Raw genomic sequence first — 57,284 nt, 5'->3', positions numbered from 1 at the left:
CCATCGACCTGGAGGCGAAGCTCAACCCGGCCCAGCTGGCCGCCGCCGACCAGGCCGCGCAGGCGTTCCGGCCGGCGTCCGCCACCCAGCAGGCCGCCGCGGCCCCGGTGTCCGTAGCCTCCGCCCAGCGGATCCTCGGCCGGCTCGGCTACTACAAGGGCCCGGCCAACGGCGCGGCCTCGCGCGAGTTCAGCCTTGCGGTCTCGGCCTACCAGCGCGATCAGGGGCTGGCCGCCACCGGCACGATCGACCGCAACACCGCCCAGCGGCTCTCCGTCTTCACGCGCTGATCGGCGGCGCTTCCAAAGGGGGCGCTTGAGACGTGGACATCTACCTGCCCATCGCCGAGGTGTCGGTGAACGCGCCGCTGATCGTGGCGCTGGGCGCGCTGGTGGGCTTCATCTCGGGCCTGTTCGGGATCGGCGGCGGCTTCCTGATGACGCCGCTGCTGGTGTTCCTAGGCATTCCGCCCGCGGTCGCCGTGGCCAGCATGTCCAACCACGTGGCCGCCTCCTCCATGTCGAGCGTGGTCACCTACAGCCGCAACCGCGCGGTGGACTGGCGGATGGGCGGGGTGCTGGCGGCCGGCGGCGTGGTCGGCGCGATCGTCGGCGTCGAGCTGTTCCGCTGGCTGCGGCTGCTCGGCCAGGCCGACCTGGTGGTGGCGCTTTCCTACCTGATCTTCCTGGGCGTGATCGGCGGGCTGATGCTGACCGAGTCCCTAAGGGCGATCCTGCGCCGCCGCCGGGGCGAGCCGCCGCCCCCGCGCCGCGACCGGCGGCCCCCCTGGCTCTACGGCCTGCCGCTGAAGCTGCGCTTCCCGCGCTCCCGGCTCTACATCAGCGTGATCCCGCCGCTGGCGCTCGGCGCCTTCGTGGGGGTACTCTCGGCGGTGATGGGCGTGGGCGGCGGCTTCATCCTTGTGCCGGCCATGGTCTACATCCTGCGGATGCCGGCCCGCGTCGTGGTCGGCACGAGCCTCTTCCAGATCATCATCACCACCGCGCTCACCGGCGTGCTGCAGGCCGGCCGCAACCAGACCGTGGACATCGTGCTGGCCACCCTGCTGCTGCTCGGCGGGGTGCTGGGAGCCCAGTACGGCGCGCGGGCCTCGGCGCGGTTCCGGGCCGAGGAGCTGCGGGCGATCCTGGCGCTGATCGTCCTGATGGTCGGCCTGCGCATGGGCCTCGGCCTCTTCGTCCGGCCCGACGAAGCCTTCGTCCTCATGCAGGGGATGGGCGGCTGATGGCTGTCGACGCCGCCCCGCCCGCCGCCGTTTCCGCGGCGCTCACCGAGACGCAGGTGCAGGTCGCGTCCAACTTCCGCGGCGCGCAGATCGTGCTCTACGGCGCGGTGTTCGATCCCGCCCAGCGGCCGAGCGACGTCGTGGTGATCGTGCGCGGCCCGGAGCAGCCGGTGCGGATCGCCCGCAAGGTGCGGGTGGGGCCGCTGTGGCTGAACAGCCGACCGGTGGTGTTCCACGGCGCGCCCGGCTTCTACATCGCCGCCTCCACCCGGCCGCTGGACGATATCGCCCGCTTCCGGACGCTGCGCGAGCTGGGCGCGGGCGTCGACCACCTGCCGATCCGAGCCCCGGACGAGCAGCGCGTGGAGACCCGCTACGGCGTGCGCGACGTGGTCGTCAGCCGGCTCGGCCCCGACTACCTGCTGTGGCGGCGCGCCGTGGTGCGGCTGAAGGAGAAGGCCGGCCTCTACGCCGCCGACGAGCACGGCGTCCGCTTCGTCGACCGCGGCCTGTTCCGCGCGGAGATCGCGCTGCCCGCCCAGGCCCCGACCGGCCAGTACCGGGCCGACATCCTGCTGTTCCAGGACGGCGAGCCGGTGTCGGTCCGCACCCGGACGCTCACCGTGGAGAAGGTGGGCGTCGAGCGCACCCTCTACGTCTGGGCGCACGAGCGGCCGTGGCTCTACGGGATCGTCGCCATGGCGCTGGCGCTGGCCGCCGGCTGGGCGGCGAGCTTCGCCATGCGACGAGACTAGTCGGGGCCCAGCGAGCGCCACCCGACGGCGTGCACCCGCGCCTGGCCGAGCGCGCCGGCCAGCGGGGGCCGCGCGAACAGGCCCGAGAAAGCCGCGTCGCGGATGTTCAACCCCCCGGCATAGGCGCCGAAGGCGGGCAGGATGGCGCGTTCCGCATCGGTCACGAAGCAGCGTCGGCGCACCGCGCCGCGCGAGGCGCGCACCTTGGCCGCCGGGTGCAGGTGGCCGGCCACCTCGCCGGAATGGACGCCGGCCTGCGGCTCGTGGCGGAAGGTGAGGCCGGCCAGCTCCAGCTCGTCCGCGGTCTCGCCGGGCAGGGCGCGGGGTCCGTCGGCGTCGTGGTTGCCGATCACCCAGATCAGCCGCCGGCCCGCGGCCAGCGCCCGCAGCCGCCCGGCGTCATCGCCCGCCAGCCGCTCCTCGGACCTGCGGTCGTGGAACGTGTCGCCCAGCAGGATCACGGCCATGGGCGAGAGCACCGCGACCTCCGCCTCCAGGCGGCCCAGGGTCTCGCGCGTGTCGTACGGCGGCAGCATCTGGCCTCGGGCCGCGTAGGACGAGCCCTTCTCCAGGTGCAGGTCGGCCACCACCAGGGTGCGCTCGGCCTCCAGCCAGAGCGCGCCGGAGGGCCGCAGCATCACCGCGGTCCCGCGCACCCGGGTCCGCAGCGAGCCGCAGGGGCTGCCTTCGAAGTCGTAGACGTAGGCGGGCGAACTCAACTCAGGGCCTCGGCGATCAGGTCTTCTTCGGCTTCCGCCAGGATCATCTCGCCCGCTGCGCCCGGCGACCGCTCCTTGCCGATCTCAAGTAGGATCGGAACCGAGAAGGGCGAGAGGTGCTCGAGCGGGGCGTGGCGGATCCGGCCGCGGATGCGCGCCAGCATCTGGCCCAGGCGCGCCACGTCGATGAGGCCGGTCGCCGCATCCTCGCGCGCGCAGCGCAGCAGCAGGTGGTCCGGCTGGTGGCGGCGCAGGACGTCGTAGATCAGATCGGTGGAGAAGGTGATCTGCCGCCCGGTCTTCTGCTGCTCGCCGGGGAAGCGCCGCTCGATGAGGCCCGCGATGATCGCGCAGCCCTTGAAGGCGCGCTTCATCATGAAGCTCTCGTTGAGCCAGTCCTCCAGGTCGTCGCCCAGCATGTCCTCGGCGAACAGCTCGTCGAAGTCGAGGTGATCCAGCGGCTTCAGGGCCCAGACGGCGAGCGCATAATCGTTGCAGACGAAGCCCAGGGGCGCCGCGTTCAGCCGCTCCAGCCGCCGCGTCAGCAGCATGGCCAGCGTGGTGTGCGCCAGGCGGCCCTCGAACGGGTAGCAGACCATGAAGTGGCGCTTCCCGCGCGCGAAGGTCTCCAGCAGCATCTCGTCCTCGCGGACGATCAGCGAGCGGTCGCGCTGCGCCTCCAGCCATTCGCGCACGTCGGTGGGCAGGACGCTCCAGTGGCTCTCGTCGAACATCAGCTGGCGCACGCGCTTGGCGAGATAGGTGGAGAGGGCGAACTTCGAGCCGCCCCAGGACGGCATCTTCGGATCCGTGTCATTGGCCGGCGAGACCAGCACGTCGAGGTTCGTGAGCCCCATCAGCCGCCAGGTCTGGCCGGCGAAGACGAAGGTGTCACCGGGGTCGAGCATCTCCAGCATGCCTTCCTCGACCTCGCCGATCTTGCGCCCGCCGCGGCCGCCGCGGCTGGCGATGCGCACCGACAGCATGGCGGGGGAGACGATGGCGCCGACGTTCAGCCGGTGCCGCTGGGCGGTGGCGATATTGCGCACCCGCCAGCGGCCGTCGGGTCCCCTCACGATTCGGCGGAAGCGGTCGTAGGTCTTCAGCGCATAGCCGCCGGTGGAGACGAAATCGACGACCTGCTCGAAGTCCTCCCAGGGCAGGTCGCGGTAGGGGCCGGCGGTGCGGACCTCGTCGTAGAGCTCCAGCATGTCGAACGGCTCGGAGCAGGCGCAGCCCATGACATGCTGGGCCAGCACGTCCAGCGCCCCGATCCGCGGCGGGTCACCGTCAAGCTTGTTCTCGGCGATCGCCTCGCGGGCGGCCTGGCACTCCAGCATCTCGAAGCGGTTGGCCGGCACGAAGATCGCGTGGGAGGGCTCGTCCAGCCGGTGGTTCGCCCGGCCGATCCGCTGCACCATCCGGGACGCCCCCTTGGGGCTCGCGAGCTGGATGACCAGGTCCACGTCGCCCCAGTCGATGCCGAGGTCGAGAGTGGAGGTGCAGACCACGGCGCGCAGCTCGCCGCGGGCCATGGCCGCCTCGACCTTGCGCCGCTGCTCGGCGGCGAGGCTGCCGTGGTGCAGGGCGATGGGCAGGCTGTCCTCGTTCAGGCGCCAGAGCTCCTGGAAGGCGAACTCGGCCTGGAAGCGGGTGTTGACGAAGACGAGCGCCGTCCGCGAGCGTTTGATGACCTCGTAGACCTCGGCCATGGCGTGCTGGGCGGTGTGGCCCGCCCACGGCACCCGCCCCTCCGACAGCAGCACGTCCACCAGCGGCTCCGCACCGGCCGGCCCGCGGACCAGGTCGATGCTGGACGGCCCGCCGGGCCCCGCCATCCAGCGCTTGATCACCTCCGGGTCGTCGACCGTGGCCGAAAGGCCGACGCGGCGCAGGTTCGGCGCGAACTGCTGGATGCGGGCGAGATCGAGCGCCAGCAGGTCGCCGCGCTTGGAAGAGTGCAGCGTGTGGATCTCGTCCAGCACCACGCAGGAGAGGCTCTCGAAATAGGCCCGCGCGCCTTCCCAGGCGCAGAGCAGGGCGAGCTGCTCGGGCGTGGTCAGGAGGATGTCGGGCGGCTTCAGCCGCTGGCGCTGGCGGCGCGAGACGCCGGTGTCGCCGGTGCGGCTCTCGGCGGTGACCGGCAGGCCCATCTGCAGGATCGGAGCGTTCAGGTTCCGCTCCACGTCCACCGCCAGGGCCTTCAGCGGCGAGATGTAGAGGGTGTGCAGGCCCGTCGGCGCGTTGGCCGGCGGCCGCTGCGTCAGCTCGATCAGGCTGGGCAGGAACCCTGCCAGGGTCTTGCCGCCGCCGGTGGGTGCGATCAGCAGGGCGTCGCGACCGGCCTGCGCCCGCTCGACCATCGCCAGCTGGTGGGCGCGCGGGCTCCAGCCGCGCTGGGCGAACCAGTCGGCGAACCTCTCCGGGAGCAGGTCGGATGCGGGGACCGCGGCGTCGGCCATTCCGCCCCTATAGCATGTTCCCGTTCCGTTTCACGAGGCAGGTCGCGGCCTCTTGCTTACATCGTAAGCGCTCGGCAAGGTGCGCCGCCTCGGAACAAGGAAGGCGCGCCATGAACCCCGCTGCGGAATTCGATGTCATCGTCTACGGCGCCACCGGCTACACGGGCCGCCTCGTGGCCGAGCACCTGGCCCAGCGCTATGGCGTGGGCGGCGAGGTGAAATGGGCCATGGCCGGACGCAGCCAGGCCAAGCTCGAGCAGGTGCGTGACGAGATCGGCGCGCCGAAGGACACCCCGCTGATCGTGGCCGACGCCGACGACCCCGCCTCCCTGGAGGCCATGGTGAAGCGCGCCAAGGCGGTGATCACCACGGTGGGCCCCTACCAGCTCTACGGCGACACGCTGATCGCCGCCTGCGCCGCGGCCGGCACGGACTACCTCGACCTCACCGGCGAGCCGAACTGGATGGCCCGCACCATCGTCGCCCACCACGAGACGGCGAAGAAGACCGGCGCGCGGCTCTGCCACTCCTGCGGCTTCGACTCCATTCCCTTCGAGCTGGGCGTGCTGTTCTGCGAGGAGACCGCCAAGGCGAAGCTGGGCGGCCCGGTCCCCCGCGTGAAGGGCCGGGTGCGCGCCATCAAGGGCGGCCTCTCCGGCGGCACGGCGGCCTCCGGCGCGGCCACCATGGCCGCGATCCAGAAGGATCCGTCGCAGCTGGCGGCGATGATGAACGACTTCGCGCTCACGCCCGGCTTCCAGGGGCCGCCGCAGCCCCCCGCCAACCAGGTGCAGCACGACGAGGACGTCGGCGCCGACGTGGGGCCGTTCATGATGGCGGTGATCAACGCCAAGAACGTCCACCGCTCGAACTTCCTGATGGGCCATCCCTACGGCCAGGACTTCCAGTACGACGAGATGTCGATCCTGGTCCCGGGCGCGCCCACCGAATTCACCGCCGTGGGCCAGGCCGGCGGGCCGAAGCCGGGCGAGGGGCCGACCAAGGAGGAGCGGGAGACCGGCTTCTTCGACGTGGTCTTCGTGGGCCTCGCCGCCGACGGCCGCAAGGTCCGCGTGGCGGTGAAGGGTGACCGTGACCCCGGCTACGGCTCGACCTCCAAGATGATCGCCGAGTCGGCGCTGTGCCTGGTGAAGGAGTGCCAGGACACGCCCGGCGGCGTATGGACGCCCGGCGCGGCCATGCGCACGAAGCTCATCGACCGCCTGCAGAAGAACGCCGGGCTCACCTTCGTCGTGGAGGACTGACGGGGCCGCGGCCTTCCCCTGCGTCCGTCAAACAGCGGTCATGGAACTGTAGCTTCACTGTAGATCGCGCCTGTTAGGGCCCCCCGTCGACCGCACACAGCGGCTGGGGGAACAGACGATGAAGTCGAAGCTTTGGGCCAGCGCCACGGCGCTGGCGATCACCGCTGGGCTGGCGCAGGCCGCCGCCGCCCAGGAAACCGTCCAGCTCGCTGAGAACACGGCGATCGAGGAGATCGTCGTGCTGGGCCGGGGCGAGGCCCGCCAGGTCCAGACGGTGAGCGGCGAGGAGCTCGCGCTCGAGACGCCGGGCGCCAGCCCGCTGAAGCTCGTCGAGAAGCTGCCCAACGTGAACCTGCAGGCGGCCGATCCCTTCGGCTCCTACGAGTGGGCGGCGCGGATCTCGATCCGCAGCTTCAACCAGAGCCAGCTCGGCTTCACCCTCGACGACGTGCCGCTGGGCGACATGACCTACGGCAACCACAACGGCCTGCATATCTCGCGCGCCATCGCCGGCGAGAACGTCGGGGCCGTGGAGCTGGCGCAGGGCGCGGGCGCGCTCGACACGGCCTCGGCCAACAATCTCGGCGGCGCGCTCAAGTACGTCTCGCGCGATCCGCAGACCGACTTCGGCGGCCTGGTGGCCGCGACCGGGGGCAGCGAGTCCACCTGGCGCGGCTTCGCCCGTCTGGAGACCGGCGAGCTGGCCACCGGCGCCCGCGGCTACGTCAGCTACTCCCACAACACCGCCGACAAGTGGAAGGGCGCGGGCGAGCAGCGGCACCAGCAGCTCAACGCCAAGGTCGTCCAGCCGCTCGGCGAGACGGCGTCGGTCACCGGCTGGGTCAACTGGTCCAAGCGGCGCGAGAATGACTACCAGGACCTGTCGCTGGAGATGCTCGACCGGCTGGGCCCCGGCTGGGACAACATCTCCGACGACTGGCCGCTGATCGTCCGCATCGCCGAGATCGCCAACAACCGCGGCGACACCGGCGTGACCCCCGCCCGACCCTCGGCCGGGACCACCTACCCGGCGCCGATCGTCTCGGCGGACGACGCCTACGCCAACGCCGCGGGCCTGCGCGACGACCTGGTGGGCGCCGTCACGCTCAGCTTGTCGCCGCACGAGAGCGTGGACTTCCGGGCCACCGCCTACCTGCACAACGACGAAGGCCAGGGCCTCTGGTTCACGCCCTATGTGCCGTCGCCGAACTACGGCGTCGCCGGGGCGACCCGCGACAACGCCCCGATCTCCATCCGCACCACCGAGTACGACCTGGGCCGCCAGGGCCTGGTGGCGTCCGGCACGGTCCGGATCGGCGCCCACGCGATCAACGCCGGCGTCTGGTTCGAGAACAACGAGTTCAACCAGGCCCGCCGTTACTACGGCCTGGGCTACGACGCCCCCGGCCGCGACAGCCTGGAGATGCAGGAAGGCCCGTTCCGCACCGACTGGGAGTACGACTTCGGGACCACCACCTGGAAGCTGCACATCCAGGACACCTGGACGGTCACCGAGGCGCTCACCGTCAACCTCGGCTTCGCCTCGCTCTCGGTGGAGAACGAGGGCCGCACGGTCTTCGCCCGCACCGAGTCCCTGCGCAAGAACGGGACGATCGAGGCGAAGGAGAACTTCCTGCCGCAGGCCGGCGCCCGCTACGCGCTCACCGAGGACAGCGAGCTCTTCGCCGGCTACGCCCGGAACATGCGGGCCTTCCCGAGCTCGGGCACCTCGGGTCCGTTCTCCACGACCCAGGCCGGCTTCGCGGCGATCCAGGACACCCTGCAGCCCGAGATCTCCGACACCTTCGAGGGCGGCTGGCGCTTCCGGACGGCGAGCTTCCAGGGCGTGCTCGCCGCCTATCACGTGACGTTCAAGGACCGGCTGTTCGCGGTGCCGGTGGGCTCCGGCATCGTCGGCAACCCCTCGGCGCTGTCCAACGTCGGCGGCGTCACCGCCAAGGGCGTCGAGGCGGTCGGCGCCTGGGACATCACCGACCGGTGGTCGGCCTTCGGCTCCTACGCCTACAACGACTCCACCTATGACGACGACACGGTGGACGGGAACGGCGCGGTGGTCGCCCGCACCGCCGGCAAGACCACCGTCGACACGCCGCGCCACCTCGCCAAGGCCGAGCTCGGCTACGACGACGGCGCCTTCTTCGGGCGGGTCTCCGTCAGCTACATGAGCAAGCGCTACTTCACCTACGAGAACGACCGCAGCGTGCCGTCGCAGACGCTGGCCGAACTGGCGGTCGGGTACCGCTTCTCGGGCTCGCCGTGGCTGGAGGGGCTGGAGGTTCAGCTCAACGTCTCCAACCTCTTCGACGAGGACTACATCTCCACCATCAACTCCAACGGCTTCCCCCTGCGCGGCGACAGCCAGACCCTGCTTCCGGGCGCGCCCCGGCAGGTGTTCGCCACCCTGCGCAAGACCTTCTGATCCCCCCGAACTGGAGGCCCGGGCCGCGGTCCGGGCCCTCGCTTTTCGGTGCGGCCTTGCGCGTGCACGCCGCCGCGCGGATCGTGGGCCGATGAAAGCCGCCCTGCTCGCCGCCCTCTCGCTCGCACTCTGCGCCTGTTCGCAGCCGACGGACGCCCAGCCCGCGGCCGCGGCGCCGGCGACCTTCCCCAAGCCCGACCGGCCGGTGGCCGACATCGTGAGCCCCGTCTGGTCCAGCGGTCCCGACCGGGACAAGGCCGACGAGAACGGCCAGCTGGTGCGCGGCCTCGGCATCCGGGCCGGCATGGCCGTGGCCGACATCGGCGCGGGCTCCGGCTACCACACGATCCGGCTCTCGCCGGTGGTGGGGCCCAAGGGCCGCGTCTACGCCCAGGACATCATGGTGGACTACCTCGCCGACCTGAAGGCGGAGGTGGCGCGGCGGGGCCTGACGAACGTGGAGCTGGTCGTGGGGACGCCGGACGATCCCCGGCTGCCGGCGCCGGTTGACCGCGCCGTGCTGGTCCACATGTACCACGAGGTGGAGAGCCCCTACGCCCTGCTCTGGAACCTCGCAGGCTCCCTGAAGCTCGGTGCGCGGGTAGGGGTCATCGACCTCGACAGGCCGACCCCGCGGCACGGCACGCCGCCGGCCCTGCTGAAGTGCGAATTCGAGGCGGTGGGCTACCGCCAGGTGGGCTTCACCGCTCTCAAGGGCGGCGGCGGCTACCTGGCGGTGTTCGAGCCGCCGGCCCCGGGACGGCGGCCGGAGCCCGGCGCGATCCGTCCCTGCCGGGCCTGAGGGCTCAGGCCGCGGCCGTCTCGGCCTCGACCATGGCGCGCAGCAGCTCGACGATCTTGCGCCGCAACCGGGGGTCGCTGAGCTTGGGGAAGTTGGAGGCCAGCTCGAGGCCCTCGGCGGTGAGCAGGAAGGCATGCGCGCCCGACGCCGCGGCCGAGGCCTCGCCGTCCTCGGGCAGGCCCTCGTAGAAGTAGTTGATCGGCACCTGCAGGGCGCGCGCCGTCTCCCACAGCTTGGAGGCGCTCACGCGGTTGGCGCCGCGCTCGTACTTCTGGATCTGCTGGAAGGTGATGCCGAGCGCATCGGCCAGCCTGTCCTGGCTGAGCCCAAGCTCCTTGCGGCGCATGCGGATGCGCAGGCCCACGTGACGGTCGACCGGATGGGCGTCCGGATCGGTGGGGGTGGCCGCGGCAAGGCTCGCGGGCTTGATCGGCTTGGTCATGTTCAGGGTCGCCCCGACGTTGGTCTCGTCTTCGGGCCGGGCGGTGGTCGCCCAGCCTCGAAGCTTCGCCCTAAGAGGCCTGAAGCCAACCGCCGGTTGAAGCCATGCCCTTACCCATTTTGGGGCCTTTCGAGGCGCAGGTGCGACGAGCCGTCGCACGAAACGCCCCCGGCGGCCCCGTCTGCAGGGGTTCTGGGCGCCCGTCAGCCGCCGCCGGCGGCGCGCTGCCGTTCCCACTCGGCGACCACGCCGAGCCTGGCGAGCGCCGTGAACATGCGGGTCACATTGGCATGGTTGTCGGCCATCAGCTGCACGAACTGGGGCCGGGCCAGCACATGGGCCGGCAGGACGAGGCCTTCGGGCCCCCGCACGCAGAGCCGGTCCTGCACCAGCCGCGCCGCGTGCCGGCGCACCGTCTCCTCCGGCACGCCCAGGCGGGCGCTCAGCTCGGCCACCCGCACCGGCCGCCGCATCTCGTCCGGCACGAAGCTCGCCGGGCCGCCCTCCTCGCCGCCGCGGGTCTCGTCGGGAAAGCCCTCGGTGTTGGCGCGAAGGACGGCGAGCAGGATCAGGCCACGCACCAGATCGCCCACGTGGATGGCCAGCAGGTCGACCATCCGCAGCACATAGTCCGACGAGATCCGCACCACCGCCCGCACCGGCGCGCTGGAGGCGGGGTCCAGGGCGCGGGCGGGGTCCGGCGACGGCAGGTCCGCGAGGCCGCCCAGGGCGCGCAGCCGGAAGTAGAAGTCGCGCAGCAGCTGGTAGGTGCCGATCACCGCCTCCCGGTGACGCGGCGAATGCAGGGTCGCGGCCGGCACATAGACCCCCTGGGGCGTCACCTCGCACGCTCCCGCGGCGGCCATGCGGGCGATGTGTCGGCGCGCCGTCTCGTACGGCAGGCGCAGGGACTGGGCGATGGCGCTCACGCTCACCCGTCGGCGCAGCTCGTCCGGCGGCGGCGCGTCGTAGTCCGCGTAGGCCAGCTGCAGGTCGGCGTCGCGGGTCAGCGGCGCGATGTTGGCCTGGACGATGGAGAGCAGCAGCACGCCGTCCAGGAACTCGCGGTCCAGACGGCCCACCTGGACGAGGTCCAGGAGGAAGGCGACCGAGATGCGGCCGATGAGCCTGAGCCTGGAAAGCGGCTGGGACTGGGGCATGTGAGTGTCAGGCGCACGGGCTGGGGCGCTTAGCCTTGACATGCATCAAGGCGCGCGCAACCCCCGGCTGCAAGCTGATCGGTGATCAGGCGCGCATCGCGCCGGCGATGAACGCCTCCAGGTCGGTGACGGCCCGCCCATCCTCGTAGAGTTCGCCGAGCGCCGCGACCGTCGCCGCCCGCAGGGCTGCGCGCCGGTCGGCGTCCGCGCCGAGGGCCGTGGCGAGGGCCGCATAGTCCCCCAATTCCTGGGCGACGGGCGCGTCGGCCACGCCCATCTGCCGGTAGGCGCCCGCCACGTAGCGGCCGCGGGCGAAGCGGCCGGGCCAGGTCACGGTGGGCGTGCCGGCCGCCAGGCTTTCGTAGAGGGTGACGCCGCTGCCGAAGTGGATCGGATCGAGCAGGACGTCGAAGGCCGCGCAGAGCCGGGCGAACTCGCCGCCTCCCACCCGGGGCAGGAAGATCACGCGCTCCAGCAGCGCCGGCGCCTGCCGCTCCCACCGGGCTTTCAGCAGCTTCGTCCACCAGGGCTCCGGCGCGGCCGGCACGACGATCCAGCCGTTGGGGTCGCGCGCGGCGATCTCGGCGAGGACCGCGTCGAACTCCGGGTGCAGCTTGAACAGGCTCTGCGGACAGCCGTAGAGCGCGCCGGTCTCCGGCAGGCCGAAGTCCATCCGCGAGCCGGGGGCGGGCGCGACCGGCCGCGGATAGAAGCAGGGCAGCCTCGCCAGCCTCGCCAGCCGCTCGCTGTAGTGGGCCTCCGCGCCGGCCGGCTCGGTCAGGGCCGAGGAGACGAACCAGTCCATGGTGTCCAGGCCGCTCGTCACCGGATGGCCCAGGCTGGTGAACTGCACCGGCGCGAGCCGGGCGTAGGCCAGCCAGTAGGTCGCCGAGCTCATGCCCACGTCGGGATAGAAGAGGGCGTCGAGCGCCAGTCCCGCCAGCCGCTGCTGCTGCTGCGCCAGCGGCCCCGCCAGGATCACGGCCCGGTCCGCGGCCGCGTCGACGGCGTCGCGCACCCCATCGCGCACCGACCCGGGGCCATGGATCACCACCACCTCGAACCTCTCCCGGTCCAGCCGCTCGACGAAGCCCCGGTAGAAGCGGCCGATGGAGTGGTCGCGGAAGAAGTCGGAGAGGAAGCCCACGCGGACCCGCCGCCCGGCGGGCGGCGTCCAGCTCGCCACGTGGGGCGCCTCGAAGGTGAGCTGCGGCGCGCGGGCCCGGAAGAGGCGACCGAGCCGTTCGACGAGCGGCCGGTCGTCCCCGCCCTGGTAGGCCAGGTTGAACCAGCGCAGCTGTCCCAGCGCGTCCAGGTCGACGGGGGTCTCCGGCGCGCGCTCCAGCGCCGCCAGCCCGGCCTCGAAGCGCGTCCGCCCCTCGGCCGCCTCGGCGCTCGACCCCGGAATGACCGGAAGCGTCAGGGCGTGGCGCGCCGCGGCCGCGAACGAAGGCTTCAGGGCGTGCGCCTCCCCATAGGCGGTGCGCGCCTCCTGCGTCCGGCCCTGTTCCTCGAGCACCCGGCCCAGGTGCAACCGAACCTCGGCCGAGCCGGGGGCGGCGGCCGCGGCCGCGCGGCAGGCGGCCTCGGCCTCGCCCAGGCGCGCACCGCGACGGAGCAGGATCACCAGGTTGCCCAGCGCCGCGGTCAGCCTCGGCTCCAGGACGAGCGCCTGGCGGTAGTGCGCCTCGGCCTCCGCCGCGCGGCCCTGGGCCAGGCAGAGGCCCGCCAGGTTGTTGTGCGGCTCCGCGAGGCGGGGATCGAGCCGCAGGGCGTCGCGATAGGCCGCCTCGGCCTCGGCCAGCCGGCCGGCCTGATGGAACGAGAGGCCGAGCGCGGCAAAGAAGGCCGCCAGGGCCCCCGGCGCGCCTCCCGCCGCCTCGGCCGCCCGGAGCGCGGCGGCGGCGCCCGGAAGGTCACCCTGGCGCGCGCAGGCCTTCGCCGCGGCGACGTGCGCCGCGGCGTCGGACCGGTCGGGATCGGAAGGGGCCGCGGCCATGCCGATGCTTAGCGCGGCGGGGGTCTGGAGGGGAAGTTGGCCGGTCCCGCGGGGGCAGTAGGGGGGATGCCAGGGGTGTGGCGGGACCGGCCGTTCCGACCGCGCGACGGGGGGGGCTTCGTGCGGTCGGGAGCAAGAACGTCGCCGGCCGAACGGCGTTCCCGCGCCCCTGAAATCTTTCCGTGGACGGCGTCCGCCGCGACGCCTTGCCGCGCCCGGCTCCACGCCATCTTAGGGATTTTCACCTTCGATGGCGGCCGGTTCAACGACGCGCCCGGGGGGCGAACAGCCGATGCAAGACCCGTCCCGGCCCGGCCTGTCGCGCCGCGGCCTCTTCCTCGCCGGCGGCGCCGCGCTCATGGCCGCGCCCGCCGCCTTCGCCGCCACGCCGCGCAAGGCCAAGCCGGCTGCGGCCCCCCATGCCGCTGCCGACGCCAACGCCGCGCCCGCCCTCACGCCCGAGGCCGCCATGGCCCGGCTGATGGCCGGCAACGGCCGCTATGTGGCGGCCCGCGCCACGCACCCGAACGGCGACGCCGCCCGGCGGCGACTGGTGGCCGCCAGCCAGCACCCGTTCGCCGTTGTCCTGGCCTGCGCCGACAGCCGCGTCGCGCCCGAGTTGGTCTTCGACCAGGGTCTCGGCGACCTGTTCGTCGTCCGGGTGGCGGGCAATGTGGTGGACGACGCCGTCCTCGCCTCGATCGAATATGCGGTGATCCACCTCGGGGCCAACCTGGTCATGGCCCTGGGACACGAGCGCTGCGGAGCGGTGAAGGCCACGGCCGACGCCCTCGACGGCCACGGCTCCCCCGACGACGCCGACACCAAGATCGGCGCCCTGGCCGCCCTGATCGCTCCGGCGGTCCGCGCCGTGCCGGCCGGCGCGGCGGACAAGGTCGACGCCGCCGTCTCGCTGAACGCCGCCCACGCCGCGGCCGAGATCTTCGCCGGCTCCAAGCCCCTGCGCAGCCGGGTGCTGGCCGGAGAGCTCAAGATCGTCGCCGCCCGCTACGATCTCGATGACGGCAAGGTCACTCCAGCCAGAGGCCGCGAGATCGCCTGATCTCCGCTGCCCGATAGAGGTGTCCTATGGCCGAGCCAAGGAAACATCTATTTCGCCGCGTGCGGACCGTCTGTCACACCTGTAGATGGCGCCGAATTCTCGGCGCGCAGTTGCGAGCGTATCGATGACTGATCCCGAGCAGTACGTGCTGGCTCTGGAGCTCCTGTTGTCGCTGAGGGTCGCCCAGGACCCTCCGGAGGTGCGGCGGGAGATCGCCCGCGCCGTCGAGGACGGCCTGGACTCGTCGGGCGCCGTCGAGCGCGCGATCCGTGAGCGGGCCCTGCGCATCCTGCGCGAGTGCGACCCGGTGGGCCTGCGTCCGGTCTGAGCCCTGCCGGCGGGGCTTGACGGAGGGGCCGCCCGGGCGCTTCCACACCTGCATCGCCGGCCGTCCCTGGGCCGAGGCGGAGGACCCATGCGACTGCTGCTCAACCTCCTGTGGTTCGTGTTCGGCGGCTGGATCTCCGGGACCGCCTGGCTGCTCGCCGGCCTGGTGCTGGCGATCACCATCGTGGGCCTGCCCTGGACGCCTGCCGCCTTCCGCATCGCGGGCTTCAGCTACTGGCCGTTCGGCCGGGTGATCGCCGACCGCGACCCCGGCGTCACCAGCGTGCTGCTCAACGTCCTGTGGCTGGTGTTCGCCGGCTGGTGGCTGGCCCTGCAGCACCTGGTCCTGGCGGTCGGCCTCGCCGTCACGATCATCGGCATCCCGTTCGCCTGGCAGCATGTGAAGCTGGCCGGCCTGTCGCTCACCCCGGTGGGCAAGGAGATCGTCCCGGCCTGAGGCCGCCTGCGGCGTCGTCGCCCGCGGGTTCGCCTTCCGTTCCGCCCCGACTCCGCTAAACTCCGCGGGTGACCGCCCCCCTCGCCACCGTCGACCTCGCGCCTGCCCTCGTGGTGCTGCCCGGCCCCCGCGCGGCTGTCGCGGACGGCGCCGGCGCGCGCACGCTGCGGCCTCCCGCCGCGCGCGACCTGGTCGAAGCCGCCCCGGTGCTGCTGGCCCACGCGGCCATGACGGCCCGCCGGCTGGGCCTCAACGTCCCGCCGCGCTCGCCGCGGATCTTCGACGCCCTCGAACTCTTCGCCTTCGTGCGGCCCGCCCGGTTCTGCGCCCCGTCCGCCGCCGGCGTCGCCCAGGCGCTCGGCATGCCCGAGCCCAAGGGGGCCGAGGCCCAGGCGCTGGCGCTCGGCGAGGCCTGCCGCATCCTGCTGGCGGAACTCGCGGCCGCGCCGGAGCCGTCCCGCGAGGAGGCGCTGGCGGTGGCCGAGACCCTCGCCCGCGCCGGCTGGTCCTGGGGCCAGGCCGCCATCGCCGCCCTGCGCTCCGCGCCCGTCGGCAACATGTTCCGCTCCTCCGGTCTCGATGTCTGGATGCGGATGGTCGAGTGGGAAGCGGAGGCGCCGCCGGGGGAGGCCGGCTCCAAGTCGGTCGGCGCGGAGCACGCCGCCGAGCGGCTGAAGGAGCTGCTGCACCGCTCCGGCCTCGACGAGGCCCGCCCCGCCCAGGCCGAGTACGCGGCCGAAGCCGCCTACGCCTTCCAGCCGCGCGAGAAGGAGGGCGAGCCGCGGATGATGCTGGCCGAGGCCGGCACCGGCACCGGCAAGACGCTGGCCTACCTCGCCCCGGCCTCGCTGTGGGCCGAGGCCAACGGCCCGGCGGTCTGGGTCTCCACCTACACCCGCGCCCTGCAGCGCCAGATCGAGCGCGAGAGCCACTCGGTCTTCCCCGACCCCAAGGTGCGGGCGAAGAAGGCCGTGGTCCGCAAGGGCCGCGAGAACTACCTCTGCCTGCTGAACTTCCAGGACCACGCCAACCAGGCCCAGCTCGGCGGCGCGGACCTGGTCGGCATGGGGCTCGCCGCCCGCTGGGCGCGGGCGACCCGCGACGGCGACATGACCGGCGGCGACTTCCCGGCCTGGCTGCCGACGCTGTTCGCGGTCCCGCCGGCCGCCCAGGCCAGCGCCGCCAACCTGGTGGACCGGCGCGGCGAGTGCATCCATGCCGGCTGCCAGCACTACCGTACCTGTTTCGTGGAGAAGGCGATCCGCGGCTCGCGCCGGGCCGACATCGTCATCGCCAACCACGCCCTGGTCATGACCCAGGCGGCGTTCGACGGGGCCCGCGCCGCCCGCGGCTCCAAGGCCGACGCCGAGACCACCCAGCTCAAGCGCATCGTCTTCGACGAGGGCCACCACCTGTTCGACGCCGCCGACAGCGCCTTCTCGGCCGCGCTCTCGGGCGCCGAGAGCGCCGAGATGCGCCGCTGGATACGCGGTCCGGAGGGGCGCGGCCGGCGCGGCCGGGGCCTCGAGGCGCGGCTCATGGAGGTGCTGGGCGACCACGACGACGCCAAGCAGGCGCTGGTCCAGGCCACCCACGCCGCCGCCGCCCTGCCGGGCGAGGGCTGGTCGGGCCGCATCGCCCCGCCGAACGGCGAGGTGAACCCGATCGGCCCTATCGAGCAGTTCCTGGTGGCCGTGCTGGAGCAGCTGCGCGCCCGCGCCGCTCCCTCCGAGGTGGGGATGGAATGCGCCGCCCGCCCGGCGCTCGACCTCGTGCGCGACACCGCCCGGGAAGCCGCCGCGGCCCTCGCCAAGGTGGAGGCGCCGCTGCTGGCGCTCGCCCGCGCCCTGGAGGACGTGCTCGACCAGGAGGCCGCCACCCTCGGTCCCACGGAACGGGCCCGCATCGAGGGCGCGCTGCGCGGCCTCGACCGCCGCGCCCGCATGACGCTCCCGGCCTGGCGCTCGATGCTGCGGGCCATCGACGAGGACGCCGAGGACGACCCAGACTTCGTGGACTGGTTCGACGCCACCTTCCTCTACGGCCGGGTGGTGGACGCCGCCTGCCGCCGCCACTGGGTGGATCCCACCGAGCCCCTGACCAACGCCGTGATCGCGCCCGCGCACGGCGTGCTGGTCACCTCCGCGACCCTCGCCGACCAGACCCTGGACGACCCCTTCGCGCTCGCCGAGATGCGCACCGGCGCCGCGCGCCTGCCGGACCGGCCGAAGACGCTGCGCCTCGCCTCACCGTTCGACTACGCCAACCAGGCCCGCTGCTTCGTGGTCACCGACGTGGGCAAGGACGATCCCCGCCAGATCGCCGCGGCCATGCGCGAGCTGTTCCTGGCGGCCGGCGGCGGCGGGCTGGGTCTGTTCACCGCCATCCGCCGCCTGCGCGCGGTGCACGAGCGCATCGCCGCCCCGCTCGCCGATCGCGGCCTCGCCCTCTACGCCCAGCACGTCGACCCGCTCGAGGTGGGCGCGCTCGTGGACATCTTCCGGGCCGAGGAGGACGCCTGCCTGCTCGGCACCGATGCGGTGCGCGACGGCGTCGACGTGCCCGGCCGCTCGCTGCGCTGCCTGGTGTTCGACCGGGTGCCCTGGCCCCGGCCCGACATCCTGCACAAGGCCCGCCGCGTCCGCTTCGGCGGCAAGGGCTACGACGACGCGATCGCGAGGGGCCGCATCGCCCAGGCCTTCGGGCGCCTGATCCGCCGCGCCGACGACAAGGGCGTCTTCGTGATGCTCGACGCCTCGTCGCCCACCCGCCTGTTCTCGGCCCTGCCGGAGGGCGTGGAGCTGGAGCGGATCAGTCTCGTCGAGGCGATCGAGAAGACCGCGGCCTTTCTGAAGACCTAGGCCGTTTGCGGAGCGGCGGCCGGCCCGCTACTCAGGCGCCATGAAAAGCTTGGGTCTCATCGGCTTCGGCCAGTTCGGCCAGCTGGCGGCCGGGGTCCTGAAGACCCGCTTCGACGTGCTGGTGACCGACCGGGCGCCGGACGCCCGCGAGCGCGCCCGCGAGCTCGGCGTCGCCTTCGGCTCCCTCGAAGAGGCGGCCGCCCGCGACGTGGTCGTCCTGGCCGTGCCGGTGGCCGCCATGCGCGCGGTGATCGCCGCGATCGCGCCGCTCCTGAAGCCCGGCGCCCTGGTGGTGGACGTGGGCTCGGTGAAGGTCTTGCCGGCTCAGTGGATGCGCGAGCTGCTGCCGGCCCACGTCGACATCGTCGCCACCCACCCGCTGTTCGGCCCGCAGAGCGTGGCGCGCGACGGCCTGCCGGGCCTGCGTTTCGTGGTCTGCCCGATCCGCGGCGACCGCCACGAGAAGGTCGCCGCCTTCGGCCGCGAGCTGGGCCTGGCCGTCACGGTGACGACGCCGGAGGAGCACGACCAGGAGATGGCCTACGTACAGGCCCTGACCCACCTGATCGGCCGCAGCCTCGTCAATCTCGGCATCCCGGACGAGCGGCTGGCGACCCAGTCCTACCAGCACCTGCTGGAGCTCTGCGGCCTGATCGGCGGCGACACCTTCGAGCTGTTCACCGCCATCCAGACCCAGAACCCCTACGCGCCGGAGGTGGTCCGCGGCTTCGTGGCCCAGGCCCAGGACCTGCTGAAGCAGGTGGAGACGGCCCCTAGGCCCTCATGAACTCAGCCAGCGCGTCGACCACGGCGCGGTTGTGCTCTTCCAGGCCGATGGTGATCCGCACATGGCCGGGCAGGCCGTAGTTGCCGACGCCGCGCACCAGCAGACCCTTGGTGGCGAGGAAGGCCTCGGCCTCCTTGGCGGTCTTGCCCGGGGTGGTGGGGAAGCCCACCAGCAGGAAGTTGGCCGCCGAGGGCAGCACCACGTCCACGCCGAGGCCGCCGAACTGCTGGGCGAGCCACGGCCGCCATTGCTCCACATGGTCGATGGAGCGGCGCTGGAAGTCCTCGTCGCCGAGCGCGGCGATGGCCGCGGCCTGGCCGGGGATCGAGATGTTGAACGGCAGCCGGATACGGTCGACGGCGGCGGAGATCTCGGCCGGCGCATAGCCCCAGCCGACCCGCAGGGCGGCCAGGCCGTGCAGCTTCGAGAAGGTGTGGGTGACGACCACGTTCTGCGCCGTCCGCGCCAGGTCCAGGCCGTCGTCGAAGGCCGGGTCCTCGCAGAACTCGCCGTAGGCCCCGTCCAGCACCAGAACGACGCTGGGCGGCAGCGCCGCGTGCAGCCGCAGGATCTCCGAGAACGGGATCCAGGTGCCGGTCGGGTTGGCCGGGTTGGCGATGAACACGAGCCGGGTGCGGTCGTCGACGCACTTCAGGATCTCGTCCACGCTGATCGTGTAGTTCGGCTCATTCGCCCGCCGCACTTCGGCCTGGCAGGCGTAGGCGCCGATGGCGTAGGCGGCGAAGCCGTACTCGCCCTGCACGATGTTGTCGCCGGGCTCCAGGAACACCTGGTTGAGGAGCTGGAAGACCTCGTCCGAGCCCTGGCCGAAGATCAGCCGCTCCGGCTCCAGCCGGAACCGCTCGGCCACCGCCGCGCGCAGCAGGCTGGTGCGGCTGTCCGGGTACATGTGCAGCTGGTCGGCGGCGCCGGCGTAGGCCTCTCGGGCCTTGGGGCTGCAGCCCAGGATGTTCTCATTGGCCGAAAGCTTGATCGGGTTCTCCACGCCCTCGGCCTTGGCCTTGCCGGGCACATAGGCGTGGATGTCCATGATGCCGGGCTTGGGGAGCGGGCGCGCGGCGCGGGCGCGGTCGTTGAGCGGGGCGTCGTCGGACATTCGGACCGTAGAGGATCAGCCTTGAGGCCCGTTCGGGCCGGGAAGCGTCGCCTCTTACACGTCCAGCGGCGCGGGCGCAGCCCCGATGACGCCGGAAAGCCGGCCCGGCGCGCGCGCCAGCCGGGGGTCGTCGGCCTGGTAGAAGCCGGCCAGGCTGAAGAGCTTCAGGCCGCCGGCCTCGGCCACGAGCGTGGCCGCCGCGCCGTCCCGGCTCAGCGTCTCCTCGACCGCCCCGGCGGATTGCGGAGCGTCGGTGACCCAGAAGGTGACGTCGCCGCCGGTGGGCTCCACCTCCACCTCGCCGACGGCCAGCGCCGACAGCGGGCCCCAGGCGGAGACGCAGGGCAGGGCGGCGAACACCCTGAGCTTCGGCTCGGCCAGCAGACGGCCCCACCAGGCGCTGTCGGGCGTCAGGGCGGCGATGGCGACGCCGCCCGGCGTCTTCGCCGCGGCGAGCGCCTCCTCGGGCCTGGCGACCTGGCGCAGCGGCGGGGCCGCGCCGAACCGCAGACGGGCGAGCTCGACGGCGCGCGCGGGATCCTTGCCGCCCCAGACCGCCAGGTGGAACGGACCCTGCAGCTTCAGGCTCTCGCCGATCATCTCGCGCCAGACCCGCACGACCAGGGCGGCGCTCGCGCCCTGGCGCGGCTTCGCCAGAAGCCGGCGCAGGAGCTGGGCCTCGCGGCCGGGCTTCAGGCCGAACCTGCCGGCCTCCCCCGCCGCCGCCTTGGCGGCGGCGACGACCCTGGCCAGGCCCGCCCGCTCGTCCAGCAGCTTCAGGAGCTCGGCGTCGATGACGTCGATGCGCGCACGGACCTCGTCCAGCGTCGGTGTCGCGGGCGTGGTCTCGGCTTCGGCCATTTTCTCCCCCGAAAATGCAGGGTCGCGACCTAGGTCATTGCGCGGCCGGGCGCAATAGGGCCGGAGGACGCAAGAAAGTTGCAGCCGCAACCAGGACTTAGGCCGCCCGGGCGTCCTGCGTCTCGCCCAGCGCCTTGGCGAGCGCGTCGCGCAGGTGCTCGGCCTTCATGGGCTTCTCGATCACGCCCACCATGCCGGCCTCCAGATAGCCGCGCACCTCGTCGGGGTCGACGTTGGCGGTGAGCGCGATGATCGGCGTCTGGCCGGCGCGGCCGGGCAGGGCGTGGATCTCCCGGGTTGCGGTCACCCCGTCCATGCCGGGCATGCGGATGTCCATCAGGATCAGGTCGAAGCGGCCGCTGCGGGCCGTCTCCACCGCCTGCAGCCCGTCCTCGGCGGTTTCGGTGGTGCACTGGAGCATTTCGCACAGCGCCTGGGCGACCACCCGGTTGGTGGCGTTGTCGTCGACGATCAGGATGTGAGCGGCGCGGCCGTGCGCCTCGGCCGGGCCCTCGGGCGCCTCGGTGGCGCGGGGCAGGGGGAATTCGAAGGCGACGGTCTGGGCCCCGCCCGCCTGCGGCTCGTCGGTGATCGCGCCGTCGTGGCCCGCGACGATCCGGCGGGCCAGCATGGCGCCGATCGCCACCTCCAGCCCGAAGCGGTCGGCGACGTCCCGCACCCGCGCCTCCAGGTCCTGGGCTTCCCAGGCGGCGCTGCGTGCGCCGCGCACCCGGCCTTCCAGCCTCACGGTGTCGCCGGGCCCGGCGAACGCCTTCAGGCTCACCTCCACGGCCCTGCGGCCGGCGCTCGCCACCGCCTCGCCGATGAAGCCGTCGAACACTTGCAGGAGCCGGGCCCGGTCACCCATTACGCACGCCTCCGGGTCGCCGTCGTAGGAGACCAGCAGGGTCACGCCCGCCTGGGCCGCGCGGCCCTGCCAGCGGTCGCTGATCGTGTCGGTGAGTTCGCACAGCCGGATCGGCGCGGGCGAAAGGGTGAGGCCTTCGGTGGCCACGGACTTCAGGTCGAGGGCGCTGTCGAGCGTGCGGCGCACGCCTGCCGCGGCCTCGGCGACGCCGGCCACGCAGGCCTGGGCGTCCGGCGCCAGCCGCTGGCGCGACAGCTGGTCGGCCAGCGCCAGCACACCGTCCATCTGCTGGCGGATCTCAGCGCTGACCCGGTCGAAGAAGAACGCTGGCAGAGACATGGGCCGCCGGAGTGGGAGGACTGGATCCCCCCGATCATGCCGCCAAGGCTTTGAGCAGTCGTTAAGTGGACCGCTCCGCAAAAAAGAAGGGCGGCGGGAGACCCGCCGCCCAAGATGGCGCTAGGGAGGAAACGCGCCTTTCTAGAACCGGTACTGCAGCTCCACGCCGTAGGTGCGCGGCTGGATCAGCCCCCGCGTGATGGCCGTCCGGGTCTGGACGAGCCCGGGGCCCGGATTGGGGATGTCGAAGATCGCCGTCGGCGTCGTCGAGCCGTTGGACGTGTAGCCCCGCTCGTCGAAGGCGTTCTTCACGAAGCCGATGAGGGTGTAGCGGTCGTCCGCGTCGTTCCACAGGACCCGGAAGTCCGTGACGTCGTAGGCGGGGACCTTGTTCGCCGCGCTCTTGAACGGCTGGTAGGTGGTCTCGTCGGTCCAGGTGTAGGTCGCCGACAGGATCAGCGAACCCGGATCGAAGTTGAAAGTGTAGTTCGCGTTGCCTGCGAACTTGTGCTTCGGCGACTGGTAGATCCGCGAGCCTTCCAGGGTCTGGAAGACGAGGCGAGTGCCGTTGGACGTCACGAAGCCGCCCGAGGGGGTGGCGTTCGGATCGAGCGCGCCCGGGTCCGCCGGATCGTAGAAGCAGCAGCCCTTGGTGATCTCGGTGTGCAGGTAGCCGTAGCTCGCCGACAGGTCGAGGTTGTCGATCGGCCGCCACAGCGCCTCGAGCTCGACGCCATAGGCTTCGGAGTCGACGTTGACGAAGTTGTTGGCCGCCGCCGTGCCCGCCGCGTTGAGTTGCGACAGGTTGAGCTGCATGTCCTTGAAGTCGTTATAGAAGGCTGCGGCGTTCAGCTGGAAGCGCCGGCCGAGGCTCTTCTTCAGGCCCAGCTCGTAGGCGTCGACCTGCTCCTGGTCGGCGGTCGGGTCGGGAGCCAGGGTCCCGAGCAGGAAGCCGCCCGACTTATAGCCGCGGCTGTACTTGGCGTAGACCAGGGTGTCCTCGTCCGGCGTCCAGTCCAGGTTCAGCACGCCGGTGACGGCGTCCCAGCTGTCCGACAGCGAGCGGAAGTTCTGCACGCCGTTCGCCGCGTTGCCGTCGATGTCGGTGGAGACGTCGAACGCCGCCGCGCCGCTGGCGATGGCTGGCGACAGGATCACCAGGCGCTGGGTCTCGAAGCCCGACTTCTTGTCCTTGGTGTAGCGGAGGCCGGCGGTCAGGGCGAACTGCTCGTTGAACTCGTAGGTGCCCTGGCCGAACACCGCCCAGGCCTCGGATTCCAGGTTGGCCTGGCCGTCGGCGAAGTTGCGGCTCGGGTTGGCGGCCGCCGGCGTGCCGCGCAGGGTCAGCGGCGTGGCGAGCTGGACCTGGTTCGGATTGGCCAGCTGGATCCGCTGCTTGTACTCCTCGTGGTACTGGTAGAAGCCCAGGATCCAGCGAAGGGCGCCGTCGGAGTTCGAGGTCAGGTTGATCTCGTTCGAGAAGTAGCGCTTGTTCTCGTCGAAGTCGGTCGTGGTGGTCGGGAAGTAGGGGACCGCCATGCCCGGGATATTGATCGCCGCGGTGCGGCTGGTGCCGTCGTAGTCGCCGCCGGTCTGGTAGTTGTACTGCTGGAAGCCGCCGATGTACTTCAGCGTGGCGAAGCCCAGGTCATAGCTGACATTGGTCGCCAGCACGTGGTTGCCGCGCAGCTGGCCGTAGCCGTCGGTGTTGGTGTTGGTGACGTACGGGTCGGTCACGCCGGGATTCGGCGTCGCGTAGCCGAACTGGGCGTTGGGCACGAGCTGGCCGATCGGGCCGAACGGCAGCGTGGTGTCGTAGGGCGTCACCAGGTTGGCGAGGCGGTCGCCCACGCCCATGGTGTCGTCCCAGTTGGAGCGGTTGTAGCGCGCCCAGATGCTGAGCTTCTCGGTGGGCTCGGCCTCGACCTGGAACTCGAAGTAGGTGCGCTTGATCGTGGCGCCGTCCTTGCCGCCGCCGATGTTCTTGATGAAGCCGTCGCGCTGCCAGTCCTGGCTGCCGCCCACCTTGAAGCGCAGGTTCTCGGCCACCGGCAGGGAGACCACGCCCTCGATCTTGGTGCGCTCGTAGTTGCCGTAGCCGGCGCGGATCTCGCCGCCGAACTCCTGGTCGGGACGCTTGGAGATCTGGTTGATCGCCCCGCCGATGGCGTTGCGGCCGTAGAGGGTGCCCTGCGGGCCCCGCAGGATCTCGGTGCGCTCGATGAACAGCGGCGACTTGAACAGCTCCGACGACGAGGCCGAGTAGAAGCCGTCCGAGTAGGAGGCCACGCCCGGGTCATTGCCGATGTAGAAGGTGTTGCGGCCGGCGCCGCGCAGGCTGACCCGGTCGGTGCCGGAGTAGTTCATGCCCGGCGTGAAGTTCACGAAGTCCTGGATGCCGGTGATGCCGGCGATGTCGCGGCGCTCCGAGGTGAAGGCCGAGACGGCCACCGGCACGTCCTGCAGCGACTGCTCGCGCTTCTCGGCGGTGATGACCAGTTCCTCGAGCTCGGTCCCGCCGGCGTCCTGGGCCAGGGCGGGTTGGGCCAGGGCGGTGAGGGCGACGGCCGACACGCTCATGGCGAGCAGGCTGCGCAGCCGCAGGGTATTCAGAGACATGCAGTCCTCCCGGGACGCGCGCGCGGGTGCGCGGCGCCGCTTCTTTCGCTTTGCTGTGGGCGGGCGCGGGGAGGCGCCCGAAGGGCCGGGACCCTCAGGGCGCCCGGCGTCGCGGGTCAACTGGACGGCGATAACTTATCGACTTTCACGGCAACTTTGCCGTGGCCGTGGCGCAAATACCGCACTTTCGAATACATCGTACAAAACTGAACGCCGCTCGGCGAACGCTTGCCGCCGCGGGAACTGACGCGCCTGCAGAAATCCGACGGCCGTACCGAATCTAGGAACGACGATCCTTGCGGCAAAAGAAGAGGGGCGGCGGGTCACCCCGCCGCCCCCTGTCGTCTGCGCCGGCTGGACGCCTACCAGCGCTTGGCGATCGAGACGCCGTAGGTCCTGGGCTCGGTGTAGAACACGTTGCGGAACAGGCCCGAGGAGTCGTCGGTCAGGTAGAAGTCGGTGACGGCCGTCTCGTCGGTGGCGTTCTTCACGAAGGCGCCGATCTCGAGCCCGGCGTCGGGGTTCTCGATGGTGAGCGTCAGGTTGACGTTCTCCCAGCCGCGGATGCGGTCGGCGTCGCTGTTGTAGATCCGGGCGTAGGTCTTGCCCTGCTTGTAGTAGTCGCCGCGCAGCACGGCTTGCCAGGCGTCCGTGAGCTCCATCGTGTACTGGGCGCCCAGCGAGACCGTCCAGTGGGGCGAGTTCGGCAGGTCGTTGCCGTCCAGGTCCACCGGCACGCCTTCCGAGACCAGCCCGCCGAAGGCGTTGGTGCCGGCGGCGATCGCGCCCCCACCGATGTTGGTCCCCGCGCCCGCGGCCGAGGCCAGGGTGCAGACGCCGAGCAGGTTGAACGGATTGGGCGTGAAGCCCGGCACCTGGCCGTTGGAGATGGCGAGCGCCGTCTGCGCCGCCGTGGTGGTCACGACGCAGTTGGAGGCCGCGCTCGACTTCACCAGAGTCAGGCCGGCGATGCCCTGGGTCCGGTTGAAGGTGTCGATCGAGCTGGCGTCCTTGATCTCGCTGTCCAGCCAGCCGATCTGGGCGTTCAGGCGCAGGTTCTCGATGGGTTGCCAGATCGACTCGAACTCCAGGCCCATGACGCGGGCGTCGATGTTCTCGTTGATCGAGGTCCGGTTGATGATCTTCGAGACCTGGTAGCCCTTGTAGTCGTAGTAGAAGCCCGTGAGGTTGAGCTGCAGGGAGCCCCCCATCAGGGTGTTCTTGGTGCCGATCTCGTAGGCGTTGATGAACTCGGGGTCGAAGGTCTCCGGCACGGGCACCACGCCGATCCCCGGGCTGAACGGCGGGTTGAGACCGCCGCCCTTATAGCCGCGGGTGTAGAAGGCGTAGATCAGGGTGTCGTCCGTGAAGCCCAGGTCCGGCTGCCAGTCGAAGCCGAAGCGGCCGGTGGGCTCCTTGAACTTCACCTCCTGGCGGCCGATCGGGATCGGACCCTGGCCCGGAACGCCGAGCGCGACGGAGTGGGCGATCACCCGCTTGTCGTCGACCGTGTAGCGCAGGCCGAGCGTCCACTTGAAGGTTTCGCTCATGTCCCAGTAGAGCTCGCCGAAGGCGGCGTAGGACAGCAGCCGGTATGGGCCGTAACTGTCGTAGTAGTTGTGGCCAAGGCGGGTCGGGTCGGCGTTGGGGTCGACGGACACGCAGGGCGCCCCGCCAACGCAGTTCGGGTTGCCGGTCGTGAGCAGGTTGTTGATCTGGTAGTAGCCGGTCCCGGTGTTGAACATGACGTAGTAGTCGCCGGTCGACTTGTACTTCGTCATCATGGCGCCGACGTTGTAGTTCAGCGGCCCCTCGAAGTTGGACTGGAACCGCACCTCGTGGCTCCACTGCTCGGTGTAGGCCGAGGAGATGTCGCTGGTGGTGAACCGGTTCTGCGCGCCGTTCTGCGGATCGTTGATGACGCCCCCGGGGAACAGCGCGCCGTAGAGCGCTGCATAGCCGCCCGGGATGGGCGCGGCCGCGAACGCGTTGACCGGGTTCGGCGTGGTGTTGAACGTCGTGGAGGGCAGGTAGCGGTTGTAGTCCTGCCGCGTGTAGAGCTTGTAGTAGGTGTAGGCGCTCAGCCAGTTCATCGTCACGTTCTCGGTGACGTCGAACTCGGCGTTGAACTCGTAGATGTCGGTCTTCGACTTGTAGATCGGGTCGAACAGCGACTCGATGTCCCGCACGTCGGGCGTCTGCATCTTGCCGGCGTAGGCGTCCCCGGTCTGGAAGCCGCCGAGCGCGCCGAACAGGCCGCCCAGCGTGGCCTGGGAGTTCACCGTGCCCAGGGCGCTCGGGTCGTAGAGCGAGGTGGGCAGGCAGCCCTGGCTGAACAGGCCGCGCTGGATCTGCCCCACAGGCGGGATGGCCGAATAGCCGAGGCCGCCGATGTTGGCCGGGCCGGGATCCTTGGTGCAGAGCTGCTTGCCGATCCGCGAGCGGTTGTCGTCCTCCTCGAAGTGGTCGAACAGCAGCCAGCTGCGGAAATTGTCGGTCGGCGAGAACGACAGGGTGGCGCGCGCGCCCCACAGGTCGCGGTCGTCGGCGTCGTTGCCGGTGGCCAGGTTCTCGCCGTAGCCGTCCCGCTTCAGGTAGTTGCCGGCGACGCGCAGGGCGAACATGTCGCCCAGGGGCATGTTCACCATGCCGCGCAGCTTGATGGAGTTGTAGTTGCCGTACTCGGCCCGGGCGTGGGCCTGGAACGAGTCGGTGGGCTTGGCGGTGATCAGGTTGACCACGCCGCCGGTGGCGTTCCGGCCGTAGAGGGTGCCCTGCGGACCGCGGAGCACTTCGACGCGCTCCATGTCGTAGAATTCGGTCTCGAACAGGTTGTTGGCGATCAGCGGGGCGTTGTTCAGGTGGATGCCGGTGCCGGCGTCGCCCGAGGCGGCCACCAGCTTCGAACCGATCCCGCGGATCTGGAAGTTGTAGCCGGTGAAGTTCCCCTTGGAGAAGTTCACGTTCGGCACGGCGAGAACCAGGTTCGGGCCGCCGTCGATCTTGGCCTTCTCTAGCGATTCCTGGTTGAAGGCCGACACGGCGATCGGCACGTCCTGCAGCGCTTCCTCGCGCTTCTGGGCCGTGACGACGAGCTCCTCGATCACCGCCTGGGCCGCCGCCGGCGTGGAGGCGGCCATGGCCGCGAGGGAAGCGCCGGCCACGAGCATGCGACGCAAGGTGATTGCTTTGTCCATCGGTTCCTCCCAACACGCCGGGCTCTTTTGGCCCGTGACGTTCGCCGCTCGCGGAAATGCGCTGGGGGGTGCGGCGAGTCCCCCCGACAGCCATGGCCAAGCACGCGGTAGAGGAGGGTTCCTGTCAACAGAACATCGTTAGCCAATCGCTGATTAGATAGCCGGCTGTGACAAAATTGGCGAAGCAGCGGACCTAACGTAAAGGGGCGGCGGGTCTCCCCGCCGCCCCCTGACAGGCCGTTTTGTACCTGCTCGTCAGAACCGATACTGCAACTCGACCCCGTAGGTGCGCGGGAAATTGAGGATCACGGTCCGGCGCGGTCCCACCGCGGTCGGCGAGCCGGCGGTCGAGCTCTGGTAGCCGACCTCGTCGAAGGCGTTCTTCACGTAGCCGATGACGGTGTAGCGGTCCTCCCCGTCCTTCCAGAGCATCCGGAAGTCGGCGATCTCGAAGGCCGGCGAGGTGTAGACCGGGTTGTTGAAGATCGTGGACTGCTGGTCGTCGGTCCAGGTGTAGGTCCCGCTGGCGATCAGGCTGCCGGCGTCGAACTCCCAGGTGTAGGTGGCGCCGACGGTCACCTTGTGCTTCGGCGTCAGCGGCAGGGCGTTGCCCACCAGGGACTGCGGCTGGCTGCCGTTGGCGAGTGGCGCGCCGGACGGACGCGCCCCCGGGGCTAGGGCCCGCGGGTCGGGCGTGTCGACGAAGCAGCAGCCCTCCGTCACCTCGGCGTTGAGGTAGGCGTAGTTCATCAGGAGCTGCAGGTTGTCGACCGGGGCCCACTGGGCCTCGAACTCCGCGCCCCAGACTTCGGCATCGAGATTCAGGAAGCGGCTGCCGGTGATGTTGCCGAGCGCCACGGTGAGCGGCGTCTGGAAGCCCTTGTAGTCGGAGAAGAAGAGCGCGCTGTTCACCTGCAGCCTGCGGCCGAAGTTCTTCTTCGCCCCAAGCTCATAGGAGTCCACGTACTCCGGGTCGGCGTAGGGGCTGGGGGTCAGGCCGTTCGAGCCCAGCCAGCCGCCCGACTTGTAGCCGCGGCTGTAGCGCGCATAGAGGTTGGTGTCCGAGTCCGGCTCCCACTGGACGCCGAGGGTGCCGGTCAGCGCGTCCCAGTCGCCCGACAGGTTGCGGCGCAGCCCGCCGGTCGGGTTCGGGAACAGGTCGGCGGTCAGCGGGTTGGCCGCGCAGGCCGCCAGGGTGAAGCCGCCGCAGACCTGGAACGGCGTGAGGTCCAGCGACAGGCCCTGGGCCACGGAGATCGGCACGCCCGCACCCACCAGGCCCTGCAGCAGGGCCGCGGCGGGGAGGCGCGCCACGTAGCGGGCCACGTCGTAGCCTTCCTTCTCGTCGTAGGTGTAGCGCAGCCCGGCCGTCAGGGTCAGGTTCGGCGCGAACTCCCAGTCGATCTGGCCGAAGGCGGCGTAGGACTTGGTCTCCAGGTGGCCGTCCACATAGAGGAAGGCGCCGCGCGGATTGGCCGGCACCGGCGCGCCGGTCAGGCTCACCGGGTTGAACATGCCCGGGTCGCCGACCACGCGGATGCCCTGCGGCTGGTCGTACTCCTGGTAGTACTGGAACACGCCGACGATCCAGTTCAGCGGCCCGTCGCTGTTCGACGAGAGGTTGATCTCGTTCGACATCCAGCTCTGGCGCTCCTCGTAGAAGGTGCGCGCGTCGGTGGAGACGTTTCTGGCGGTGAACGGCGTCAGCGGGCCCGGCCCGTCGAGGTCGGGGAACGGCAGGTCCTGCGGCCCGACGCGCGGCGTCAGGTCGGAGTCCGAGGAGGTGTTGTAGTCGTACTGCTGGTAGCCGCCGAGGTACTTGAGCGTGCCCCAGCCGAGGTCGTGGGTGACGTCCAGGTGGACCCGGTGGTGGTTGTCCAGCGAGCCGTAGGCGTCGTGGTTGGTGTTGATCCGATAGGGGTCGGCCACCGCCGGATTGGTCCCGGTGTAGCCGAGCGCGGTGTTGTAATAGAGCGCCGAGGTGCCCGAGCCGGTGGGCGAGGTCACGTCATACGGCGAGATGATGTTGGTCAGCGTATTGCCGACGCCGTAGCTGTCGTCCCAGTCGAACTTGGAATAGCGCAGCCGCGCGGTGGTGTTCTCGCCGAGGTCGGCCTCGATCTGGAACTCGACCATCCAGCGGTCCACCTCGGCGGTGTCGCGCGCCGGCCCGATGTTCTTGATGAAGCCCTCGCCGCGCTTCTCCATCGAGGCGCCCACCAGGAAGCGCAGGTTCGGGGCGATCGGCCCGCGGATCAGGCCGTCCACGCGGTAGGACTCGTAGTTGCCGACCTGGGCGCGGACCTCGCCCTCGAAGTCCTCGGTGGGACGCTTGGCGATGACGTTCATCGCGCCGCCGATGGAGTTGCGGCCGTAGAGGGTGCCCTGCGGCCCGCGCAGGATCTCCGTCCGCTCGATGAACAGCGGCGGCGTGGAGGCGTCCGCCATGGAGTTGGAGAAGATGCCGTCCGAATAGAGCGCCACCGACGGGTCGGTGCCGATCGCATTGGTCAGGCGGCCGAAACCGCGGATCGAGAGGCGGTCGTTGTTGGTGTAGCTGAGCGAGGGTGTGATCCGCGCCAGGTCCTCGACGGTGTTCACGCCCAGGATGTCGCGGCGCTCGCTTGTGTAGGCGGTGACGGCCACCGGCACGTCCTGCAGCGACTGCTCGCGCTTCTCGGCGGTGACCACCAGTTCCTGGATCTCGGTCTGTGCGAGCGCCGGCTGAGCGACGGCGCCGAGCGTCATGGCGGACGCGCCCGCGACAAGCAGGCTCCGCAGGTGCAGAGTTTTTGACATTCGTTTTCTCCCAGAGGCGCCCGGGTTCTGTTGGCCCGGTTTTTCGCCGAATGGCTCAAGCTCAGCCGGGAGCGGGGTTCTGTCAACGCCCGCGGGAGCGGGAAAACGCGCCGGAATTCAATCTTCGCGACGAATCTCGTCCAGCAGCGACGCTTCCGTTGCGGAAGTTTCGAGGAATATAACGCCGTTACGGCGTCGCTAGACTTTGAACGTCCGGTATCGCGCCGCTGTTGCACCTGCGTTGAGCTTCGCGCCTTCCCAAGTGATTCTTGCTCACCCACGGCCGTCGAATGGCGGGCCCCTGGCTTCCCCCGCGGCGCCTCAGGGCGCATATGGGGCCGATGATCGAGACCACCGGCGCCCTCGTCCTGTTCTCCGGCGGACAGGATTCCACCGTCTGCCTCGCCTGGGCCCTCGAGCGCTATCCGCGCGTCGAGACGGTCGGCTTCGACTACGGCCAGCGCCACGCCGTCGAGCTCCAGGCCCGCCAGGCCGTGCGCGCCCGCATGGCCGGGGCCTTCCCCGACTGGGCGTCGCGCCTGGGCGAGGACCACATGCTGGAGATGCGCGGCTTCGGCGCCATCGGCGACACCGCCATGACCGGCGAGCGGGCGTTTGAGATCACCGCCAAGGGCCTGCCCTCCACCTATGTGCCGGGCCGCAACCTCGTCTTCCTCACCTACGCCGCCGCGCTGGCCGACCGGCGGGGGCTGCAGGTGCTGGTGGGCGGCATGTGCGAGACCGACTTCTCCGGCTATCCGGACTGTCGGCGCGAGGCCATCGACGCCATGGAACAGGCGCTGAACCTCGGCATGGCTCAGGACTTCCGCATCGAGACGCCGCTCATGCGGCTCACCAAGGCCGAGACCTGGGCGCTGGCCAAGGGGCTCGGCGGCGAGCCGCTGGTCGAGCTCATCCTGGAGGAGAGCCACACCTGCTACCGCGGCGAGCGCGAGGTGCGCCGCCCCTGGGGCTACGGCTGCGGGACCTGCCCGGCCTGCGAGCTGCGCGCCCGCGGCTACGAGGGCTGGGTCGCCCAGGACCGCCCGGTGCTGCGCCCGGGAGCCGTCGAGGCATGAGCTACGCGGTGAAGGAGATCTTCCTGACCCTGCAGGGGGAGGGCGGCCAGGCCGGTCGTCCGGCCGTGTTCTGCCGCTTCTCCGGCTGCAACCTCTGGAGCGGCCGCGAGCAGGATCGGGCGAGCGCCGTCTGCACCTTCTGCGACACCGACTTCGTGGGCATGGACGGTGCCGGCGGCGGCCGCTTCGCCACGGCCGACGACCTCGCCCGGGCGGTCGAGGCGGCCTGGCAGGGCGGGGCGGAGAACCGGCTCGTGGTGCTTACCGGCGGCGAGCCCCTGCTGCAGGTGGACGAGGCCGTGGTGGCGGCGCTGCACGCGCGAGGCTTCTCCATCGCGCTCGAGACCAACGGCACCCTTCCGGTCCCGCCCGGCGTCGACTGGATCTGCGTCAGCCCCAAGGCCGATGCGCCCGTGGTCCAGACCCGCGGCCAAGAGCTGAAGCTGGTCTATCCCCAGGCCGGCGTCGATCCGGCCCGCTTCGAGGGCCTGGATTTCGAGCGCTTCCTGCTGCAGCCGATGGACGGTCCCGACCGCGAGGCCAACACCCGCGCGGCCATCGCCTATTGCCTTGCCCACCCCCGCTGGCGTTTAAGCGTCCAGACCCACAAATACCTCGGCATCGCCTGAGGCCTCCCGCCCAGGCTGCCCCTGACCTTTCCCATGACCGCCCACATCTTCGAGATCACCAAGACCGCGACCTTCGACGCGGCGCACTACATCGCCGAGGGGCCGGAGCACCGGCCCTACACGAACCTGCACGGCCACTCTTTCAAGGTGGAGGCGACCGTCGCCGGCCCCGCCCAGGAGCCGGTGGGCTGGGTCGCCGACTTCGCCGATCTCGACCAGGCGCTGAAGGCCGTGGCGGCCGAGCTCGACCACGGCCTGCTCAACGACAAGCCGGGCCTCGAGCGGCCGACCCTCGAGCACATCTGCCTCTACTTCGCCGAACGGCTGAAGACGCAGTTCCCGGGCCTCTCGCGCATCGTGGTCTCGCGCCCGACGATCGGCGAGAGCTGCGCGATGCGGGTCGCCTAGCGCTCGTCCTTGTCGCCGCCGCCGGGGACGACGGCGCCCACCACCATCCCTGCGCCCTTGGCGGTGGTCTTCACGGCCGCGCCGGTGACTCCTACGGCGGTGCCCACCACCGCGCCCGTGGCGGCGACGGCCAGGCAGCCCGACAGGCTGAAGCCCGCGAGCGTGAGCACGGCGGCGCGGAAGAGGGACTTGGCGGTCATCTGAAGGTTCCCCGGACTTTGGCGCGGATACTGCCCCAGGCCCGGCGCCGAAACATGGCGATCAGCTGCGGCCTTTCGCAGCGCCGGGGCTGTAGGCTCCGCCGCCGGTCTGGCCCCGGTGGCGCAGGAAGGCGTCGGCGAGCACGCAGGCGACCATGGCCTCCACCACCGGCACGGCCCGGATGCCGACGCAGGGATCGTGGCGGCCCTTGGTGCGCAGCTCGATCTCCTCGCCCTGCTCGTTCAGGCTCTTGCGGGGCGTGAGGATCGAGGAGGTCGGCTTGAAGGCCACCCGCGCGGTCACCGCCTGGCCCGTCGAGATGCCGCCCAGCACGCCGCCGGCGTGGTTGGAGGTGAACAGCGGCCCGTCGTTGCCCATCCGCATCTCGTCGGCGTTCTCCTCGCCCGAGAAGGCGGCCGAGGCGAAGCCCGCGCCGATCTCCACGCCCTTGGCGGCGTTGATCGACATCAGCGCGCCCGCCAGTTCGGCGTCGAGCTTGCCGTAGACCGGCGCGCCCCAGCCCGCCGGCACGCCCTGGGCCTCCACGGCCACCACGGCGCCGGTGGACGAGCCCGACTTGCGCACCGTCTCCAGATGCGCCTCCCACACGGGGACCGTCTCCGGGTCCGGGCACCAGAAGGGGTTGTCACCGGTGCGGGCGAAATCGATCCGCTCGGGCGCCACCGCGTGCGGGCCGATCTGCACCACCGCGCCGCGGATGGTGACGCCCTGCAGGATCTTGCGGGCGATCGCGCCAGCCGCCACCCGCGCGGCGGTCTCCCGCGCCGACTGGCGCCCGCCGCCGCGGTAGTCGCGCACGCCGTACTTGGCGAAATAGGCGTAGTCGGCGTGGCCGGGCCGGAAGGCCTGGGCGATCTCGGAATAGTCCTTCGACCGCTGGTCGGTGTTCTCGATCATCAGCGAGATCGGGGTGCCGGTGGTCACCTGGCCGCCGGAGCGCTCGTCCTCGAACACGCCGGAGAGGATGCGCACCGCGTCCGGCTCCTGGCGCTGGGTGACGAACTTGCCCTGGCCCGGCCGGCGCTGGTCGAGCCACACCTGGATGTCCTCGGCGGTCAGCGGGATCCCCGGCGGGCACCCGTCCACCACGCAGCCCAGCGCCGGCCCGTGGCTCTCGCCCCAGGTCGTCACGCGGAACAGGTGGCCGAAGGTGTTGTGCGACATGGCGGCGCTTCTAGCCCATCCCTCCCGCTCGGGGGAGGGGGAGGATCACGCCGCCCAGGCGGCCGCGAACCGGCGCAGCAGCTTGCGGGCCGCGGAGTCGGTGGAGCTCTTCATCGGCGAAAGCCTGAGGAACAGGTGCCCCTGGCCGTGGCGGCCGCGGGCGGGCAGGCCCTGGCCCTCCAGCCGCACCAGGCCGCGTTCGCCGGCCTTGCGGGTCACCCAGACGATCCGGCGCCCGATCGGCGTGTCCAGCGCCAGGCGTCCGCCCTCGGCTAGGGTGCGCGGCGGCACCGGGACGGTCAGCCAGAGGTCGTCGCCGCGCACCATGATGTCGCCTTCGCCGCGGACGGTGACGGTGAGCTGGCTCTCGCCCGCCCGCACTGTGTCGCCGGTGCGCAGGCCGGGCGGCAGGGTGAGGCGGATCGTGCGCCCGTCGGCGAGGCGGTGGTCGGCCGCGCCGCCCTGCATGGCGGTGAGCGGCGAGATCGACAGCGCCGTCTCGGCCGGCGTCCACCGCGCCGGCGGCTGGACGATGCGCTCGGCGGGCCGGCCGGCGTGCTGCAGCAGGTGATAGGCGTCCACCACCTGCCGGAACCGCTCGGCCGAGCCGCCGCGCCGGTCGGGGTGGGCGCGCTTGGCGGCCTCGCGGAAGGCGCGGCGGATCTCGCCCGGCCCGGCCAGCGGGCCCACGCCCAGCGCATCGCGGGCGGCCCTTGCGGTCATCGGGGAAGCGGCGTCGGCCATGCCAGGGAGGGAACCCGAACATGGTGAATGCCGCGTTACGTCTCGCCGTCGGCGCGCCGGCCGCGCTATATGCCGCGCGAGATGACCGACAAGACCCTGATCCCCGCCTCGCCCAGCGAAGACGACTACGTCCGGCAGGTCACCACCGCCGAGCCGCCGCCGCTGCTCACCGAGACGGATCCCTTCGCCCTGTTCTCCGAATGGCTGAAGGAGGCGCTCGCCAAGGAGCCGAACGACGCCAACGCCATGGCGATCGCCACCGCCGACGCCGACGGCCTGCCCGATGTGCGGATGGTGCTGCTGAAGGACGTCGATCCGGCCGGGTTCGTCTTCTACACCAACCTGGAGAGCGCCAAGGGCCGCCAGCTCGCGGCCAATCCCCAGGCCGCCCTGCTGTTCCACTGGAAGTCCCTGCGCCGCCAGGTCCGCGTCCGCGGGACCGTCTCGCCGGTGACGCCCGAGGAGGCCGACGCCTACTTCGCCACCCGGGCCCGCCCGGCCCAGCTCGGCGCCTGGGCGTCGGACCAGTCGCGGCCGCTCGCCGACCGGCTGGGGCTGGAGAAGAGGATCGCCGAGGTCGGCCTGCGCTTCGGCCTCGGCAAGGTGCCGCGCCCGCCGCACTGGTCGGGCTTCCGCGTGGCGCCGCGCACCATCGAGTTCTGGCGCGACCGGCCCTTCCGCCTGCACGAGCGGCTGGTGTTCGAGCGCGCCGGCGACGGCTGGACCACCCACAGGCTCTATCCTTGAGCGGCGCCGAGGCTCCGACCGGGGGCGCCGAGGCCGAGGTCGTCCGCTGGCTGACCAGCCAGGTCGGCAAGCCCATCGAGACCGCCATCTCCCGGGTCTTCCTGGGGGAGACCCTGGCCTACAAGCTGAAGCGCCACGTCTCCTTGGGATACGTCGAGTTCGGCACGCCCGAGCGCCGGCTCTGGGCCCTGGAGCGCGAGCTCGCCTTCAACGCCCGCACCTGCGACATCTACCGCCGCCTGCGGCCGATCACCCGTGCGGCCGGCGGCGGGCTGGAGTGGGAGGGGCCGGGCGAGGTCGTCGACTACGCCCTGGAGATGCGCCGCTTCGATGACGACGCCGTGCTCTCGAAGACCCCCGACGCCATCGACGGCGATATGGCGGAGGCGCTGGGCCGCACCATCGCCGGCTTTCACGCCAAGGCGCCGTTGAAGCCGCAGGGCGGGCTCACCGCGCTCGCCTTCACCATCGGCTCCAACGCCCAGCTGCTGCGCGAGCTCGCCCCGGAGCTGGGCGCGGAGAAGGTGGAAGAGCTCGTCACGCGGACCGAGGCCGAGTTCGAACGCCACACCCCGATGCTCGCCCACCGCAGCGCCACGGGCTTCGCCCGCCAGTGCCACGGCGACCTGCACCTGGGGAACATCCTGGTGGAGGACGGCCGCCCGGTGCTGTTCGACTGCATCGAGTTCAACGACCTTCTGTCCGACCTCGACGTCCAGTACGACCTCGCCTTCCTGCTGATGGACCTGGACTTCCGCGGCCGGCGCGACGCCGCGGTCCGCGTGCTCTCGGCCTATCTCGACGAGGCCGCCCGCAGCTTCCCGCCGGAGCTCTGGGACGGGATCGCCGCCCTGCCGCTGATGCTCTCCGTGCGCGCCGGCGTCCGCGCCCACGTCATGGCCCACAGCGCCGACCCCGAGACGGCCCGCCGCTACGTGGAGGCCGGCATCGCGCATCTCTCGCCCCCGCCGGCCCGCCTGCTGGCCGTGGGCGGCCTCTCGGGGTCGGGCAAGTCCACCTTCGCCCGCGCCGTGGCGCCCGCGCTCGGGGCCTCGCCCGGCGCGGTGATCCTGCGCACCGACGAGATCCGCAAACGGCTGCTGAACGTGCCGCCCACCCAGCGGATGGAGCCGGCGATCTACACGCCGGATTTCTACGCGAAGACCTACGACACCATGGTCGGCAACGCCCGCGCCCTGCTGCGGGCCGGCGCCTCGGTGGTGCTCGACGCCACCTTCATCGATCCCGGCCTGCGCGGCCGCGCCGAGGCGCTGGCCCGCGAATGCGGCGTCCCGTTCGAGGGCGTCTGGCTGGACGCCCCGGCCGAGGTGCTGGAGGCGCGCGTCTCGGGCCGCACCCACGATGCGTCGGACGCCACGCTCGAGGTGCTGCGCGACCAGATCGCCCGCGTGGGCGACGACATCGCCTGGACCCGCGTGGATGTCACGGGGCCTGCGGAGCCCGCCGCCGCGGCCTGGCTTCAGGGCGCTTTCGCGTAGCCGATCCGCTTGCCGGCGCTCTCCGAGCACCACAGGTTCTCGAGGTCGAACATGATCCGGTGCAGGTGGAAGTCCGCAACGCCGGTCAGCGGATATTCCAGCACCCCGTCGTCCTCCATCCGGCAGATCGAGGCCCGTCCGGAGACCGGGAACCACACCGTGTTCCCGCCGCCGGCGCAGAGGTCGAGCGGCGTCATGCCCGGCTGCAGCCGGTACTCGACGATGGTGAACTCGTCCTTGATGCGGCCGATCACCCGCCGGCCGATGTCCACGTAGAACACCTCGCCCGAGGGATGGCGGATCATCCGCTCCACCGCCGCGCCTTCGGGCAGGGTGTAGTGATTGCCGCGCCGGCCGTCCTCGGTGGAGATCCGCACCAGCTCGCCCTTGGCGAAGCACCACAGCCAGTCGCCGCCGGTCGTGTCGGCGAGGGCCTCCACGCCGTAGAGGTCCGTGCCGATCTCGCGGACCTCGTCGTCGCCGGTCAGCTCGTAGATCTCCGGACGTCCGAAGGCGGCCGCATAGCTGCGGTACGGCCCGCCGGTGATCGCCGCCGGCTGCGCCTTGTTCCCGCAGTCGATCAGCGGACCGAAGGTCCCGTCCTCGAAGACCCGGCCGATGGCGTTCTTCTTCGGCAGGGTGAACCAGAAGCCGCCCTTGCCCCCCGCCGCGCGCGACAGGAACATCGGCGAGCCGCCGCCGGGGACGGCGAACTTGCTGACCGAGCCGTCGCCGTTCAGCCGGCCGATCGCCCCGGCCGCCGTGAACCAGCGCTGGTTCTGGTAGCCCCACTGCATGTCGCCGGGATCCTTCAGGGCCGGGTAGGCCGTGAACGTCAGCGGCGTGGGCGACAGCCAGTGGACGGCGGGTACGGATGAATATTCCATGGGCCCCAGCTTAATCGTGAAACGGCGTTCGGTGGCAATCCGCGCCGCGCCGAAGGGGGACCAGATGATCGACCGCATGACGACCGCCGCACTCGCCGCGGCGCTGGGAGCGTCCGCGCAACCCGCGGTGGCCCAGGCTCCCGCCCCGCCGCAGGCCTCCTGCCAGGCCGGCGGCGCGGGCTACTTCGAGTTCCCGCAGTATCCGGGCGGCGGGCTCCTCACCATCGCCCTCTTCAAGTCCCCCACCCATGTCATGATCCACTCGCCGGGACCGCCGCAGGGGCCCCAGGCCAACTACTCGGCCAACATCAAGGCCATCCTGCCGGGCGGCCAGGAGCACGTCTTCGCGTTCGACCGGCCCGGGACCTACATCGTCGAGGCGATCCGGATCGAGGCCGGGACCGTGCCCGTCCCCAACAAGGTCGTGGGCTGCATCTCGGTGGTCCGCTGACGCCGCTTCCGTTTGCGTCCAAGCCCTTGAGAAACTAGCGTATCGCGAAGTGAACAAAGATTAGTTGGGAGAACGTTCGATGCAGGGCCGGATGCAGGATTGGCCGCTCACGGTGGACAGGATCCTGGACCACGCCAAGGCCTGGCACGGCGGGTCGGAAGTGGTCAGCCGCTCGATCGAAGGGCCGATCGCGCGCACCACCTACGCCGCCATCCACGAGCGGGCGAAGCGGCTCTCGAACGCTCTGAAGGCCATGGGCGTCGGCCACGGCGACCGCGTCGCGACCCTCGCCTGGAACACCGGCCGCCACATCGAGGCCTGGTACGGCGTGATGGGCATCGGGGCGGTCTGCCACACGCTCAACCCGCGGCTGTTCGCCGACCAGCTCTGCTACATCGTCAACCACGCCGAGGATAAGGTCCTCTTCACGGACCTCACCTTCCTGCCGATCCTCGCCGGGCATCGCGACAAGATGCCGACGGTGAAGCACTTCGTGGTCATGACGGATCGCGAGGGGATGAAGGGCGTCGACTTCCCCGGCGCCCTCTGCTTCGAGGACCTGATCGAGCAGAACTCGCCCGACATCGCCTGGGGCGGCTTCGGCGAGGAGACGCCGGCCGGGCTCTGCTACACCTCGGGCACGACCGGCAATCCGAAGGGCGTGCTCTACACCCACCGGTCCAACTTCCTGCACACCCTCGTCACCATGGGCACCGACGTCATGGGCCTGTCGGCGACCGACGTGGTGCTGCCGGTGGTGCCGATGTTCCACGCCAACGCCTGGGGCCTGGCCTTCTCCTGCCCGGCCGTGGGCGCGAAGATGGTCATGCCCGGCGCCAAGCTCGACGGGGCCTCGGTGCACGAACTCCTGGAGACCGAGGGCGTCACCTTCTCGGCCGCCGTGCCGACGGTGTGGCAGATGCTGCTCACCCACCTGCGCGAGACCAAGGGCAAGCTCACCACGCTGAAGCGCGTGGTCATCGGCGGCTCGGCGGTGCCCGAGGCCATCGTCCGCGGCTTCCGCGACGAGTTCGGCGTCTCCGTCACCCACGCCTGGGGCATGACCGAGACCTCGCCGCTCGGCACGCTCGCCACCCCCACCCGCGCCATCTCGATGATGAGCGACGACGAGCAGCTCCGCTTCACCCTGAAGCAGGGCCGCCCGCCGGTGGGCATGGAGCTGAAGCTGGTCAACGACGCCGGCGAGCCCCTGCCGCACGACGGGACCACCTTCGGCCGGCTGATGGTCCGCGGGCCCTTCGTGGTCGGCGAGTACTTCAAGGGCGACGGCGGCGAGATCCTCGACGCGGACGGCTTCTTCGACACCGGCGACGTGGCCACCATCGACGAGTTCGGCTTCATGCAGATCACCGACCGCGCGAAGGACGTGATCAAGTCCGGCGGCGAGTGGATCAGCTCCATCGAGATCGAGAACCTGGCCATGGGCCATCCGAAGGCCGCCATCTGCGCGGTGATCGGCGCGGCCCACCCGAAGTGGGACGAGCGGCCGGTCCTGCTGGTGAAGCTGAAGGACGGCGAGACCGCCACCAAGGAGGAGTTCCTCCAGTTCCTGGAGGGCAAGATCGCCAAGTGGTGGACGCCTGACGACGTGGTCTTCGTCGACGAGATCCCGCTGGGCGCCACCGGCAAGATCGATAAGAAGCTGATCCGCCAGCGGATGGAGGGCTACGTCCTGCCCACGGCCAAGCAGCCCGTCACGGCATGAGCGGCGTGCGGCCGGCGACGGAAGCCGACCATCCGGAGATCGTGGCGCTGACCAACCGCGCCTTCCGTCAGACGGGGCCGCAGGCGAGCTGGAACGTCGAGGATATGATCGCCGGCGACCGGATCACCGCCGAGCTCCTGCGCCAGGATCTCGCGGACAAGCCGCACGCCCACCTGCTGATCTGGCGCAACGAGGGCGGCGACCACCTGGGCCACGTCTGGCTTGAGCCGGCGGACGCCGGGACCTGGTATCTCGGCCTGCTCACCGTCCGCCCCGACCGCCAGGGCCGCAAGCTCGGCCGGGCCCTGCTCGGCGCGGCCGAGGAGTACGCCCGCGAGCGCGGGGCCGCCCGCATGCGCATGACGGTCATCAACCGGCGCGACAGCCTGATCGCCTGGTACCTGCGCCGCGGCTACCAGCTCACCGGAGAGACCCGGCCCTTCCCCTACGGCGACGACCGCTTCGGCCGCCCGACGCGGGACGACCTCGCCTTCGTGGTCCTGGAGCGGGCGCTCTAGAGCTTCCCGCGCTCGCGCAGCAGGTCGATCAGCAGGCGCTCGGCGACCGCCAGCGCGTGATCGTCCGGCGCTAGCGGCCGGCTCGCCCCGCCGTGGTCGCAGCGGACGTGGACCGCCCCGCCCGTCACGATCCATTCGCCCCAGTAGGTCAGGTCGCCGAACTGGGCGGTGAGCGGCTCCCAGAGCCGCATGCCGGGCATGGCCTCAGGCCAGGCGGTAGGTGCTGTCGGGGCCCGGCTCTCCGTCCGCCGCCAGCACGCCCTGCCGCGTCAGGTGGATCATCGCCGCCAGCATGGATCGCGCCGCCGCCGGATGGAGGCGCGCGTCCACGTCGGCGTAGAGCCGGGGCACCAGGTCGCGGATCCTCGCCGGCCCGCTGGCCAGGGCCGTGGTGATCTGGTCCATCCGCTCCTGGCGGTGGGCGATGTAGGCGTCGATGAACGGCCGGACCTCGCGGATCGGCGCCCCATGGGTGGGCCACAGGGTGGAGAAGCCCCGCTCGCGGATGTCCTGCAGGCTCTGCAGGTAGGCGGTCATGTCCCCGTCGGGCGGGGTGATGACGGTGGTCGACCAGCCCATGATGTGGTCGCCGGAGAACAGGCAGTTCTCCTCCTTCAGCCCATAGCAGAGGTGGTTGGAGGTGTGGCCGGGGGTGGGGATCGCCTCCAGCGTCCAGCCGGGCCCGGCGATCTCGCCGCCGCCGCACAGGCTGACGTCGGGACGGAAGCCCGCGTCGTGGCCGGCCTCCATCCTCACCTCGCCGTCGTCCTCGTCCGGGGTCGCCACCGCGCAGCCGTAGATCGCCGCCCCGGTCCGCGCCTTCAGCGCTCCGGCCAGAGGGGAGTGGTCGGAGTGGTGGTGGGTGATCACGATGTGGGTCACCCGCTCGCCCGGGATCGCCGCCAGGATCGCCTCCAGGTGCGCCGGGTCGTCGGGGCCCGGATCGATCACCGCCACCTCGTCGCGGCCGACGATGTAGGTGCCGGTGCCCACATAGGTGAACGGACCCGGATTGTTGGCGATCACCCGCCGGATCAGCGGGCTGAGCTGATCGCAGCGGCCGTACTCGAAGGCGATGTCCCGGACGTAGGGGATCATCAGCCGAGCACGCCGGAGAGGTCGTAGCCGGCCTGGCGGCCCAGCGCCTTCAGCTCGTCGCGGCCGCGGGCGCCGGAGACCGCCTGGCCCAGCGACCAGGTGGTGATGGAGCGGGTTCCCGAGCGGCAGTAGGCCAGCACCGGGGCGGGGGCCTCGGCCAGGATGCGGTTGGTGGTCTCCACCTGCTCCGGCGTCGGCGAGCCGCGCACCGGCACGTGGAAGTACGCGAGCCCCGCGGCCTTGGCGGCGGCCTCGATCTGGTGGCCCGAGGGCTGCCCGGGCTCCTCGTTGTCGGGGCGGTTGTTGATGATCGTCCTGAAACCCTGCCGCGCGGCCTCCTCCACGTCGTCGACGCTGATCTGCGGCGCCACGGAGATATCCTCGGTGACGGGTCTGAAGTCGGCCATGACTGCACTCTTCGCTGGGGGGCGGGGGTTCGTTGACATCATCGGAGCCCGGTGAAACTTTCGCAACGCCCCGCCCTCCAAAGGCCTCACGCGCAAGGCTCTTTCACCAGATGTTCCGCTTCATCGGCCGCCGCCTGCTGGTGGCGATCCCGACGCTCTTCCTGGTGATAACCGTCGCCTTCTTCATGATGCGCGCGGCCCCGGGCTCGCCCTTCGACATGGACCGCAAGCTCTCGCCCGAGATCGAGAAGAACGTCCTGGCGAAGTTCGGCATGAACAAGCCGCTGCACGAGCAGTACGTGGACTATCTGGCCGGCGTCGCCCGCGGCGACCTTGGCCCGTCGCTGAAGTACCGCGACAAGACCGTCCTCGACATCCTGCAGGAGAACTACAAGCCCTCCCTCAGGCTCGGCCTGTCGGCCATCCTGATCGCCGCCGTCATGGGCGTCAGCCTGGGCGTGCTCGCGGCGCTCCGGCAGAACCGAAGTCTCGACTACGGCGTCATGACCGTGGCCATCCTGGGTGTCTGCATCCCCACCTTCGTGACCGCCCCGCTGCTGGTCCTGGTGTTCGCCTCCAAGCTGGGCTGGCTGCCCAGCGCCGGCTGGAACGACGGGGCCCTGGTCAACATGGTGCTGCCGGTGACGGTCCTGGCCCTGCCGCAGATCGCCATCATCTCGCGCCTGACGCGGGCCGGCATGATCGAGGTGCTGCACTCCAACTACATCCGCACCGCCCGGGCCAAGGGCCTGCCGGAGCACCGGATCGTCGGCAAGCACGCGCTTCGCGCCGCGATCCTGCCGCTGGTCAGCTACCTGGGCCCCGCCTGCGCCGGCCTGATCACCGGCTCCCTGGTGGTGGAGAAGATCTTCAACCTGCCGGGCCTGGGTAAGTTCTTCGTCATCAGCGCCCTGCAGCGCGACTACACCGTCGTCATGGGCATGGTGATCTTCTACGCCGCCCTGATCCTGGTCCTGAACCTGATCGCCGACCTGCTCTATGCGGCGCTCGATCCCCGCGTGAGGCTGTCGTGACGTCGTCCGTCCTGGTCCCGGGCTCCCGCAAGGGCGCCGAAAGCATGGAGAAGGCGGCGCTCAAGGGCCGCAGCCTGTGGGACGACGCCCGCCGCCGCCTGCTGCGCAACAAGGCCGCCGTCGCCGGCATGATCGTCCTGGCGGTCCTCGTCGTGGCCGCGATCGTCGGCCCCTACCTCACCCCCTACGCCTACGACGAGATCAACAAGAACGACGTCTGGCTGGGCCCCCTGCAGAACGGCCACCTGATCGGCACGGACTCGCTCGGACGCGACCTCCTGGCCCGCCTGCTCATGGGCTTGCGCGTCTCGCTGGCGATCGGCCTGGTGGCCACCGTCGTCTCGCTGATCATCGGCGTGGCCTGGGGCGCGGTGGCGGGCTTCGTCGGCGGCCGCCTCGACGAGGTCATGATGCGCGTCGTCGACGTGCTCTACTCGCTGCCCTTCATCTTCTTCGTGATCCTGCTGATGGTCACCTTCGGCTCGAACATCATCCTGATCTTCGTGGCCATCGGCGCGGTGGAATGGCTGACCATGAGCCGCATCGTGCGCGGCCAGACGCTCACCCTGAAGCACAAGGAGTTCGTGGAGGCCGCCCGCGCCGCGGGCCTGGGGCAGGGCGCCATCATCTTCCGCCACATCGTCCCGAACCTGCTGGGGCCCGTGGTGGTCTACGTGACCCTGACGATCCCGGCGGTGATCCTCGCGGAGAGCTTCCTGTCGTTCCTGGGCCTCGGCGTCCAACCGCCCATGGCCTCGCTCGGCACCCTGATCGCCAACGGGGCCCAGGACATGGAACTCGCGCCGTGGCTGCTGATCTTCCCGTCCCTGGTGATGGTCGTGACCCTGATGAGCTTCAACTTCATCGGGGACGGCCTGCGCGACGCGATCGACCCCAAGGACCGGTAGGGCGGCGCGCTACTCCTGCCGCCGGGCGCGGAAGGACCGCTGGTTCTTCACGCTCATCAGGTAGCTGCCCATCGAGGCGCGGCGGATGCGCACCGGGTCGCCGGCCTTGGGCGACAGCGGCACCTCGTTGGCGTCGATCTGCACCCAGACAGCGCCGTCTTCCAGCTCCACGACCCACTTGCCCGCCCCGTTCATGCTGGCGGACGCGACCTTGGCGGTGATGGTGTCGACCTCCTCCGCCTTCTCGCCGCGCTCGAACAGGGTGAGCGAGGGCATGGAGAAGCCGAAGGCCTGGCGTCGCACGGTGCGCGCCTGCTCGCGGTCCACCACCACGATGTCGCCCTTGGCCTCCGCGGTCTCGAGCTCGGCGGCGGCGGCGTCGTAGCAGGCGAGCCTGGCCGTGCTGTCGGCCACCTTTCGGCAGTCGCTCAGTTTCTGCAGCGTCGCGGCGCGCGCCTCGGGCTTGCCCTGGGCGAGCGCCGGCGCCCCCGTGAGCGCCACGGCGCCCAGAAGGGCCGCCCCCAGACTTGCCCGCGCCTTAGAAATCGTCATGCGTTGGTTCCATGTCCCTGCGAACGCGCATTGAAGCGACCCGCGCCCCCGGGCGCAATCTCCTGATCCTCGGCCTCGCCGCACTTCTGGGTGCGAGCGCCTGCGCGCCGAAGGCGCCGGCGCGGCCCGACTGTCCGCCGGGCAAGGTCTGCCTTCAGATCGGCAACGGCTCGGAGCCCATCTCGCTCGACCCCCACAAGGTGCAGGGGACCTGGGAGCACCGCCTCCTGCTCGACAACCTGATCGGCCTCACCCAGGACGATGCGGACGGCGAGCCGATCCCCGGCGTGGCGGAGCGCTGGGAGACCAGCGCCGACGGGCTCACCTGGCGGTTCTACCTGCGCGAGGCGGTCTGGTCGGACGGCGTGCCGGTGACCGCTGAGGATTTCGTCTTCTCGCTGCGGCGGATCCTGCTCCCGGCGACGGCGTCGGAGTACGCCTCGCTGCTCTACCTGTTCAAGAACGCCCAGGCGGTGAACGAGGGCAAGGCGCCGCCGGAGAGCCTCGGCGTGCGCGCGCTCTCGCCGCGGGTCCTGGAGATCACGCTGGAGCACCCCGCGCCGTACCTCCCCGAGCTCGCCAAGCATCAGACCATGTATCCGGTGCCCAAGCACAAGGTGGAGCAGCTCGGCGACGCCTGGGCCCGTCCGGAGAACTACGTCTCCAACGGCCCCTACCGCATCGTCGCCTGGCGCCTGGGCGACTACGTCAAGGCGGTGAAGAACGAGCGCTTCTGGGACGCCGACAAGGTCTGCGTGGACGAGGTCTACTACTATCCCACCCAGGACGCGGTGAGCGCCGAGCGACGGGTCCGCCGCGGCGAGCTCGACATCAACACCGACATCCAGTCGAACCGCATCGCCTTCCTGCGCGAGCAGATGCCGGGCTACGTCCACACCCACACCTACCTCGGCGTCGCCTACCTGGCGTTCAACTCGAACATCCCCGCGCTTCGGGACCGGCGGGTGCGTCAGGCGCTCAACATGGCCGTTGATCGCGAGTTCATCACCGGCAAGCTGCTGCGCGGCGGCCAGACGCCGGCCTATACCTTCGTCCCGCCCGGCGTGGCCGCCTACAAGGGCGCGAAGCCGCCCGCCTGGGCCGCCTGGCCGCTGGAGCGGCGGCAGGCCGAGGCCCGCCGCCTGCTCGCCGACGCCGGCTACGGCCCCGCCAATCCGCTGCGGCTGGAGATCAAGCACCGCAACTCGCCCGACCCCATGCTGCTGATGCCCGCCATCCAGGCCGACTGGAAGCAGGTGGGGATCGATGCGGTCCTGGCCCAGAACGAGACCCAGATCGCCTACGCCTCCTACCGGGCCCGCGACTTCCAGGTCGCCGACGCCGCCTGGATCGCCGACTACAACGACCCGATGAGCTTCCTCTACCTGCTGCAGTCCTCGACCGGAGCGCAGAACTACGGGGACTACAAGAACCCGGCCTACGACGCCCTGCTGGCCCGCGCCGACCAGGAGCCGGACGCTGGCCGTCGCGCGGCGATCCTCGCCGAGGCCGAGCAGCTCATGCTCGACGACGCCTCGGTGGTGCCGACCTACTTCTACGTGAACAAGAACCTGGTCAGCCCGAAGATCACCGGCTGGAAGGCCAACCTCGTCGACTACCATCCGACGCGCTTCCTCTGCGTAGCGGGGGCCGGCGAACGCCGGGCTGCGGAGACGGCCGCCGCGCGCCCCTGACCGGGCGAAACTGTGACGCCCATGTGACACACGCCGTTATCCCCGAAGCTTTGCCGAAGCCTTCGGATTGACCCTGCGGAGGCGGCGTCAACTACGTCAGCGCGACCTTTCTCCCAGGTCGATTTCAAGCGTAGGCGTAGAATATGAAAGTGCGGCGGCAGTATCTGCTGGCCTCGTCGATGTTGATCGGCGTTATGTCAGCCTTCTCGGCGACCCCTGTTCTTGCTCAGGACGTCGCGGTTGATGAGATCGTTGTTACGGGATCGCGCATCGCGCGGCCGAATCTTGACGCTCCGACCCCGGTTACGGTGATCGACGCCCGCACGATCGAGGCCACCGGCGCCGTGAACACCGGCGACGTGATCCGCATCCTGCCGGCCGCCGGCGTGTCCTCGATCACGCCCACCAACTCCGGCTTCCAGACCGCCTCCAACGGCATCATGACGGTCGACCTGCGCAACCTGGGCGAAGACCGCACCCTGGTGCTGGTCAACGGCCGCCGCTTCGTGGCCGGTCTCGTCGGCACCCAGATCGTCGACTTCAACACCATCCCGACCGAGCTGGTCGAGCGCGTGGACGTGGTCACCGGCGGCGCCTCGGCGACCTACGGCTCCGACGCCCTCGCGGGCGTGGTCAACATCATCACCAAGAAGAACGTCGACGGCCTGATCGTCAGCGGCCAGTACGGCCTGTCCGAGCGCGGCGACGACGAGGAGATCAAGTTCGCCGTCACCGGCGGCAAGAGCTTCCACGACGGCCGCGGCTCGTTCCTGGTCTCCCTGGGCTACCAGGAGCTGGGCTCGATCTACGCCAAGGACCGCGCCGACCAGGGTCTCGCCCTCGACGCCGTGGACGACTACGACGGCGACCCGGCCAACTACCACCTGATCCGCAGCCAGACCGCGGGCCTGTTCTCCTCCTACACCCCGGCGGGCGTGGTCGAGATCCCGCGGATCGGCGGCGGCGCCAACCTGCTGCGCGTGGTCACGCCTACGGGCGTCCAGCCCTACTCGGGCGCGACCTTCGGCTACAACCGCCAGGCCCAGCGCCTGCTGCAGGTGCCGCTGGAGCAGGGCAACTTCGCCGGCTACCTGAACTACGAGTTCAACCCCTCGGCCCGGTTCTTCGCCGAGCTGAACTATGTGAAGTCGAAGCTCAGCTCGCAGATCGAGCCCACGCCGCTCGGCTCCGACCAGGTCTACGGCGCCTTCGCCTTCTGCGAGGACGGGACCTGCGCCAACGGCGTGCCGATCACCTCGGCCATCGTGCCCGAGGCGCTGCGCGCCGCGGTCCGCACGGCCAACCCGGGCGTGGCCGACGACAACCTGGTGGTCGGCTTCCGCCGGCGCCTGACCGAGGTCGGCAACCGCGGCAACGAGATCGACCGCGACACCTTCCGGATCGTCACCGGCTTCGAGGGCGACCTCGGCGAGGATCATTCCTACGAGCTGTCCATCAACTACGGCCGCACCGAGGACAGCCAGACCTCGTCGGGCGACATCGACGCCAACCGCTTCCGCCAGGCGCTCGACGCGGTGGTGGTGAACGGCCAGACCGTCTGCGCCGACCCGGCCGCCCGCGCGGCCGGCTGCGTGCCGCTCAACCCGTTCGGCGAAGGCGCCATCTCGGCGCAAGCCGCCGACTACGTCCGCGTGCCGACCTCGCGCGAGGCCTTCGTGGAGCAGCTCGTGGTGGGCGGCTTCCTGCGCGGCGAGCTCTTCGAGCTGCCGGCCGGCGCCGTCGGCTATGCGGCGGGCGCCGAGTACCGCCGCGAGCGCTCGCACGATGTCCCCGACCTGCTGACCCAGCTCGGCCAGACCTCGGGCAACGCCACGCCCGCCACGCGCGGCAAGTTCGACGTGGCCGAGGTCTACGGCGAGCTGCGCGTGCCGCTGCTGGCCGACATGCCCTTCGTCCAGTCGCTCGACCTGAACCTGGCCGGCCGCTACTCCAACTACTCGACGGTGGGCGACACCACCGCCTACGCCGCGTCCCTGGAGTACCAGCCGGTGGGCTGGCTGAAGCTCCGCACCCAGTTCGCCAAGGCGGTGCGCGCCCCGAACATCTCGGAGCTCTACTCGCCGGCGTCGCAGGACTTCCCGGGCGTGAACGACCCCTGCGCCGGCGTCACCCGCACGGCCGCGGGCCAGGCGGCGTTCTTCAACACCCGCACCAACATCGGCGACCCTTCCGCCGTGCTGGCCAGCGGCGTGAACGCGTCGACGGTGGGCAATGCGGTGGCCACGGCCTGTCTCGCCGATCCGGCGGTGGCGGCGCGCGTGGCGCGGGACGGCGGCTTCGCCCTGACCCAGATCGAGCAGCAGGGCGTCACCGGCTTCGACGGCGGCAATCCCAACCTGAAGCCGGAGGAGGGCGACAGCTTCACCGTGGGCTTCCTGCTGAACCCGCGCGGCATGGGCCTGCTCGACAACCTCTCGCTGTCGGTCGACTACTACATCATCAAGATCAAGGACCGGATCACCACGATCAGCGAGGACCGGCTGCTGACGGGCTGCTACGGCCCGGCCGGCTTCAACGCGGCCAACCCGTTCTGCTCGGCCATCGGCCGCTTCGGCACCGGCCCGCAGGTGGGCGCGCTCGAGTTCGTCAACCAGGTCAGCGACAACTTCGCCGAGACGGACACCCGCGGGTGGGACGTGCAGGTGAGCTACCGCCAGAACCTCGACGACCTCCCGTTCCTGAACGGCCTCTACGGCGGCGAGAAGGGGAACCTTACCGCCAGCCTCGCCTACGGCTACCTGGAAAAGCTGACCACCCTGCCGTTCGAGGGGGCCGATCCCGCCGACCTGATCCGCGACGCGGGCACGGTGGGCGCGCCGACCAACGAGTGGACGCTGAACCTGCTCTACCAGCGCGGCCCGGTGCAGCTGTCCTGGACCACCCAGTACATCGACGAGGTGGTCGTCACGAAGGACGTCAACGACTTCTATTATAATGTCCCGCTGGAGGCGAAGGCGTTCCACAACGCCCAGGTCCGCTGGGACGTGACCGAGAAGGCGAACGTCTACTTCGGCGTCGACAACATCTTCGACGAATACCAGTTCGTCGGCGGCACCTCGGGCCTGGTTCCCGGCCAGACCACCGGCTGGACCACCTACCCGGACGTCTACGACGCCATCGGCCGCCGCTACTACGCGGGCGTGCGCGTCCAGTTCTGAGGCCTTCGGGGCGGCGGCTGTCCGCTGCCCCGATTCGCGGCAAGGCCGGGGCGGGTGGATGCCAGCCGCCCCGGTCTTGCAGGTCTAAAAGTGCTCGGTTCGGGGCACGTGCGACAATCTGTGACCAGAATGCGACAGGTTGGCGCCGTCAACGTTGCCACACGTCGTTGTTCGTTGACCCCCACTTCGATCCACCAGTAACTCCACCGTAACCGGGCGCGACTTCGTTCCCGGGACCGAACCTTGTTGGGGAGCGGGTCCGCTTTTCGTTGGCGAGCGGCGGGCCGCTGGAGGATGTAGACCTTGAAAATCAAATCCATGCGGGAGCGCCTGCTGGCGTCTTCCATGATCTGCGGTGTGGCCGTGCTCGGCCTCTCCGCCACCCAGGCGGCGGCCCAGGAGGGTGAAGTCTCCGAGATCGTCGTCACCGGCACCCGGATCCCCTCTCCCAACCTGGAGAGCGTGAGCCCGGTGACCGCCATCGGCGCCGCCGAAATCAAGGCCCAGGGCATCACCCGGGTCGAAGACATGGTCAACAGCCTGCCCCAGGCCTTCGCGGCCCAGGGCGCGGCCCTCTCCAACGGCTCGACCGGCACCGCCACGGTCAACCTGCGCGGCCTGGGCGCCACGCGGACCATGGTGCTGATCGACGGCCGGCGCCTGATGCCCGGCACGCCGAACACCTCGGGCGGCGCCCTCGCCGCCGACCTGAACTTCATCCCCGCCGCCCTGATCGAGCGGGTCGACATCCTGACCGGCGGCGCCTCGGCCGTGTACGGCGCTGACGCCGTCGCCGGCGTCGTGAACTTCATCATGCAGCGCAACTTCGAGGGCGTTCGCCTCGACGCGCAGTACGGCATCTACAACCACAAGAACGACAACGACTTCGTCCGCGGCATCGTGAGCGCGGCGGCCGCCCGTTCGGCCACGCCGGAAGGCTACGCCCTGCCCGACGAGAACGTCTGGGACGGCGAGAGCAGCGAAGTCACCCTGACCATCGGCGTGAACGCGCCCGACGGCCGCGGCAACGTGACCGCCTACGCCGGCTACCGCCACGTCGAGCCGATCCTCCAGGGCAACCGCGACTACTCGTCCTGCTCGCTGTTCTCCGGCGAGACCTTCGCGGAATTCGGCTGCGGCGGCTCCGGCACGGCCTATCCGGCCCGCGTCGGCAGCTTCGTGGTCGACGTGACCAACCCGGCGGGCAACACCTTCCGCCCGCGCGTCGGCACCCGTGACGTCTACAACTACGGCCCGTCGAACTACTACCAGCGTCCCGACGACCGGTACGTGCTGGGCGCCTTCGCCAACTACCAGCTGGCGGACTGGGCCGAGGCCTATGCCGACGTGATGTACATGGACGACACGTCCACGTACCAGATCGCGCCGGGCGGCATCTTCGCCGGCAGCTTCTCGATCAACTGCGCCAACCCGCTGCTCTCCGCTCAGCAACGCGGCCTGATCAACGCGACCGCGGCCACCGGCGGCGGCACCTGCGCCAGCAACCCGGCCGGCACCTTCACCGGCACGGTCTCGCGCCGGAACATCGAAGGCGGCGGCCGTCAGGGCCGTACGCAGCACCAGCAGTACCGCTACGTGATCGGCATGCGCGGCGACATCAGCGACACCTGGTCGTATGACGCCTACCTCCAGTACGGCCGCGTGTCGTTCAACCAGGTCCAGACCGGCTTCTTCCGGACGACGGCCATCCAGAACGCCCTGAACGTGGTCACCGACCCGACGACGGGCGCTCCGGTCTGCGCCTCCGTGCTGAACGGCAGCGACACCGCCTGCGTGCCCTACAACATCTTCCGCATCGGCGGCGTCACCCGGGAAGCCCTGGACTACCTCGAGACCCCGAGCTTCTCGACCGGCAACACCTACGAGCGGATCGCCAACGTCACGTTCGGCGGCCTGCTGGGCGACTACGGCGTGAAGAGCCCGTGGGCGGAAGACGGCGTCGGCGTCTCGTTCGGCGCGGAATATCGCCGCGAGCAGCTGGACTCGGCTTCGGACTTCGTGGCCGCGGCCGGCCTGCTGAACGGCTCGGGCGGCGCCTCGCCGCCGGTCAACGGCAGCTACGACGTCTACGAGCTGTTCGGCGAAGCCCGGATCCCGCTGATCCAGGACATGCCGTTCGCCCGCTCGCTGACGCTGGAAACCGCGTACCGCTTCTCGGACTACTCGGAGAGCGGCACCACCCACACCTACAAGTTCGCGGGTGACTGGGAGCCGATCGAAGACCTCCGCTTCCGCGCCAGCTACCAGCGCGCGGTCCGTGCGCCGCACGTGATCGAGCTGTTCAGCCCGCAGAACGTCGTCCTCGACGGCACGCAGGATCCCTGCGCCGGCCTGTCGGCGGGCGATGCGGACGTGGCTCGCTGCGCCCAGGCCTTCGGCCTGACCACCGCGCAGGTGCTGGCGATCGAAGCCAACCCGGCCAACCAGTACAACGGCCTGAACGGCGGTAACCCGAACCTCGAGCCGGAAACCTCCGACACCTACTCCCTGGGCGTGGTCTACCAGCCGTCGTTCATCCCGGGCCTGAACGTGTCGGTCGACTACTTCGACATCAAGGTGAAGGACTACATCTCGGGCATCGGCGCGGACCTGATCATCAACCGCTGCGTCGACACCCTGGATCCGTTCTTCTGCGGCCTGGTCAACCGGGACGCGAACGGCTCGATCTGGCTCTCCCCCGAAGGCTATGTGACCAACACCAGCCTGAACACGGGTGAACTGCGCACCAAGGGCGTGGACTTCAACGTCGGCTACCGGACCGATCTGGACGCCTTCGGCCTCAACGACATGGGCGGCATCTCGCTGTCGTTCGTCGGCACCTGGCTGGACAGCCTGGAGACCGTCTCCCTGCCGGGCGACCCCGCCTATGACTGCGTCGGCCTCTACGGCACGATCTGCGGCGTCCCCAACCCGGAATGGCGCCACAAGGCCCGCCTGACCTGGAACACCCCCTTCACGCTCGGTGAGTGGGTGACCAGCCTGGGCCTCTCGGCTCAATGGCGTCACTTCAACAAGGTGACCCTGGACGCCTTCGACTCCGACCCGCAGCTCGCCAACCCGGGCATCGCCTACGAGTCGGACCGCGTGCTCGGCTCGCGTGACTACTTCGACCTCACCGCGACGTGGACCATGCGCGACAGCGTCAACTTCCGCGTCGGCGTGAACAACGTCTTCGACAAGGAGCCGCCGCTGACGGGTTCGTCGAACTGCCCGACCGGGCCCTGCAACGGGAACACCTGGCCGCAAGTGTACGACGCGTTCGGCCGCTACGTGTTCGTGGGCCTGACCGCCGACTTCTAGTCGTCGACGGGTCCGCAAGGACTGAAGGGCGGTGGGGTGACCCACCGCCCTTTTTCTTTGTCCGGTCGCCGGCGCGCGGCGGGACGTTGGGGAAGGGGAAGGGCGCCTAGGCGCGCTGCAGCAGGAAGCGCCAGCCGATCAGCACGCCGTTGGCGTCGTGCGCCTCCGCCCGCTCCACCGTGGAGAGGCCCGCGCGCCCGGCGCGGTGCAGGAACTCGTCGGCGCCGCGGGCGTCGAGGGCGCCGGTGAGCTGGTTGCGCCGGCGCTGGCGCCAGGCGGCGTTGCCGGCTTCCACCTCGTCCAGGCGACGGAGCGCGCTTCCCGGCTCGTAGGCGCCGGCCCGCTGCGAGAGATCGGCGAGGTAGTGCACCATGTAGCGCGCGAACTCGGCCTCGGGGGCGACGGGCAGGCGCGCCGAGGCCCGGCTCACCGCCTCGCGCAGCGCGGCGTGCGCGACCTGGGTGACCTCCGGCTTGCGCCGCTCCTGGATCGCCGCGAACAGCCGCCGCGCCCGGCGCAGCGCCTCGCCGCCGCCCATGGTCCTGTCGAAAGCGTCCAGCTGGGCGGCGGCGGAGGCGGTGATCGCGCTGGCGGCGTGGTGCGCCAGGATCAGAGCCCGGCCGGCGGGGCGCAGCACGCGCGCCAGCTCGGCGAGGGCGGCCCGCGGCTCGGCGTACTCGATGCCGTACTGCGAGGTGGCGGCGTCGAAGCTCGCGGCGTCGAACGGCAGCTTCTCCAGCGAGACGCCGCCCATCAGCACCGGCCCGTCGCCGCCGGGCGGCGGGAGGTCGGCATAGTCCACGCCGACCACCTCGAGGCGGCGACCGGCCGCGCGGGCCGTGTCCCAGGCGATCCGCGCCACCTGGCCCCCGCCGGTGGCGAGGTCGAGCACCCGCGCCCCGTCCGGCAGTTCGCGGAAGAAGCCCGGCCACAGGTCGCCGATGTCCAGCGGCGCGGGGCCCGCCGGGCCCTCCACGGTCATCACCTCGGCGCGTCCGCCGCGCCAGTAGTCGGACCAGTGCCAGCCGGGCCGCTTCTCTGATCCCGGCGCGCGGGCCATGTCTCGCTCCCTCGTCCGGGCGCTCCGCCCGCCTGTCTGGCTGAGGTAGAGCAACCCGCCCCCGCCGCCAAGCGGGCCCTCGGGTGGCGGGGGCGCCGCGCCTGGGCTACCTTGCCGGCGAGTTGAGGAGGCGGCGTTGAGCGGCGGTTGGAAGGTCGGACAGATCAAGGTCAAGGTGGGCGCGCTGGGCATGCCCCAGGTGGCGCCGTCCCAGGCCCAGGTTGAGCGCGACCGCGCCGAGCTGCGCGCTATCCACGAGGCCGCCCAGCAACGCGACCTGGACCGCGCCTCGGCGCTGGCCGAGGCCGCCCACAAGCGCGGCCTGGAGCACCCGATGGTGCTCAACCTCGTGGCCCTGAAGCTGGAGCGCGAGGAGCGCTTCCCGGAGGCGCTCGCCATCCTGGAGCGGGCCTGCGAGCTCGCGCCCGACGACTTCGCGGCGCGCAACGCCCTGGGTCTGTGCCTGCACCGGCTGGAACGCTACGGCGAGGCGCTCGTGCAGTTCGACCGCGCCCTGGCCGCCCAGCCCGACTTCCCCGGCGCCCATTGCGCCCGGGGCGCGGCCCTCGAAGCCCTGGGCCGGCTCGTGGAGGCCGAGGCCGCTCACCGCCGGGCGCTGGAGCTGCAGCCGGAGAACCTCGGCGCCGTCGCCGGCCTCGCCAACCTGCTCAGCCGTCGCGGCGCCCATGCCGAGGCCCGTCCGCTGGCCGAACGGGTGCTGGCCGCGCAGCCGAACTATCCCGACGCCGTCATGGTGCTGGCCGCCGCCGACCTGGCCGAGGGCCGCCGGTCCGAGGCCCGCGCGCGGCTGGAGGCCCTGGTCGCCGAGCCGCGGCTGACGCCCCAGCAGCGGGCGCTCGCCCAGGGCCTGCTGGGCGACGTCCTCGACGCCGAAGGGCGTCCGGCCGAGGCCTATGAGGCCTACGCCGCCTGCAACATGGGCCTCTGGCGGGCCTATGCGGGAGCCTTCCAGGAAGGGCCGAGCGCCCTCGAGTTCGTCCGCGAGATGACCGAGGCGCTGGACTTCGCCGGTCCCGAGACCTGGCCGCGCTCCCCGGCCGGCGCCCCCGCCGGCGTGAAGGGCCACGTCTTCCTGCTGGGCTTCCCCCGCTCGGGCACCACCCTCCTGGAGCAGGTGCTGGCCAGCCACCCGGAGGTGGAGGCCCTGGAGGAGCGCGAGACCCTCGCCGACGCCATGCGCGCCTTCATGTCCGCGCCCGGCGACGTGGCCAACCTCGCCACGGCCGGCGAGGCGGAACTCGCCGAGCTCCGGGCCGCCTACTGGGAGCGCGTGCGGGCGGAGGGCGCCGATCCCTCGGGCAAGGTGTTCGTCGACAAGCACCCGCTCAACACCTTCAAGCTGCCGCTGATCGCCCGCCTGTTCCCCGACGCCGTGGTGCTGCTGGCCCGCCGCGATCCGCGCGACGTGGTGCTGGCCGCCTGGCGCCGCCGCTTCGCCATGAGCGGCTCGGCCTACCAGCTCCTCACCCTGCCCGGCGCCGCGGCCTACTACGACGCCGCCATGCAGCTCGCCGAGCGGTTCGCCCCGGTGCTGGGCGAGCGACTGCACGTCGTCCGCCACGAGTCCCTGATCGCCGACTTCGACCAGACGGTCGGCGAGGTCTGCCGGGCGATCGGCCTGCCGTTCACCGAGGCCATGCGCGGCTTTGCCGATCGCACCAGGGACCGCGGCATCGCCACGCCCTCGGGCGCCCAGCTCGCGGGCGGCCTCTCGGCCGAGGGCGTCGGCTCCTGGCGGCGCTACCAGGAGCAGCTGGCGCCCGTGTCGCCCACGCTGGCCACCTGGGTGGAGCGGTTCGGCTACGAGCCGCAATGAGCGAGACCCTGGCGGCCGAACCCGCCGACGCCGCCGGCTGGGCGGCGCTGGGCGACCGGCTGCGGCTGGCCGGCGACCTGGCCGGCGCCGACCGCGCCTACGCCCGCCAGCTGCGCGCCGGGGTGACTGACCCCCAGCTGGTCGAGGCCGCCGACGCCCTGCACGACAACCGGCTGGCCGACGCCCAGCGCCTGCTGAACGCCGTGCTCCAGCGGCGCCCGTCGGACGCGGCGGCCGTGCGCATGCTGGCCGAGGTGGCGGCGCGGATCGGCCGCCTGCCCGACGCCGAGCGCCTGCTGGTCCGCTGCCTGCAGCTCTCGCCCCGCTTCCCCGGCGCCCGCTACGCCCTGGCCCTCGTCCTGCACCGCCAGAACCGGCCTCTGGAGACCCTGCGCGAGGCCGAGGCCCTGCTGGCCGAGGCGCCCGGCCATCCCATCTACCGCCACCTGAAGGCCGCCGCCCTGGTCCGCGTGGGCGAGTACGCCAAGGCGGCCGAGACCTACGCCGCCGTCCTCGCCGACCATCCCGACCAGCCGCTGAGCTGGATGAGCTACGGCCATGTCCTGAAGATCCTCGGCCGCCAGGCCGACGCGGTGGCCGCCTACCGCCGCAGCGTCGACCTGCGGCCCGGCCTGGGGGAAGCCTGGTGGAGCCTCGCCAACCTCAAGACCGTCCGCTTCGACGAGGCCGACGTGGCGGTGATGGAGGCCGAGCTCGCCCGGGACGACCTCGACGAGGACGACCGCTTCCACCTCTGCTTCGCCCTCGGCAAGGCGCACGAGGACGCCGGCCGCTATGGCCCGGCCTTCGCGCGCTACGAGGAAGGCAACGCCCTGCGCCGCCGCCGCCTGGGCTATCAGGCCTCCGAGACCACCCAGCACATGCGCCGCTGCAAGGCGCTGATGAGCGCCGGCTTCTTCGCCGCGCGGGCGGGGCAGGGCGATCCGGCGCCCGACCCGATCTTCATCGTCGGCCTGCCGCGGGCCGGCTCGACGCTCATCGAGCAGATCCTCTCGAGCCACTCCCAGGTGGAGGGGACCCAGGAGCTCGCCGACCTGCCGGCCATCGCCCAGCGCCTCGGCGGCCGCGCCCGCCGCGCCTCGGAAGGCGCCTACCCGGATGTCCTGGCCGCTCTGTCTCCCGTCGAGCTCGCGGCTCTCGGGCAGGAGTACCTCGGCCGCGCCAAGGTCCACCGCAAGCTCGGCCGTCCGTTCTTCATCGACAAGAACCCGACCAACTGGGCCCACGTGGGCCTCATCCAGCTCGCCCTGCCGAACGCGAGGATCATCGACGCGCGGCGCCATCCGCTGGGCTGCGGCTTCTCGGCCTTCAAGCAGCACTTCGCCGAGGGGCAGGAGTTCAGCTACGCGCTGGAGGACATCGGCCGCTACTATGCCGACTATGTGGAGCTGATGGCGCACTTCGACGCCGTCCTGCCGGGGCGCATCCACCGGGTGATCTACGAGGAGATGGTCGCCGATCCGGAGACCCAGGTGCGGGCCCTGCTCGACCATTGCGGCCTGCCGTTCGAGGAG

General features: G+C 71.1%; 46 protein-coding genes (1 of these 46 running past the window's edge). 26 read left to right on the top strand and 20 right to left on the bottom strand.

Annotated features, from left to right (window positions below; genetic code table 11):
- The 3 genes in view from VM685_RS04425 to VM685_RS04415 are tightly spaced (at most 32 nt apart) and all read left to right on the top strand, a layout consistent with a single transcriptional unit that may run on beyond the window.
- Positions 1–290: the final stretch of a peptidoglycan-binding protein gene (locus tag VM685_RS04425; protein ID WP_325458912.1), read on the top strand. It extends 2,473 nt beyond the left edge of the window; 290 of the gene's 2,763 nt are visible here — the last part of the coding sequence; its start codon lies beyond the left edge, outside the window; the stop codon is at positions 288–290.
- A 32-nt stretch (positions 291–322) separates the two neighbouring features.
- A complete protein-coding gene (locus VM685_RS04420) occupies positions 323–1,246 on the top strand; it encodes a sulfite exporter TauE/SafE family protein (RefSeq protein WP_325458911.1) in 924 nt (307 codons plus the stop codon).
- Entirely contained in the window at positions 1,246–2,001 is a 756-nt protein-coding gene (locus VM685_RS04415; protein ID WP_325458910.1) for a TIGR02186 family protein, read from the top strand. Before VM685_RS04420 ends, VM685_RS04415 begins: the two co-directional genes overlap by 1 nt.
- On the opposite strand, the gene pdeM is transcribed toward VM685_RS04415, so the two are convergent.
- Positions 1,998–2,720: a ligase-associated DNA damage response endonuclease PdeM gene (pdeM, locus tag VM685_RS04410; protein ID WP_325458909.1), complete on the bottom strand. Its 723-nt coding sequence runs from the start codon at positions 2,718–2,720 to the stop codon at positions 1,998–2,000. The two genes, VM685_RS04415 and pdeM, sit on opposite strands and share 4 nt — an antisense overlap.
- Positions 2,717–5,182 (bottom strand): ligase-associated DNA damage response DEXH box helicase, encoded by a 2,466-nt coding sequence (locus VM685_RS04405; RefSeq protein WP_325458908.1) that lies wholly within the window; start codon positions 5,180–5,182, stop codon positions 2,717–2,719. The genes pdeM and VM685_RS04405 overlap by 4 nt, the downstream gene beginning before the upstream one ends.
- 110 nt (positions 5,183–5,292) lie before the next feature.
- Here VM685_RS04405 and VM685_RS04400 point away from each other — a divergent pair, with 110 nt between their 5' ends.
- From VM685_RS04400 to VM685_RS04390, 3 genes are all read left to right on the top strand, one after another.
- Complete coding sequence (locus tag VM685_RS04400; protein ID WP_325458907.1) at positions 5,293–6,447, top strand: saccharopine dehydrogenase family protein; 1,155 nt, start codon at positions 5,293–5,295, stop codon at positions 6,445–6,447.
- Between the two features lie 118 nt (positions 6,448–6,565).
- Positions 6,566–8,887 carry a TonB-dependent receptor gene (locus tag VM685_RS04395; RefSeq protein ID WP_325458906.1) on the top strand — a complete coding sequence of 774 codons (2,322 nt, stop codon included), beginning with the start codon at positions 6,566–6,568 and terminating at the stop codon, positions 8,885–8,887.
- A gap of 91 nt (positions 8,888–8,978) precedes the next feature.
- Positions 8,979–9,689, top strand: a complete 711-nt coding sequence (locus VM685_RS04390; RefSeq protein WP_325458905.1) for a class I SAM-dependent methyltransferase — start codon at positions 8,979–8,981, stop codon at positions 9,687–9,689.
- A gap of 4 nt (positions 9,690–9,693) precedes the next feature.
- Here VM685_RS04390 and VM685_RS04385 read toward each other — a convergent pair whose 3' ends face one another.
- From VM685_RS04385 to VM685_RS04375, 3 genes are all read right to left on the bottom strand, one after another.
- Positions 9,694–10,131 (bottom strand): helix-turn-helix transcriptional regulator, encoded by a 438-nt coding sequence (locus tag VM685_RS04385; protein WP_325458904.1) that lies wholly within the window; start codon positions 10,129–10,131, stop codon positions 9,694–9,696.
- Between the two features lie 203 nt (positions 10,132–10,334).
- Positions 10,335–11,291, bottom strand: a complete 957-nt coding sequence (locus VM685_RS04380) for a hypothetical protein (protein ID WP_325458903.1) — start codon at positions 11,289–11,291, stop codon at positions 10,335–10,337.
- A gap of 85 nt (positions 11,292–11,376) precedes the next feature.
- A complete protein-coding gene (locus VM685_RS04375; RefSeq protein WP_325458902.1) occupies positions 11,377–13,290 on the bottom strand; it encodes a tetratricopeptide repeat protein in 1,914 nt (637 codons plus the stop codon).
- A gap of 292 nt (positions 13,291–13,582) precedes the next feature.
- On the opposite strand from VM685_RS04375, the gene VM685_RS04370 reads away from it, so the two are divergent.
- From VM685_RS04370 to VM685_RS04350, 5 genes are all read left to right on the top strand, one after another.
- Positions 13,583–14,353: a carbonic anhydrase gene (locus VM685_RS04370; RefSeq protein WP_325458901.1), complete on the top strand. Its 771-nt coding sequence runs from the start codon at positions 13,583–13,585 to the stop codon at positions 14,351–14,353.
- A gap of 124 nt (positions 14,354–14,477) precedes the next feature.
- Positions 14,478–14,681, top strand: coding sequence for a hypothetical protein (locus tag VM685_RS04365; RefSeq protein WP_325458900.1), 204 nt, complete (start codon positions 14,478–14,480; stop codon positions 14,679–14,681).
- Between the two features lie 87 nt (positions 14,682–14,768).
- Positions 14,769–15,137: a YccF domain-containing protein gene (locus VM685_RS04360; RefSeq protein WP_325458899.1), complete on the top strand. Its 369-nt coding sequence runs from the start codon at positions 14,769–14,771 to the stop codon at positions 15,135–15,137.
- A 68-nt stretch (positions 15,138–15,205) separates the two neighbouring features.
- Positions 15,206–17,998 (top strand): ATP-dependent DNA helicase, encoded by a 2,793-nt coding sequence (locus tag VM685_RS04355; RefSeq protein WP_325458898.1) that lies wholly within the window; start codon positions 15,206–15,208, stop codon positions 17,996–17,998.
- A gap of 40 nt (positions 17,999–18,038) precedes the next feature.
- Entirely contained in the window at positions 18,039–18,785 is a 747-nt protein-coding gene (locus tag VM685_RS04350) for a prephenate dehydrogenase (protein ID WP_325458897.1), read from the top strand.
- On the opposite strand, the gene hisC is transcribed toward VM685_RS04350, so the two are convergent.
- The 6 genes from hisC to VM685_RS04320 form a co-directional block, all read right to left on the bottom strand.
- On the bottom strand, positions 18,772–19,902 hold the full coding sequence (gene hisC, locus VM685_RS04345) for a histidinol-phosphate transaminase (RefSeq protein ID WP_325458896.1): 1,131 nt from the start codon (positions 19,900–19,902) through the stop codon (positions 18,772–18,774). The genes VM685_RS04350 and hisC overlap by 14 nt on opposite strands.
- Before the next feature lie 54 nt (positions 19,903–19,956).
- A complete protein-coding gene (locus VM685_RS04340) occupies positions 19,957–20,763 on the bottom strand; it encodes a chorismate mutase (RefSeq protein WP_325458895.1) in 807 nt (268 codons plus the stop codon).
- A 97-nt stretch (positions 20,764–20,860) separates the two neighbouring features.
- Entirely contained in the window at positions 20,861–21,970 is a 1,110-nt protein-coding gene (locus tag VM685_RS04335) for a response regulator (protein ID WP_325458894.1), read from the bottom strand.
- Between the two features lie 141 nt (positions 21,971–22,111).
- A complete protein-coding gene (locus VM685_RS04330) occupies positions 22,112–24,589 on the bottom strand; it encodes a TonB-dependent receptor (RefSeq protein ID WP_325458893.1) in 2,478 nt (825 codons plus the stop codon).
- Between the two features lie 362 nt (positions 24,590–24,951).
- On the bottom strand, positions 24,952–27,786 hold the full coding sequence (locus VM685_RS04325; protein WP_325458892.1) for a TonB-dependent receptor: 2,835 nt from the start codon (positions 27,784–27,786) through the stop codon (positions 24,952–24,954).
- A 255-nt stretch (positions 27,787–28,041) separates the two neighbouring features.
- Positions 28,042–30,585, bottom strand: a complete 2,544-nt coding sequence (locus VM685_RS04320; RefSeq protein ID WP_325458891.1) for a TonB-dependent receptor — start codon at positions 30,583–30,585, stop codon at positions 28,042–28,044.
- A gap of 332 nt (positions 30,586–30,917) precedes the next feature.
- Here VM685_RS04320 and queC point away from each other — a divergent pair, with 332 nt between their 5' ends.
- Genes queC through queD form a run of 3 tightly spaced genes read left to right on the top strand, consistent with a single transcriptional unit; the run spans position 30,918 to position 32,701 of the window.
- A complete protein-coding gene (gene queC / locus VM685_RS04315; RefSeq protein ID WP_414693339.1) occupies positions 30,918–31,664 on the top strand; it encodes a 7-cyano-7-deazaguanine synthase QueC in 747 nt (248 codons plus the stop codon).
- Complete coding sequence (queE, locus tag VM685_RS04310) at positions 31,661–32,293, top strand: 7-carboxy-7-deazaguanine synthase (protein ID WP_325458889.1); 633 nt, start codon at positions 31,661–31,663, stop codon at positions 32,291–32,293. The genes queC and queE overlap by 4 nt, the downstream gene beginning before the upstream one ends.
- 33 nt (positions 32,294–32,326) lie before the next feature.
- Positions 32,327–32,701: a 6-carboxytetrahydropterin synthase QueD gene (gene queD, locus VM685_RS04305; RefSeq protein ID WP_325458888.1), complete on the top strand. Its 375-nt coding sequence runs from the start codon at positions 32,327–32,329 to the stop codon at positions 32,699–32,701.
- On the opposite strand, the gene VM685_RS04300 is transcribed toward queD, so the two are convergent.
- From VM685_RS04300 to VM685_RS04290, 3 genes are all read right to left on the bottom strand, one after another.
- On the bottom strand, positions 32,698–32,901 hold the full coding sequence (locus tag VM685_RS04300; protein WP_325458887.1) for a hypothetical protein: 204 nt from the start codon (positions 32,899–32,901) through the stop codon (positions 32,698–32,700). The two genes, queD and VM685_RS04300, sit on opposite strands and share 4 nt — an antisense overlap.
- A 61-nt stretch (positions 32,902–32,962) precedes the next feature.
- Positions 32,963–34,087, bottom strand: coding sequence for a chorismate synthase (aroC, locus tag VM685_RS04295; protein WP_325458886.1), 1,125 nt, complete (start codon positions 34,085–34,087; stop codon positions 32,963–32,965).
- Between the two features lie 45 nt (positions 34,088–34,132).
- Entirely contained in the window at positions 34,133–34,831 is a 699-nt protein-coding gene (locus VM685_RS04290; protein ID WP_325458885.1) for a DnaJ domain-containing protein, read from the bottom strand.
- 81 nt (positions 34,832–34,912) lie between these two features.
- On the opposite strand from VM685_RS04290, the gene pdxH reads away from it, so the two are divergent.
- Entirely contained in the window at positions 34,913–35,578 is a 666-nt protein-coding gene (gene pdxH / locus VM685_RS04285; protein WP_325458884.1) for a pyridoxamine 5'-phosphate oxidase, read from the top strand.
- The gene (locus tag VM685_RS04280; protein WP_325458883.1) at positions 35,575–37,077 is read left to right on the top strand and encodes an AAA family ATPase; all 1,503 of its coding nucleotides are present in this window, start codon (positions 35,575–35,577) and stop codon (positions 37,075–37,077) included. Before pdxH ends, VM685_RS04280 begins: the two co-directional genes overlap by 4 nt.
- Here VM685_RS04280 and VM685_RS04275 read toward each other — a convergent pair.
- The gene (locus tag VM685_RS04275) at positions 37,059–37,964 is read right to left on the bottom strand and encodes a hypothetical protein (RefSeq protein WP_325458882.1); all 906 of its coding nucleotides are present in this window, start codon (positions 37,962–37,964) and stop codon (positions 37,059–37,061) included. The two genes, VM685_RS04280 and VM685_RS04275, sit on opposite strands and share 19 nt — an antisense overlap.
- A 64-nt stretch (positions 37,965–38,028) precedes the next feature.
- Here VM685_RS04275 and VM685_RS04270 point away from each other — a divergent pair, with 64 nt between their 5' ends.
- The 3 genes from VM685_RS04270 to VM685_RS04260 all read left to right on the top strand — a co-directional run bounded on the left by VM685_RS04270 (position 38,029) and on the right by VM685_RS04260 (position 40,659).
- Entirely contained in the window at positions 38,029–38,415 is a 387-nt protein-coding gene (locus VM685_RS04270; RefSeq protein WP_325458881.1) for a hypothetical protein, read from the top strand.
- Positions 38,416–38,494: 79 nt separating this feature from the next.
- Positions 38,495–40,141: a long-chain-fatty-acid--CoA ligase gene (locus tag VM685_RS04265; protein ID WP_325458880.1), complete on the top strand. Its 1,647-nt coding sequence runs from the start codon at positions 38,495–38,497 to the stop codon at positions 40,139–40,141.
- Positions 40,138–40,659, top strand: coding sequence for a GNAT family N-acetyltransferase (locus tag VM685_RS04260; RefSeq protein ID WP_325458879.1), 522 nt, complete (start codon positions 40,138–40,140; stop codon positions 40,657–40,659). Before VM685_RS04265 ends, VM685_RS04260 begins: the two co-directional genes overlap by 4 nt.
- Here VM685_RS04260 and VM685_RS04255 read toward each other — a convergent pair.
- Genes VM685_RS04255 through VM685_RS04245 form a run of 3 tightly spaced genes read right to left on the bottom strand, consistent with a single transcriptional unit; the run spans position 40,656 to position 42,164 of the window.
- Positions 40,656–40,859, bottom strand: a complete 204-nt coding sequence (locus VM685_RS04255) for a hypothetical protein (protein ID WP_325458878.1) — start codon at positions 40,857–40,859, stop codon at positions 40,656–40,658. The two genes, VM685_RS04260 and VM685_RS04255, sit on opposite strands and share 4 nt — an antisense overlap.
- A gap of 4 nt (positions 40,860–40,863) precedes the next feature.
- Positions 40,864–41,757, bottom strand: a complete 894-nt coding sequence (locus VM685_RS04250) for an MBL fold metallo-hydrolase (protein ID WP_325458877.1) — start codon at positions 41,755–41,757, stop codon at positions 40,864–40,866.
- Positions 41,757–42,164: a TIGR01244 family sulfur transferase gene (locus tag VM685_RS04245; RefSeq protein WP_325458876.1), complete on the bottom strand. Its 408-nt coding sequence runs from the start codon at positions 42,162–42,164 to the stop codon at positions 41,757–41,759. The genes VM685_RS04250 and VM685_RS04245 overlap by 1 nt, the downstream gene beginning before the upstream one ends.
- A gap of 110 nt (positions 42,165–42,274) precedes the next feature.
- On the opposite strand from VM685_RS04245, the gene oppB reads away from it, so the two are divergent.
- A complete protein-coding gene (oppB, locus tag VM685_RS04240) occupies positions 42,275–43,198 on the top strand; it encodes an oligopeptide ABC transporter permease OppB (protein WP_325458875.1) in 924 nt (307 codons plus the stop codon).
- Complete coding sequence (locus VM685_RS04235; RefSeq protein WP_325458874.1) at positions 43,195–44,106, top strand: ABC transporter permease; 912 nt, start codon at positions 43,195–43,197, stop codon at positions 44,104–44,106. The genes oppB and VM685_RS04235 overlap by 4 nt, the downstream gene beginning before the upstream one ends.
- 9 nt (positions 44,107–44,115) lie before the next feature.
- Here VM685_RS04235 and VM685_RS04230 read toward each other — a convergent pair whose 3' ends face one another.
- Entirely contained in the window at positions 44,116–44,658 is a 543-nt protein-coding gene (locus VM685_RS04230) for a hypothetical protein (protein WP_325458873.1), read from the bottom strand.
- An 11-nt stretch (positions 44,659–44,669) separates the two neighbouring features.
- Here VM685_RS04230 and VM685_RS04225 point away from each other — a divergent pair, with 11 nt between their 5' ends.
- The 3 genes from VM685_RS04225 (at position 44,670) to VM685_RS04215 (ending at position 52,852) form a co-directional block, all read left to right on the top strand.
- On the top strand, positions 44,670–46,352 hold the full coding sequence (locus VM685_RS04225) for a peptide ABC transporter substrate-binding protein (RefSeq protein WP_325458872.1): 1,683 nt from the start codon (positions 44,670–44,672) through the stop codon (positions 46,350–46,352).
- 143 nt (positions 46,353–46,495) lie between these two features.
- Positions 46,496–49,531, top strand: coding sequence for a TonB-dependent receptor plug domain-containing protein (locus VM685_RS04220; RefSeq protein ID WP_325458871.1), 3,036 nt, complete (start codon positions 46,496–46,498; stop codon positions 49,529–49,531).
- Between the two features lie 303 nt (positions 49,532–49,834).
- Positions 49,835–52,852, top strand: coding sequence for a TonB-dependent receptor plug domain-containing protein (locus VM685_RS04215; RefSeq protein ID WP_325458870.1), 3,018 nt, complete (start codon positions 49,835–49,837; stop codon positions 52,850–52,852).
- Positions 52,853–52,958: 106 nt separating this feature from the next.
- On the opposite strand, the gene VM685_RS04210 is transcribed toward VM685_RS04215, so the two are convergent.
- Entirely contained in the window at positions 52,959–53,912 is a 954-nt protein-coding gene (locus VM685_RS04210; RefSeq protein WP_325458869.1) for a methyltransferase domain-containing protein, read from the bottom strand.
- Between the two features lie 136 nt (positions 53,913–54,048).
- On the opposite strand from VM685_RS04210, the gene VM685_RS04205 reads away from it, so the two are divergent.
- On the top strand, positions 54,049–55,749 hold the full coding sequence (locus tag VM685_RS04205; protein ID WP_325458868.1) for a sulfotransferase: 1,701 nt from the start codon (positions 54,049–54,051) through the stop codon (positions 55,747–55,749).
- Positions 55,746–57,284 (top strand): tetratricopeptide repeat-containing sulfotransferase family protein (locus tag VM685_RS04200; protein ID WP_325458867.1); only part of this gene is annotated, 1,539 nt, incomplete at its 3' end. The genes VM685_RS04205 and VM685_RS04200, both read left to right, overlap by 4 nt.

Source organism: Phenylobacterium sp. (genome assembly GCF_035539035.1).
Lineage (GTDB): Bacteria > Pseudomonadota > Alphaproteobacteria > Caulobacterales > Caulobacteraceae > Phenylobacterium.
This window is presented reverse-complemented; position numbering and strand designations above follow the sequence as displayed.

Excerpts from the sequence above, each read along its gene's own strand:
- VM685_RS04380 (WP_325458903.1), bottom strand. The coding sequence starts at position 11,291 with ATGCCCCAGTCCCAGCCGCTTTCCAGGCTCAGGCTCATCGGCCGCATC.
- VM685_RS04320 (WP_325458891.1), bottom strand. The coding sequence starts at position 30,585 with ATGTCAAAAACTCTGCACCTGCGGAGCCTGCTTGTCGCGGGCGCGTCC.
- oppB (WP_325458875.1), top strand. The coding sequence starts at position 42,275 with ATGTTCCGCTTCATCGGCCGCCGCCTGCTGGTGGCGATCCCGACGCTC.
- aroC (WP_325458886.1), bottom strand. The coding sequence starts at position 34,087 with ATGTCGCACAACACCTTCGGCCACCTGTTCCGCGTGACGACCTGGGGC.
- VM685_RS04385 (WP_325458904.1), bottom strand. The coding sequence starts at position 10,131 with ATGACCAAGCCGATCAAGCCCGCGAGCCTTGCCGCGGCCACCCCCACC.
- VM685_RS04405 (WP_325458908.1), bottom strand. The coding sequence starts at position 5,182 with ATGGCCGACGCCGCGGTCCCCGCATCCGACCTGCTCCCGGAGAGGTTC.
- VM685_RS04270 (WP_325458881.1), top strand. The coding sequence starts at position 38,029 with ATGATCGACCGCATGACGACCGCCGCACTCGCCGCGGCGCTGGGAGCG.
- queD (WP_325458888.1), top strand. The coding sequence starts at position 32,327 with ATGACCGCCCACATCTTCGAGATCACCAAGACCGCGACCTTCGACGCG.
- hisC (WP_325458896.1), bottom strand. The coding sequence starts at position 19,902 with ATGTCCGACGACGCCCCGCTCAACGACCGCGCCCGCGCCGCGCGCCCG.
- VM685_RS04245 (WP_325458876.1), bottom strand. The coding sequence starts at position 42,164 with ATGGCCGACTTCAGACCCGTCACCGAGGATATCTCCGTGGCGCCGCAG.
- VM685_RS04275 (WP_325458882.1), bottom strand. The coding sequence starts at position 37,964 with ATGGAATATTCATCCGTACCCGCCGTCCACTGGCTGTCGCCCACGCCG.
- VM685_RS04335 (WP_325458894.1), bottom strand. The coding sequence starts at position 21,970 with ATGTCTCTGCCAGCGTTCTTCTTCGACCGGGTCAGCGCTGAGATCCGC.
- queE (WP_325458889.1), top strand. The coding sequence starts at position 31,661 with ATGAGCTACGCGGTGAAGGAGATCTTCCTGACCCTGCAGGGGGAGGGC.
- VM685_RS04395 (WP_325458906.1), top strand. The coding sequence starts at position 6,566 with ATGAAGTCGAAGCTTTGGGCCAGCGCCACGGCGCTGGCGATCACCGCT.
- VM685_RS04325 (WP_325458892.1), bottom strand. The coding sequence starts at position 27,786 with ATGGACAAAGCAATCACCTTGCGTCGCATGCTCGTGGCCGGCGCTTCC.
- VM685_RS04360 (WP_325458899.1), top strand. The coding sequence starts at position 14,769 with ATGCGACTGCTGCTCAACCTCCTGTGGTTCGTGTTCGGCGGCTGGATC.
- VM685_RS04250 (WP_325458877.1), bottom strand. The coding sequence starts at position 41,757 with ATGATCCCCTACGTCCGGGACATCGCCTTCGAGTACGGCCGCTGCGAT.
- queC (WP_414693339.1), top strand. The coding sequence starts at position 30,918 with ATGGGGCCGATGATCGAGACCACCGGCGCCCTCGTCCTGTTCTCCGGC.
- VM685_RS04265 (WP_325458880.1), top strand. The coding sequence starts at position 38,495 with ATGCAGGGCCGGATGCAGGATTGGCCGCTCACGGTGGACAGGATCCTG.
- VM685_RS04400 (WP_325458907.1), top strand. The coding sequence starts at position 5,293 with ATGAACCCCGCTGCGGAATTCGATGTCATCGTCTACGGCGCCACCGGC.
- VM685_RS04255 (WP_325458878.1), bottom strand. The coding sequence starts at position 40,859 with ATGCCCGGCATGCGGCTCTGGGAGCCGCTCACCGCCCAGTTCGGCGAC.
- VM685_RS04340 (WP_325458895.1), bottom strand. The coding sequence starts at position 20,763 with ATGGCCGAAGCCGAGACCACGCCCGCGACACCGACGCTGGACGAGGTC.
- VM685_RS04220 (WP_325458871.1), top strand. The coding sequence starts at position 46,496 with ATGAAAGTGCGGCGGCAGTATCTGCTGGCCTCGTCGATGTTGATCGGC.
- VM685_RS04390 (WP_325458905.1), top strand. The coding sequence starts at position 8,979 with ATGAAAGCCGCCCTGCTCGCCGCCCTCTCGCTCGCACTCTGCGCCTGT.
- VM685_RS04210 (WP_325458869.1), bottom strand. The coding sequence starts at position 53,912 with ATGGCCCGCGCGCCGGGATCAGAGAAGCGGCCCGGCTGGCACTGGTCC.
- VM685_RS04260 (WP_325458879.1), top strand. The coding sequence starts at position 40,138 with ATGAGCGGCGTGCGGCCGGCGACGGAAGCCGACCATCCGGAGATCGTG.
- VM685_RS04230 (WP_325458873.1), bottom strand. The coding sequence starts at position 44,658 with ATGACGATTTCTAAGGCGCGGGCAAGTCTGGGGGCGGCCCTTCTGGGC.
- VM685_RS04300 (WP_325458887.1), bottom strand. The coding sequence starts at position 32,901 with ATGACCGCCAAGTCCCTCTTCCGCGCCGCCGTGCTCACGCTCGCGGGC.
- VM685_RS04290 (WP_325458885.1), bottom strand. The coding sequence starts at position 34,831 with ATGGCCGACGCCGCTTCCCCGATGACCGCAAGGGCCGCCCGCGATGCG.
- VM685_RS04415 (WP_325458910.1), top strand. The coding sequence starts at position 1,246 with ATGGCTGTCGACGCCGCCCCGCCCGCCGCCGTTTCCGCGGCGCTCACC.
- VM685_RS04375 (WP_325458902.1), bottom strand. The coding sequence starts at position 13,290 with ATGGCCGCGGCCCCTTCCGATCCCGACCGGTCCGACGCCGCGGCGCAC.
- pdxH (WP_325458884.1), top strand. The coding sequence starts at position 34,913 with ATGACCGACAAGACCCTGATCCCCGCCTCGCCCAGCGAAGACGACTAC.
- VM685_RS04350 (WP_325458897.1), top strand. The coding sequence starts at position 18,039 with ATGAAAAGCTTGGGTCTCATCGGCTTCGGCCAGTTCGGCCAGCTGGCG.
- VM685_RS04330 (WP_325458893.1), bottom strand. The coding sequence starts at position 24,589 with ATGTCTCTGAATACCCTGCGGCTGCGCAGCCTGCTCGCCATGAGCGTG.
- VM685_RS04365 (WP_325458900.1), top strand. The coding sequence starts at position 14,478 with ATGACTGATCCCGAGCAGTACGTGCTGGCTCTGGAGCTCCTGTTGTCG.
- VM685_RS04370 (WP_325458901.1), top strand. The coding sequence starts at position 13,583 with ATGCAAGACCCGTCCCGGCCCGGCCTGTCGCGCCGCGGCCTCTTCCTC.
- VM685_RS04225 (WP_325458872.1), top strand. The coding sequence starts at position 44,670 with ATGTCCCTGCGAACGCGCATTGAAGCGACCCGCGCCCCCGGGCGCAAT.